Consider the following 57,671-nt stretch of genomic DNA (forward strand, 5'->3'; position numbering starts at 1 on the left):
GATCCAAACCGATGTCGCCCGGTTGCTTACCCCGTCCCAGCAACTGACCTTTGCGCGATATGGCATCGAGAATGGCCACTGGGTGACAAAGAGCACCGCCAGTTACCAAGTGGATCACACGCCGCAACGGCCTGATTAAAAGGATAAGGCTCCGTGAGATTAAAAAATTCTTTGATTAAGTTGTTGTGCGCAAGTGCGTGGACTATCGCGGCGCCATTGCCGTCAGCTCATGCCTATCAGGTTGCTGTCACGCAAGGCGTGACACTTACAAAGAAAAATTTTGAGCAATGTACATTTGATTTTGAAGATTCAAAATATTTGGCCCGTCAACGGGAGGGACGCTTTGCTATACCTTACGGGGACAATGGCGGGTGCGTTATACGTCTTCTAGAAAAGAGAAATGTCTATAATTCCAATGATCATCTATCGTTATTTATAACGATACCGTCAGATATTGATGACGTTATCGCATACCAGGGATTTTTTAAGGACAAAAATGGAAACTGGGCATTCAAGGGAAATCCTATGCTTATCTATTTTATTTCGTTTAAGAATTTGTCTTTTGAAAATATTTATCGTGGCAAAGATGTTGTGCTTGTCGGACGCCAGATTGAAAGGTCCAAAGATCAAGCGGGAACTTTATTGGCATTGGAGGGGGTGCGGATCTTGCGTATAACACCGTCCTATCTCGTTTCAATAGATATGCCTTTTCAACCTTCCTCCCCCAAAGAAGCCCGGGACGACATCATCAAAGACATGGTCAATCTCGTCGAAAGCGTCCACGTCACCGCCGACCCGTGATTCGTAGGCGCGGCCCCGGCTACGAGCTGCTGCGCTACGGCCGCGTGCTGGGCCCGGATGCGCTGCACCCGGATGATCGCGACAGCAGCGAGGTGTACTACCTCACCGGGAACGGTTCCCGTCGTGGCTGGATCAACCTGTCTGACGAGGCCATCCACGCAGGCTGGCGCAAAGGCTAGTGGTAACCGCGACACGAATACGCCATACCGGTATCTGTCAGAAGTTATTGCCATCGAAAAATGTTGCATCGCAACTAAATTCCATATAAATATTTATTAATCAAATAGTTATATTTGACACAGAAAAATTTGGATCGAGGCAAATTTTTCGTTTACAGTCGGAGGACGGACGACGGCCTCCGCAGACCGTTCGCCCTCCTGGGTTGAAGGTGTCGCGCAAGCTCGTTTCCCACTGAATCGCGCACGCTTTCTGATTTTCGTTTTGTAGCGCGTTTCGTGGAGAAAACAGCATGGTGTCACGTCGACGGTTCCTGCAGGGGTTGGGAGCACTGGCTACGCTTGGCAGTCCTTTACCAGCGTTGGCGAAGTTCGCCGAAGGTCCCGAAGCCGCAGCGCGCGCGAAAGGTAGCGTGGTGGCTGCGAGCGGCGTGTCGCGCTATGTCGATGTGTTCATTGGCACCGGCGGTCATGGGCATACGTATCCGGGCGCGTCGATGCCGTTCGGCATGGTGCAGTTGAGTCCGGATACGAATGATGCGGGTTGGGATGCATCGTCCGGTTATCACCAGGCCGATGGTTCGATCATGGGCTTTTCGCACACGCATCTGAGCGGTACGGGTGCGGCCGACATGCTCGATGTGCTGGTGATGCCGGCGCAAGGCGAAGTGTTGTTGCAGCCGGGCGAGCGTGGTTTGCCGCACGGGAATTATCACTCGCAGTTCGATGGTGCGCCCGGTCCTGGGCCGCAGCTTACGGCCAACAGCAAGGCGAATCCCGGCAAGGGCTACCGTTCGCGTTTCACGGCGGAACATGCACGGCCGGGTTATTACAGCGTGCATCTGACCGATCACGATATTCGCGCCGAACTGACGACGACGTTGCGCGCAGGCATGCATCGCTACACCTTCCACGGCCAGGGCAACGGTCATTTGCTGGTGGATTTCGCGCACGGCTTCCACGACGACTACAAGACGCCGTGCAAGGTGACCGACGCGCAGCTGCGCGTGGTCGGTAACGACACGCTGGTGGGCAGCCGCCGCGTGCACCAATGGGCGGATGGACGGCATATTTATTTCGCGATGAAGGTATCGCGTCCGTTCTCGCACGCCACGCTGTATTCCGAAGACGTCGCCGCACCGGATGGCACCGGCGAGCTGAAAGGCACGCATCTGAAAGCCGCGCTGCATATCGACAATGTTTCGCAGCAGCCGGTGTTGGTGAAGGTAGGCATTTCGGGCGTGGATATCGAGGGTGCCTTGCGCAATCTCGACACCGAAATGCCCGCGTGGGAATTCGATCAGCACCAGCAGGCGGCGGCCGATACGTGGGAGCGCGAACTCAGCCGCATCCGTGTCGAAACTTCGTCGCAGCGAGATCTGCGCGTGTTCTACAGTTCGCTGTATCACACGATGCTCGCACCGACCTTGTTCAGCGACGTCGATGGCCGCTATCGCGGTATGGATCTGAAGATCCATCAGCTTGAGCATGGGCAGAACAACTACAGCACGTATTCGTTGTGGGATATCTACCGCGCGCAGGCACCGTTGCTGACGCTGTATCAGTCCGACCGCGTACCGGATTTCCTCAATTGCCTGGTGCGCATGGCCGAGGAAAGCCCGGAAGGCCCCGCCGTGTGGCCGCTGCAAGGCGTGGAAACCGGCTGCATGATCGGCTACCACTCGGTGGTGCTGTTGGCCGAAGCGCAAGCCAAAGGTTTTACCGGCATCGATTTTGCGAAGGCCTGGCCGATTTATCGCAAGCGTGCGATGGAAGACGATTACCGTGGTCTGCCTTATTACCGCAAGATGGGTTACATCCCAAGCGACAAAGAACCCGAAGCCGTCAGCAAGACGCTGGAGTACGCGTATGACGACTGGGCGATGGCGCAGCTGGCCGAGGGCGCGGGCGAGAAGGCATTGGCTGAAACCTTGCGCCAGCGTTCGCGCAACTATCGCAACGTATTCGATACGAAAGTGAGCTTCGTGCGCCCGCGCGGCGAAGATGGCAAATGGTTGGAGCCGTTCGATCCGCGCGGCATGGGTCATTCCAGCCAATGGCGCGATTTCACGGAATCCAATTCCTGGCAGGCGACCTTCCTCAACCAGCACGATCTGTATGCGTACATGGGCCTGTTCGGTGGCAATGATGCCTTCGAGCGCAAGCTCGATGAGCTGTTCACTACCAGCTCCAAGCTGCCGGCAGATGCACCGCCGGATATCGCGGGCATGGTGGGCCAGTATGCGCATGGCAACGAACCCAGCCATCACATGGCTTATCTGTATGCATATACCGGCGCGCATTACAAAACACAGTCGCGCGTACGCATGCTGACGGTAAGCATGTATCCGCCTGAACCCGATGGTTTGGCCGGCAACGAAGACTGCGGGCAGATGAGCGCGTGGTACATCATGAGTGCGCTTGGCCTGTATTCGGTCGATCCGGTCAGCACCAACTATGTTTTCGGCAGCCCGCTGTTGGACAGGGCGGAAATCGAACTGGCCGGTGGTCGCAGGCTGACGATCCGCACCATTAATAATGGGCCGAATCATCCTTACATTGATTCGGTCACGTGGAACGGCAGGCCGTGGACGAAGAGCTGGATCAGCCACGCCGAACTGCTGGCGGGCGGCGTGCTGGAATTCAAGATGTCCGCGACGCCCAATAAACAGTTCGGCGCGGCACCGGATGCGCGGCCGCCATCGTTCGGACATGCAGCGAGCGATGCGGCAACGGCTTGATACATTTTCGTCGCGCTTGCGCGTTCGCTGCGCGCCGTCGCGCGGGCGAACGCCGGGGTCCAGTGATTTAAGCAAACGACGCTGGGGCCCGGTGTTCGCCAGGATGATGGATGCTCATCCATGGAGCTTTGCAAAAACAATCATGGCTTGCTGAAAACGTACGTATGTGATGTGGCTTCGAGCCCGGTGCGATTCGCGGTTGCACCGGGCTTTTTTGTGCCTGCAAAGCACGCGAGCTTTGCTCGCGTTACCCCACCCTAGCCCTCCCCTGCTGGGCAGGGGAGGGGACGGTATTTCGCGGAATCGAGGCGTGGTGCTTATGTTCCAGTGGACAGCAAGCGCGCGCGATATTTGCTCGGCGATTCGCCCGTCCACCGGCGGAACGCACGCGTGAGGTTGGCCGGATCGGCGTAACCCATACGCATCGCGATTTCATCCATGCGCAAACCAGGATTGAGCACGTCGCGCATCACGGCTTCCTTGCGTGCATCATCGGCCAGTCCACGAAAATTCAGGCCTAATCGCTGCAACTTGCGCTTGAGCGTACGGCTGGACATACACAACGTGCGCGCCGTTTCCTCGATACTCGGGTAGCCTGTCTGCTCGTGGGCTTGCAGAAAGTCCATCACGCGCACGACCAGGTCATCGGAACGGCGCTGTCGCGCGCGTTCACGTTCGCATTGCGAGGTGATGTGTCGCAGTGTGGAGGCGTTGGAGCTGGCCAGCGGACTGGCCAGCTCCGCGCTCGGCATACGCACCAGGCACAAGCCTGTTTCGAAGCGCGTGGCGACCACGCGATGGCGGTAGCGCGCGTAGTGCAGCGGCTCGGGACCGCGATGCCAGCTCTCGATGCCGGGCAGCACGCGTTGCGCCAGTTGCTCGCATAGGCGTGTAGTCATGGTCAGCAGTCGATCCACCGCGCAAAAACGCATCGCTGCGCGCGGCGCGAGGTCGTGCACGACCAGTTCCGAAAAACCATCGCGCTCGCCGAGACGAATGCTGAACGTGGTGGTGCGCAGGTCCAGAAAATGGGCCCACAGCGCGAGTGCGTCGCCCAACGTCGCGCAACTGAGCATGCCGTAGCCGAGCATGCCGTGCCATGTCAGTGTGCTGTGCAGGCCGATCCGGTAGCCGAGGCCCGGATCGTTGGTCAACCGCACGGCGTTGGTGAGCAGCAAGGCATCCTGATGTGTGGTCAGCCGGCCGTTGTCCTGCAGCTGGTCCACGCCGATGCCGGTGCCCAGCAAGGCCTGTTCACGCGGGATGCCCTGTTGTTCCAACAGTTGCAGCAAGGCCAGGGCGTAGTCGATGTGAACATCATCTTTGTACAGCTTGTGCACGTGGCCACTCCACGAACGGTATCCGGGGAAATCGCCCGGTGCCTGAGGGAGGATGCCGGACAGGCCCACCATGGCCCAGGACTGTGCAGGAAATTTGGAGATTGCATGGATTTGCGCGCCCGCGCTTGAAACGGCGCCGATTACCGGCGCTAATGACCCAGAAATCCCCCGCCGATCACGTTGTTGTCCATGCGCCCTGGCCTCACCGCCAAGCTTTTTCTCGCCATGCTCGCCGTGGCCGTATTCGCCGTGATGTCGATGGGCATCGCGGCGCGCATCAGTTTCAATCACGGTTTTCTGGGGTATCTGGCCGAGCAGGAAGCGGAGCGCATGGATAGCGTGGCCACTTCGCTCGCCAGGGCCTATCGCCAGCACGGCAGTTGGGATTTCCTGCGCGACAATCCCGGCGAATGGTTTGCGATCATGCGGCCGAGCCACTTTGGACGCATGCCGCCGCCGGGCGATTTTTTTGGCAGGGGCGACGCATTCGGACCGCCGCGCAATGCGCTGGCGCCGCCGCCTGGACAAAGCGATCAACCACCGCCGGATATGCGTATGCGGCCGCCCGGCATGAACCATCCGGGCGGTCCCGGCTCCCTTTCTGACTTTACCGGCACCGATTTTCGCTTCGCCCTGCTCGATGCGCAGAACCAGCTTTTGTTCGGCAGCCCCGCCGTGGAACAGGGTGCGCATTCGTTGAAGCGGGCCATCGTGGTCGATGGCCGCACGGTGGGTTGGCTGATGATTCTGCCGTTGCGAGATGTCACCGAAACCGGCGACGTGCGCTTCCAGCACGGCCAATATCAGGCGAGCTGGATTATCGGCGTCCAGGCGCTGCTGTTGTCGGCGTTACTGGCTGTGTGGCTCGCACGCACCTTGCTGACGCCGGTGCATCGCATCGCCAAGGCGACGCATGCGTTGGCGAAGGGTGATTACACCACCCGTGTGGAAACGCCGTCGCACGATGAGCTCGGCCAGCTCGCTCGCGATTTCAATCGGCTTGCCGTGGCGCTGGAACGCAATGAGCGCACGCGTCGCCAGTTCGTGGCGGATGTGTCGCATGAATTGCGCACGCCGCTGGCGATCGTCCGCGGTGAACTGGAAGCGCTGGAAGATGGCGTGCGGCGCTTCGATCGCGATGCCATTACCTCGCTGCAGAGCGAAGTGGCGTTGCTCAGCAAATTGATCGACGATCTTTACCAGATCTCGCTGGCCGACGTGGGCACCCTGATCTACCGCAAGGTGGAGGTGGATCTGGGCAAGCTCTTGGAAGGCATTGCCGACATCTTCCGCGAACGACTGCGCCGCGCGAACATCGATCTGCAACTGACCGTGCCGCCCGCGCCGGTGCGGGTGAACGCCGATGACGATCGCCTGCATCAGCTGTTCGCGAATCTGTTCGAGAACAGCGCGCGCTATACCGAAGCCGGCGGTGTGTTGCGCGTGGTGGTAAGGGTCATGGCCGACAGCGCGATCGTCGACCTGATGGATTCGGCGCCCGGGGTGGAATTGGGCCATTTGCCGCGTCTTTTCGAGCGCTTTTATCGCGCGGACGCATCGCGCAATCGCGCCAGCGGCGGTGCGGGGCTTGGGCTGTCCATCTGCCGCGCCATCGTCGAGGCGCACGGTGGAACGATCGAGGCGCACCCGTCCCCGCTGGGTGGCCTGTGGCTGATGGTTCGCCTGCCGATGGAGACGCTGTGACATGGAGACACCTTCGCCAACACGGGCGCGCATCCTGATCGTGGAAGACGAACCCAAGCTGGCCTCGCTGCTGGCCGATTATCTGCAGGCGGGCGGTTACGAGAGCCACTGGGTCGCCGACGGTCGCGACGCGGTGCCCGCGGTGAAGGGACAGTTGCCCGATCTGGTATTGCTCGACCTGATGCTGCCGGGTCGTGACGGATTGGATATCTGCCGCGAACTGCGCAGCTTCAGCGACGTGCCGATCATCATGCTCACCGCGCGGGTGGAAGAGATTGATCGGCTGCTGGGCCTGGAACTGGGTGCGGACGATTACATCTGCAAACCTTTCAGTCCGCGCGAAGTGGTGGCGCGCGTGAAAGCCATCCTGCGACGTGCGCGCCAACCGCCCGATGCCGGCAGCACGCTGTTGCGGATCGACGAATCCACACACAGTGCTGTATTTCACGGCACCACGCTCGAACTCACACCGGTGGAATTTCGTCTGCTCAAGACGCTGGCCGCCAACCCGGGGCGGGTTTTTTCACGCGATCGTCTGCTGGATAACCTCTATCTCGATCACCGCATCGTCACGGATCGCACAGTCGACAGCCATATCAAGAACCTGCGTCGCAAATTGGAACAGGCAGCGCCCGCGCACGATCCGATTCGCTCGATCTATGGAGTAGGCTACAAACTAGAGATCGAGTGACGAGGTGGATGTCTCGTGCATAGCAAGCGCTGCGATGTCCTGATCGCCGGAGCAGGTCCTACCGGACTGGTGCTCGCGTTATGGCTCACTCGATTGGGCGCAAGCGTCCACATCATCGATAAAACCGACGCACCCGGTACGACCTCGCGCGCAGTTGCCGTGCAGGCGCGCACGCTGGAGCTTTATCGTCAGCTCGATCTGGCCGATACGGTGATCGCTGCGGGCCAGAAGGTGCCAGCCATCAATCTGTGGGTGAAGGGTGAACGCGCCACGCAGGTGACGTTCGAAGCGCTGGGCAGCGGGCTCACGCCGTTTCCCTTCCTGCATATTTTTCCGCAGGATCAGCACGAACGCCTGTTGGTCGAGCGTCTTGAAGCATCGGGCGTGCAGGTTCATCGGCGAACCGAGCTGACGGGCTTTGCGGACGAAGGCGGGTGCGTTGTCGCGCGCCTGCGTGGCGCCGATGGCACGCCCTACGCGTGTGAGGCGCACTATCTGGCCGGCTGCGATGGTGCGCGTTCGCTGGTGCGCGAGACGATCGGTACAGGGTTTCCGGGCGGCACCTACAAGCAGGTGTTTTACGTGGCGGATGTGGATGCGTCCGGGCCGTCCATCAATGGTCAGTTGCATATCGATCTGGATGAAGCGGATTTTCTCGCGATCTTTCCGCTGGCCGCCGAAGGCCGCGTACGCCTGATCGGCACGGTACGCGATGAGCGGGCCGAACATGCCGAGTCGCTGCGCTTCGAGGATGTGAGTGGACGCGCCATCGAACACTTGAAGTTACAGGTGCGGCAGGTGAATTGGTTTTCCACTTATCGCGTGCACCACCGCGTGACCGAGCACTTTCGCAAAGGCCGCGCGTTTTTGCTGGGTGATGCGGCGCACATCCACAGTCCCGCCGGCGGCCAGGGCATGAATACGGGTATCGGCGATGCCATCAACCTCGCCTGGAAACTGGCCAGCGTGGTGGCCGGCGAAGCGCCCGAAAGCCTGCTGGACAGTTACGAAAGCGAGCGCATCGGCTTTGCACGTCGTCTGGTCGCCACCACCGATCGTGTGTTCACCTTCGCCACCGCGGAAGGGCGTATCGCCGAGCTGGTTCGCACGCGGCTGGTGCCGGTGCTGATGCCTGCCTTCATGCATGCCGAACGCCTGCGTGAATTCCTGTTCCGCACGGTGTCGCAGATCACTTTGAACTATCGCAAGGGGCCATTGGCCGAAGGATCGGCCGGCGAGGTGCACGGCGGGGACCGCCTGCCGTGGGCGAGCCCGGACGCCGATGACAATTTTTCCAGCCTGGCGAGCATGGCCTGGCAGGTGCATGTTTACGGCGAGGCCAGCGCCGCCTTGCGCGCGTGGTGCACCGCCCGCGGCTTGCCGTTGCACGTTTTCGGCTGGCATCCGGCCCACGAAGCGGCGGGTTTCGCGCGCAACGCGCTGTACCTGATCCGCCCGGATACCTATGTGGCGCTGGCCGATGTGTCCGGCTCACCAGACGCCGTAGACAACTATTTTACTTCCCGAGGCATTAAGCTGTTACCTCCGCGCGCGCGATCCTCTCGGTCCGATCCGCCCCGCGGGCGGGGGGACATCGATGAATTCTGATCAATCCATGCGCACCAAAGGGTCCGCAGCGGCACCAGCCGATGCCGGCACATACGTAAAGATAGCAAGCGTCGTCGCTGCCATCGGCGGCTGGGGCATGGGCATGTACGCCGGTTTCAACCTGCTCTTGCCGCTGGTTTCGACCGCGGTGATATGGCTTGCCGGCAAGTGGCTTTTCGGCGCGGCAAGGCAGGAGATCCTGCCGCCGTTTTGCGTGCAGGGCGGCCATCTGGTGTGGTTCGTGTTCGGCATGGTGATGTCGCGCCAGTATCTGTCGCCGAGCCTCATCGACATCATCTGGCTCACGGTGGGCCTGACCTGGTTGTGGCTGCAGCCCAGCAAGCTGGCGCTGTGCTTTCTTGCGGTCTATCAGCTGTTCTCGCTGCCTTATAACGTGCTGCACTTTACGCAAACGCAGTTCGGCAGCGTGGCGAACAAGGCGCTGGCCGTGCACATTCTGTGGCGGTGCCTGGCGCTGTTCTACCTGGGGCGTTTGTATTTGCGCATGAGCAAGCCGCAAACGGAAGCGTGATCTGACGCTCGATATCGATGGATACGCCGCCCCGGCGAAGGCTGGGGCTCGGCGACATGCAGGTCCCCAGAGTCACTGCGCCCCGGCTTACGCCGGAGCGACGGATACGTTGAGGACGCGACGCTAAAACGCCGCGATGATGCGCCCTGCTTCGGCCAGCACAACGCTGCGCGCTTGCGTGTCTTTCGCCGGATTGTCGTAGTACGCCGTGACCAGCAACGGTTTGCGTCGGGGCGGCCACATGACGAGCACGTCATTGGTCTGCCTGGTGCTGCTTCCGGTTTTTTCGGCGATCCGCCAATCGGCCGGCACACCAGCACGCACGAGCTTTTTGCCGGTGACGGTGCCGAGCATCCATGCGGTCAATTGCTGACGCGAGGCGAGCGATAGCGCATCGCCGAGCAGCAGCCTGTGCATGGTCGCCAGCATGGCGTTCGGCGTGGTGGTATCGCTGAGGCCATCGGCGCTGGGACGGTTGAGTTCGGGCTCCACGTGATCCAGCCGCGTGACCGTATCGCCTAACTGCCGCGCCAGATGCGTCACCACGGAAGGGCCGCCCAGATGCGTCAGCAACACATTCGCGGCGGTGTTATCGCTCAGCGTGATCGCCGCTTCGCAGAGTTCGCCGATGGTCATGCCCGGCGGGCCTGCGTGCTGGCTGGTGATGGGCGCGTACGCGAGGACAGCATCCTTGCCGAACACGAGACGACGATCAAGCCGTTCGGTGCCGTGATCCACGCGCGACAATACCGCGCCCGCCAGCAGCATCTTGAAGGTGCTGCACATAAGAAAACGCTCGTCGGCGCGATAGCCGGCACGGTTTTCGTTCTCGGTGTCCCATACCGCAACGCCCAGGCGCCCGCCGTAACGCTGTTCCAGGGCCGCAAAGGCGTTGGTGCCGGAGGAAGCCGCCAGCAATCGCGAGGGCCGCATGGCGAGGGCCGCTGTACCTAAAGCCACCGTTTTGAGCAGATGTCGTCGATCCATAATGATCTCTCTTGTGATGCGCGTCGTGCGCGAATTCTCCATGCTAGCGACCGGCACCGACCCGGGGCGGCGCAAGGCGGGGCGAAATCCTGGCAATGGGCATTTGGCCTGATGATGCCGGCGACAATTGGCTCTTGCATGCCACGCGGCGCCTATTTGAATGGGCCATTGTTCTGCGACGGAGCGTTGCATGCGTAGTGCCGATAGCGGTCGTGCTGTCTTTGCCCTGGCATTTGTCGTGCTGGGTCTGCTGAGCCTTTTTTCCGGCGATTTCGCTTACGTGTGGCAACCGGTGCCACCAGGCCTCCCGGCACGCGCGGTGCTCGCATGCTTATCGGGAGCGGTGATGTTGCTGGGTGGCGTGGGTTTGCTGCTTCGGCGCACGCACGCACCGGCATCATTCGTGCTGCTGGTATACACGCTCGTGTGGTTGCTGGTGCTGCATGTGCCGCGCGTCATCATGGGGCCGCAGCATGAAGTGAACTGGGGTGGCTGCGCGGAAATCGTCACGCTGGTGGCGGGTTGCTGGACGTTGTATGCCTGTAACGCGCGACCCGGCCGCGCGCCTTACATCGCTGCATTGAGCGGCGCGAACGCACTGCGCATGGCGCGACTTGCGTTCGCGCTGGCACTCCCGCTGATCGGTCTGGAGCATCTGATTTACGCCAAGGAGACCGCGGACATGGTGCCGGCGTGGCTTCCCTATCGCATGGGCTGGGCCTATGTGACGGGCATCGCACATATCGCGGCGGGTTTTGCCATGGCGCTGGATGTATTGCCGCGTCTGGCCGCCACATTGGAAGCGTGGATGATGGGCATCTTCACCGTGCTGGTATGGATGCCGATGGTGATGGCCGCGCCATCGCAGCGCTTTGTGTGGACCGGCTGCATGATCTCGTTGGTGATCACGGCCGCGGGGTGGATCGTGGCGTCCTCGTATCGCGATGCGCCGTGGCTTTCTTTCAGCCGTGCGCGTAATCGGGTGATTGCGTTGGCGCTGCGCTGAAGTGCGGGGCACCCCATGCGTTCGTCGCCCCGGCGTATGCCGGGGCAACGAGCTATCGAGCATTACGCACGGTGCAAGTCATGTGCATGTGTTAGACGTTGCGTCCCGTCTCGAACAGGAACCACACGCGCCGCTCTGCCTCGTCGATCCAGTTTTCCAACAGGCTCGCCGTGGCTACGTCGTTGTATTCGTCGCACAAGCCGTGCGTCTTTCGCATGTGCTCGGCAAGCGTGGCGTTGTCTTCGCGTAGTTCCGCCAGCATGTCCTGCGGGGAGACGAAATCCGCATCGTTGTCGGACAGGCGCTGATGCCGGGCGATGTCGCCAATGGAACGCAGCGTGGTACCACCCACCTTGCGTACGCGTTCGGCGATCGGGTCGGTGGCGGCGTAGATTTCGTCGGACTGCTCATCCAGTAGCAGGTGATAGTCCCTGAAGTGCGGGCCAGTCATGTGCCAATGGAAATTCTTGGTTTTCAGATAGAGCGCGAACACATCGGCCAGCAGGGTGTTGAGCTCGGCGGTGATGTCGCGGCGCGCGTCTTCACCCAGTGCGCTGGGGGTTTTCAAGGGGGATTTTCGCAATTGCTTGGCTTTGGCTGCCTTGTCGGCCTTGTTCGGTTTGGCCATGGTGCTTTCTCTCCTCGCGACAGGGGTGGTTGAATGAGAGATCGATACGGGTCCCGCGACCATAGGCCAGCGCACCGATACAGGCAACAGGCGCAGGTGTCATCTTGACTGGCTAGACTGCCGCTACAACCCGGGGAGGAGCCACCGCGTCATGCCGGAAACGCCCGCCAATGGGCTGAAAAAGCCCGCTTTGCTCGCCGCCGGCGCCGGCGCCCTGGGCGTGGTCTTCGGCGATATCGGCACCAGTCCGCTGTATACCTTCAAGACGGTGCTCGACATCACCGGCGGCCACACGCCACAAACGATAATGGGCGTGATTTCCCTGTTGATATGGACCTTGGTCATCGTCACGTCGGTCAAGTATGCGGGTTTCGCCATGCGCATCGACAACGATGGCGAAGGCGGCATCCTGGCCTTGATGGCTCTGCTTGGGGTGAAACGTCACAAGCGCCCATTGATCGTTGCGGCGGGCTCGTTCGGCGCGGCATTGATCTACGGCGACGGCGCGATCACGCCAGCGATTTCCGTGTTGTCTGCGCTGGAAGGTTTGAACATCGCCACGCCGTCGCTGCAACATGACGTGCTGCCGTTGACGGTACTGATTCTGTTGGCGCTGTTTGCGCTTCAGCCGATGGGTACGGCACGCATCGGGCGTGCGTTCGGGCCGATCATGGCCGTGTGGTTTCTTACCATGGCGGTGCTCGGCCTATGGGGCATCGTGAAGCATCCGGGCATTCTGTGGGCGCTCAATCCCTATTACGCATTGCGTTATCTGATGCACGGCGGCAGCGGCGCATTCCTGGTGCTGGGCGGCGTATTTCTCTGCGTGACGGGCGCCGAAGCGCTGTATGCGGACATGGGGCACTTCGGTGCAGGCCCCGTAAAACTCGCATGGTCGGCGCTGGTGTTTCCTAGTCTTGTGCTCAATTACGCGGGCCAGGGCGCGATCGTTCTCGCCGGCGCCTCCACGCAAGGCAATATCTTCTATCGCCTGTGCCCGGCATCGCTCACGTTGCCGTTGATCGTGTTGTCGACGGCCGCGACCATCATCGCCAGCCAGTCGATCATCACCGGCGCGTTTTCGATGACGCGGCAAGCCATCCAGCTCGGCTGGATGACGCGCTTCAAAGTCTCGCAAACCTCCGAGCAAGGTTATGGCCAGATCTACGTCGGCGCCGTGAATTGGTTGCTGATGCTGGTGACGATCGGATTGGCGCTGGGCTTTCGCAAGTCCGATAACCTCGCCGCCGCTTACGGCATTGCGGTATCGGCCACCATGCTGATGACGACGATGTTGTTGTTCATCGCGATGCGGGAAATATGGAAGTGGCGCACGGTGGTTTGCGTGGCCGTGGCGGGCGTGTTTTTTATCGTCGATGCATCGTTCTTCGCCTCGAACATGATGAAACTGCCCGATGGCGGTTATGTGCCGCTACTGCTTGCGGCCGTCGTGTATGGGGTGATGTATGTGTGGCATCGCGGCATCCTGGCGGTTGCCGCGCGCGTCAGCGAGGATCCGTTGCCCGTGGATGTGTTTCTGGATGACCTCGCCCATGCGGGCGTTGCGCGCGTGCCCGGCACGGCGGTGTTCCTCACGCGCGCCAAAGCCACCACGCCGCAAGTGATGCAGTGGTACGTCAAGCACAGCAAATCGCTGCATAAGCGTGTGCTGGCGGTGAAGCTGGAGATTGCCTCCGTGCCGTGGGTGGCCGCCCGCGATCGCTTGAGCCTGGCTGAAATTGCGCCCAATTTCTGGTCCGTGACGGCGGCCTACGGTTTCATGGAGCGCCCGGACATGCCCGCGCTCATGGCGCAGATCGCCACTCACGGCTGCCCGATTCACCCCGATGAACTCACCTATTTCGCAGGCATCGAAAAAATCGTCCCGCGCGAGGATGGCAACGGCCTCCCGCGCTGGATCCGCGTGCCATTCACCATGCTGCTGCGAAACAGCACCCGGGTTACGGATTACCTGCGGATTCCCGCCAACCAGGTCGTGGATATCGGGCGGCAGATTTCGATCTGAATGTGTTTCTGCCGGCTGGCAGCCTGCTGTTTTCTGTTAGCGCTCTCAGCGCCACGCGCCGTTGAAAACTGACGCGTTACGCCGGCTGCAGCGGGGCCGGCGCGTGCTTCACAAAGGTCAACGCGGTACTGCCATAAGCCTCGCTTCCAGGCCGCACGCAGCGGGCGACGGTTCGAAAACAAACGGTCGCCTGCATGGCACGCTCCTTGCCTCCAGTCGGAATGGTCAATAGGCATGAATGCTGGCAGTCAGTATTCACGCGTACGTGGCGCTCATGGGCTACGGTTCCCGGAGGCAATGCGAGCATGGTGACGGCGACAAGCATCGATGTGCATTAGGGACGCTCTGATCAGGCCTATAACGCCGACTTTTTAGGGTTGGAACCTCAGCGATGCATTTGAACGTCGAAACCTTAGCGCTCGTCGACGGCGGCCAGGCATTGGTACTGGCGCTGATGCTTTGGTTTGGCACGCGCAACGGCAGCAATCATGCCGTAAAGGGCTTGCGCCTGCGCGCGGTGGCGTTGCTGGTGGAAGCGTGCGGCGATTTCGTGCTCGCGTTTGATGACAAATTATCGGCACTGGCCGTACTGCTATTTGGTAACACGTTCAACCTTACCGCGCAGGCGCTGACCATCGTTGCACTGCGCATGGTGCTGAACCGCTCGCTGCGCTGGCGCGAAGCACTTTTGCTCGGCGTGACCGGATGGCTTGGCGTCGTGTACTTCAGCACGGCGCATCCGGATTATCGGGTGCGCGTGCTATGGGGTTCGTGCATCTTCGTGTGCAACTCCCTGCTCAATATTTCCGCGCTGTGGGGCGGCTGCCGCAAGCGCGATACACGCGCGCAATGTCTGCTGCTGTGGACCTACATCCTGGCGATCGCCTTGTTGGCGTGGCGCAATGTTTCGCTGTGGACGCTCACTGCCCCACCGCAAAGCATTGGCGTTCCGAGTGCCGTCAATGTGATCTACGTGCTGCTGTTTGGCCTGCAGCCGCTCCTGGCGAGCGTGGGTTTTCTGCTGCTTTATAACGAAATCCTGCAGCGCGATCTGTACGATCTGGCGCGCATCGATCCGCTCACCGGCGTGATCAATCGCCTGGGGCTGCTGGAGGCCTCTCAAAGCATGCTCGCGCGAGCGCGCGCCAAGCGTGAATCGATTGGTGTGCTGCTGATCGATGCCGATCATTTCAAGAGCATCAACGACCGCTTCGGCCATGACGATGGCGATCGCGTGCTGCTGGAACTGGTGGCCAATATCCGGCGCATGCTGCGCACCAGCGACCGGGTCGGGCGCGTGGGTGGCGAAGAGTTTCTGGTGCTGTCGCCCTCCGTGAAGGAAGCCGATTTACTCGCCCTGGCCGAGCGCATCCGCAGCGCGGTGGAACGTACGTCGTTTTCCATCAGCGGCCAATCGTATGCGTTGACCGTATCGATTGGTGCGGCGATCGCCGACGCCGGAGAGCCGGACATGATGGCGGCACGACGCCGCGCCGATGCGGCGCTTTACCAAGCCAAGCGTGCCGGCCGCAACCGCGTGATGCTCGCCGCGCCCTGATCGCCGCAAGCTTTTGCGCGATCGTCGTGCGTCAACATTCACGGCGATCGCCCGTTTTGAGCTTGACCGCCTTCACGCAATGGCGCACTCGCGGCCAGGAGCATAGGCGTAGAGGCGGGACCGCGGGCTACACTGAAATAAAGAAGGTGGCCGGTTCCCATGCAACCTCCGCGACAAGGCATAACAGCACATGAGCCTGTTGTACGACCTGTCAGCCAATGCAGTGCGCCGCCTCTACGACGCGCGCATCGATACGCCACCCGTGCTCGATACCGACACTTATTTTCCCGATGCCGTCAGGTTCATCCAGGCATGGCCAGCGTTGCGCGAGGAGGCGCTCGCCATCGCCGAGCGTATGCAGGCGATACCGCGCTTTCATGAAATCATGCCTGCGCAAATGCCGATATCCGCCAACGACGGCAGGGATTGGCGCATCTATGTACTGAAGGTGTACGGCACCGATATCGACAAGAATCTCGCGGCCTGCCCGACGCTCGCGCGGATCCTTGCCGCCTCGCCGGATGTGCTTTCGGCCACGTTGTCGTTTCTCGCGCCGCGCAAGCATATTCCACAGCATCGCGGTCCGTTTCGCGGTGTGCTGCGGTTTCAGCTCGGGCTCTCGGTGCCCTTGGATACGGACGGACAACCCGCCGCGGTGCTGGCGCTCAACGATCGCGAGCATCGCATCGGCGACGGTCAGCATTTGCTGTGGGACGACACGTATCCGCATGAGGTGTGGAATAACAGCGATCAACTGCGCATCGCCTTGTTGCTGGATGTGCGACGCCGCCACATGCCCATGGACTTGCGCCTGCTGTCGCGCGCACTGATTGCATCCGTCGGCATGGTGGCAAGGCTGCGCGGGCTGGATTGAACGCCGCTGGCACGCGACTGCGCGGTGTTGCATGCGTAAAGTCGGCTCGCACATCCAGCATCTCGTGAAGGAGCTGCATAGGACGTTTCGTCATGGCGGCGAGGAATTTGCAGCGTCGACCCATGGACTGGCGATGAAGAACTTATGTCAGCTAGCCGAAGGGAGCATCACGCCTCGCGCGAACCATAAGCTCGCACTCCGCGGATTGTTTGGAATTAAGAAAATTTAAACGCGCCAAACGTGAACGCGTTTGCGACGTGCGCGAAAGTGTAAAGCGGCTGAAACACCGAATGTTTGAACGGCACTGGACGAACGCCGCAAAGCGGGCGCACGATCGAACGACCCGAGTTCGTTCGGGATTGCAGTGGGAGAGATGCAAGTAGAGGGGGCCCTGGTCCACCCTTATTTTCTGGCGAGCCAACGCGATCGCAGCCTGCGCGGCTGTGTCGGGCCCATGTGGCGGTCCGTTGGTTTTCAGCACCCTATTAAGAGAGGTAGTCACGACGGCATGTATGGCTTGACCGATTCATCACAGGGGGACTCGCTTTTTTCATCCAGCCCTAGGGAGAAAAGACGTGAAAACCGAGCACGTGATGATTGCGTTGTCGATTGCGGCCGCACTCGCAACCTTACCTTCGATTACCCAAGCTTCCGCTTCCAATCAGGCTCTCGCCGGTATCAACACCGCTGAAGCGCCGCGTGTCACCCAGACGGTGGACAATCGCGTGACGTCTTCGCTGAGCAATACGCATCTTGCATTCGTCAGCCATACGACGCCCACCGCTGCGGTGGACGATGCGATGCCGATGAATCATATGCAGTTGATCCTGCGACCCAGCGCATCGCGCGCGGTAGCGCTGCAGGCGCTGATTGCCGCGCAGCATGATCCTTCCTCTGCCAAGTTCCACCAGTGGATAACACCCGAGGAATTCGGCACCACCTTCGGCGTGGTCGATGGCGACATCGCCGCGGTGAAATCCTGGCTCATCGCGCAGGGCTTCACCGTCAACGGCGTGTATCCCAACAAGACGCAGATCGACTTCAGCGGTACGGCGGGCCAGGTTCGCCAGGCGTTCCACACCCAAGAGAACCGCTATGTCGTCAATCATGAAAACCACGTCGCCAATGCGGGCGACATCAGCGTTCCGGCCGCGTTGAGCGGTGTGATCGTGGGCGTGGCCGGCCTCAACGACTTCCGTCCGCAACCGCTGCACAAGGCGCAGGTCGCACAGTTCGATCACGGCAAGAACAAGTTCATGATCAAGCCCTCGTCGACCGCGGGTACGCCAGGCCACCTGGCGGTGAATTTCGTCGGCGGTTCGCGCGGCCTGGCGCCGTATGACATGCAGACGATCTACAACACCAGCAGCTTGTACACCAGCGGCCTTACCGGCACAGGCATCAACATTGCCGTGGTAGAAGATGCGGACATGGACGTGACTGACTGGCCCAATTTCGTTTCGACATTCGGGCTCGGCGGTTATGGCGGCACCTTCAAGCAGTACCAGCCACAACTGACGCCCACCACCGGCAACTGCACCGATCCGGGTGGCGCGACGCCCGATGAGGAGAGCCTGGAAACCGTGCTGGATTCGGAATACTCGACCGCGATGGCGCCGGGCGCGAACATCTGGGTAGCGACGTGTTCGGATTTGGATTCGAACAATTTCTTCGGTGGCGTTTATACCGCCGCGGATAATCTGATCAACAACAGCAGTGCCGCCGGCCGGCCGAACATCATCAGCGCCAGTTACGGCTATGGCGAAGGCTTCACGGACTCCGCCAGCAAGACCGCAATCGACCTGATGTGGGCGCAAGCGGATGCCGAGGGCATTTCGGTATTCGTATCCAGCGGCGATTCCGGTTCCAATCCGAGCTTCAACGGCAGCATCATCAATGGCGTGGGCATCGATGCCAACTCGTTTGCCACCTCGCCCAACGATACTGCCGTGGGTGGTACGGATACCGCGGACGTGCTCGACGGTACGACCAGCAAGTACTTCAACAGCTCGTACAACGCGGTGTACGGATCGGCCAAATCGTATGTGCCGGAACTGACCTGGAACGAGTCCTGCGGCAACGTGCTGGCCGCGCAGAAGCTGGTGGGCCTGTCGGCATTGCAGTTCTGCAAGAATGCGTTGATTTACGATCCTTATGGTGAGTACGTCACGTCCGAGAGCGGCAGCGGCGGTCCTTCGTCGGTGGATGCAAAGCCGTCGTGGCAGCGCATCGTGTATGGCGCGCCCAAGGATCAATCGCGCGATTTGCCGGATGTCTCCTTGTTCGGTGGTTCGTATGGCGGTTATACGTGGGCGATTCTGTGCAGTGGTGCGTATCCATGCACGCCCAACTTCGTCGATCCGGTCTATCTGATCGGTGGTACATCGCTGTCGGCACCGATGTTCGCTGGCATCCAGGCATTGATCGACCAGGGTCTGAGTCAGGCCGGCCTGTCCGCCAACCAGGGCAATGCCGCACCGACGCTGTATGAGCTGGCCAGGAACGAATACGGCGCCCCGACCGGCAAGTCACCCTCGACGCTTGCGGGATGTAATTCGAGCAATGGTACGAGCGGCACCAGCAAGTGCGTGTTCCATAACATCACCACTGGCGGCAACTCCACGCAATGCATCCAGATCGCGGAGTTCGCCCAGACCACGCCCGATTGCTACTTCTACGGGACCATCCAGAACTTCCTGCAGGCATATGGCCCCACCAAGGTGGGCCTCACCGCCACCAGCACGTCCAAGTACAACGCCAACACGGCGGCGTTTTCGGCAGGCCCCGGCTGGAGCTTCGCCAATGGTCTGGGTTCGGTGAATGCAGGCAACCTGCTCAGCGCGTGGAAGAAGTTCGTGAACGCACCGTAATCCTTAGATGCAATGATCGTGATCGACCCCTGGCGGTTCGCCGCCAGGGGGTTTTTGTCGCTGATAGTTCGTGCTGCAACGAAATAACCATCGCTGCGATGCCCTAAGCTTCGAGCTTTGGCATAGCAGGCAGGCAGGATGGATCAGCACGCTTTCCGCCAGCGCATTGCGCGCGTCACGACGGCGACGAGTTTCGGCTTCGCGCTGGTGCAATTGGACGTCACCATCGTCAACGTGGCACTGCCGCGCATGGCCAGCGATCTGCACGCGGGTGTTACCGGCTTGCAGTGGGTGGTGGATGCCTACGCGCTCGCGTTCGCCGTGCTACTGCTTGGCATGGGTTATCTCGGCGACCGCCTGGGTTCGCGCAAGGTGTATCTGGGCGGCATGGCGCTGTTTGCGTTGGCGTCGGTGCTCTGCGGCTGTTCGCTCGATGCGCCAATGCTGATCGCTGGACGAACGCTGCAGGGTATCGGTGCAGCCGCGATGCTGCCGTGCTCGCTGGCGCTGCTCAATCACGCGACCGCGCACGAGCATGCCCTACGTGCGCGTGCCGTGGGCTGGTGGACGGCAGCCGGCAGTATCGCCATGGCGTCGGGGCCGATTCTTGGCGGCCTGCTGATGAGCGTGATGTCATGGCGGAGCATTTTCTTCGTCAATCTTCCCATTTGCGCGGTGGGTGCCTGGTTGACGTGGCGTGTGCCCGAAACGGAGCGCAAGACGCGCGACGGTCATTTCGATCTGCGCGGGCAGGTGTTGGCGATTCTCGCGCTGACAGGGCTTACGATGGCGGTGATCGAGGCCAAACCGCTGGGTTGGACACATCCATGGGTCGTGGCTTGTGTCGCGTTGACACTGGTGGCCGCACCGTTGTTTGTGTGGGCGCAAGCGCGCGCGGCGGCGCCGATGTTGCCGTTGCGCTTTTTCAAGGCACCTGGATTCAGCGTGGCGGTGATGTACGGCGTGATCATGAATTTCACGTTGTACGGCATCGTCTTTCTGTTGAGCTTGTATCTGCAGCGCGTCCATGGCTACAGCGCATTGCGCACCGGATTGGCGTATCTGCCGCTCACGGCGACGTTCTTCGGCGTCAATATCTTCAGCGGTTGGCTGGTGGGACGCGTAGGCGCTCGCTGGCCGATGGTATTGGGCGCATTGATCGATGCTGGCGGCTTTGCCTTGTTCCTGCTGTTGGGCGCGGACAGTCCTTACTTGCTGATGCTGCCGGCGTTCGCGCTGCTGCCTTGCGGCATGGGGCTTGGCGTTCCTGCGATGACGTCGACCGTGCTTTCCGCCGTGGAAAAACAGGCCTCGGGTACGGCTTCGGGCGTGTTGAATGCGGCGCGCCAGGCGGCCGGTGCGATCGGCGTGGCAGTGTTTGGTGCGCTTGCCGGTGATCGCAATGGGCAGGTTGTGCAGGGTTTGCACGTTTCTGCGTTGATTGCGGCGGTGTTGCTGCTCGGTGCGGCGCTGCTGGCGTTGTCAGGTATTGCGACGGGTTTGCATCGCGTGTCTTCGCGCCATGACGTTCAATCCGGGTAGTCGAGCTTCGGATACCAGTCCGTGCCGCGGCCTTCGGGCGTCATGTCGAGCACGGTCCATATCGGCATGGGATCGGGCGCACCGCGAGGATCCTGGCCGGGATCGGCCGTTTCGAAACCCATCTCCTGGCTCCAGAAGTGACGGATCACGCCATCGCGGCGGGTGAATACGTTGAAAGCCGGTTCGTCCGCATCGTTGTCGCCGATGCCGTGATAGTCGCGGCTGAAGTTGCCGTTGAGATCGCTGTACAACTTCAGCTCATGCCAACCGCGTTCGCGCTTGAATGCAAGCAGGCGTTCGATCGGCGAACGTGCGACCACCGCCAAGGCGATGCGCTGCTGGATGTCGCGCGCTTCGCCTTCCCATGCGCTCAGCATCGATGTGCACATGGGACATGGCCGCTCACGCTTGGCGCCATACATGTAGCAGTACACGACCAGGGTCTGCTTGTCGCCGAACAGGTCGGCGAAATCGGCGGAGCCATTTTCACCTTCAAAGCGATAGTCGCCGATGACCTTGCCGCCTGGCGGCAGCGCACGCCGCAGTTGCGCAACGCGCTCGATGTGACGGCGCAGTTCGATTTCCTCGCGCAGCAATTCATTGCGCGCGTGGCGGTACTCGGTGCTTTCGTTGGGTTGCGTGAAGGTGTTGTGCTTGACCAGCTCAGCGGCGGGAACGAGGGTGGGGTTGCGGGTCATGGGTGGCTCCTCGGAAGGTGACGTCTACCTGGGTGACGAATGGGCTTTTGGGAAATCGACAGATAGTGCGGGGCCGCCGGGGATACCGGCGGGATCGCCCACCCCACCCCAGCCCTCTCCCCACAGAGGAGAGGAGGGCCACGAACGGAGCAGTTGCACTCCGATACAATTTCGATATATCGTTTTGTCCACGATTTCGATATATCGGAGTTTCATCATGCACAGGCATTTCCTGTTTCATCGCTTCATGCACCGCCACCATCACTGTGACTACGCCGACCCGCGCGAAGGCGGCTGGTTCGACGAGGAAAGCTACGCCATGCACGGCCGGCGTGGCCGACATGGCGGATTCGGGCATCAGGGCGACACCTTCGATTGGGATGGCACGCAAGGTGGCGGACGGCGCGGCGGCGGACGCTTGCTCGGCCATGGCGATCTGAAACTGCTGTTGCTGGCCCTGATCGAGCAGCAGCCGCGACACGGTTACGAGTTGATCCGCACCATCGAGGAGATGTTCCACGGTCACTACTCGCCCAGCCCGGGCGCGGTGTATCCAACGTTGACCATGCTGGAAGAGCTCGGCCATGTTTCGATCGAGAGCGAACAGGGCGGGCGCAAGCTGTACGGCATTACCGAGCAGGGTCGCGAATTTCTCGAGGCCAATCGCGCGGCAGTGGATGCGATGACCGAACGCACCCGCCACGGTGCGCGCCTGATGGCCAAGCTGGCACTACCGCTGGCTGTGCGCAAGGCGATGCATGCGGTCAAGCATGCCGTACTGATGCGCGGCACGGATTGGAACAAGGCCGAAGCGCAACGCGTGGCCGCGATTCTTGAGCGCGCTGCCGCCGAAATCGCGACCGGCCGCAAGGATGAAGAAGGCTGACGCCACCGTCCACCATCCCGGCAGTACGACCTCCACTTTTCGACGAAGATCGACTATGACCAAGCACGAACATCGCATGGTGCGTCATCAGATTGCACTGCGCACGCTGGAAGTGCTGAACGCCAAACGCATGACGCCGCACATGCAGCGCGTCACGCTCAAGGGCGATCAGCTGCAAGGGTTTATCAGCGCATCGCCGGATGATCACGTGAAGCTGCTGTTTCCCAATGCCGACGGCGAGTTGGTGTTTCCCACACCGGGCCCGAACGGCCCTGAATTTCCACCCGATGCCGCACCGTCACCGATGCGTGACTACACTCCGCGCGATTACGACGCCGCGCGTCGCGAGTTGATCGTGGATTTTGTGCTGCACGGCGAAGGGCCTGCTTCCACATGGGCGGAGCAAGCGATGCCCGGCCAGCGCATCGGCGTGGCCGGTCCGCGTGGCTCGTTTGTGCTCGCCGATGATTTCGATCATTACGTGTTGATCGGCGATGAAACCGCCCTGCCCGCGATCGGCCGTCGCCTGGATGAGATGCACGCCGGTGCGCATGTGGTGGTGCTTGCGGAAATTCCCGAGCACGCGGATCGGCAGCCGCTGGGCTCGCAAGCGCACTTCGAAGTGACGTGGCTGGAGCGTAACGGCATCGATGCGGCGAGCAGCGATTTGCTGGAAACCGCGTTGCGTGAATGTCCGGAATTTCCCGGCGACACGTTTTATTGGATTGCTGCCGAATCGCGCCGCGCACGAACGATGCGCAACTATCTGGTGGAAGAACGCGGAGTGACGAAGGAGTGGATTCGCGCTACCGGGTATTGGAAGGCGGATGGGGGTGAGGACGAGGAAGAGTGAGCTTGCCCTGCCGACTCCCTCCCCCGTGTGCAGGGGAGGGGGGGGCTTTGTCAGGCATGTATGGAAATGCCGATGACCGTTACTGCTGCGACGTCCCGGGCTTTACCCACGTTTCGAACAGTTCATTGATCCGCCGGTACTCGTCGTACCACGAATCGGCATGCTCGAATTCGTGACGCTCCATCGGATACAGCGACAGCCAGAAATTCTTCTTGTGCAGCTCGATGAAGCGCTGATACAGGCGAATGGAGTCGCTGGCCATCACGTTGTTGTCGATCAGGCCGTGGTTGATCAGCAGTGGATCGCGCAGGTTTTGCGCGTAGGTGATGGGCGAGCTGATCGTGTACGCCTCTGGATCGAGCTGCGGATCGTTGAGGATGTCGGCAGTGTATTGATCGTTGTACGTCACCCAGTCGGCCGGCGGACGCTGCGCTGCGCCAGCGGCGAATTCGCCCGGCGCACGCAGCAGCGCCATTTCGGTCATGAAGCCGCCATAGCTGCCGCCATAGATACCCACGCGGTGCGGATCGACGCCGTGATTTTTCACCAGCCATGCTTTGCCATCGAGCAAGTCTTCCAGTTCGGGATGGCCCATCTGGCGATAGATCGCCGTGCGCCACGCGCTGCCATAACCGGCCGAAGCGCGATAATCCATATCCAGCACGACATAGCCTTCCTGCACCAGCAGATTGTTGAATAACTGCTCGTGCTGGTAATACGTGGCCGAGGTCGTGACATCCTGCAGATAGCCCGCGCCATGCACGAACAGCACGGCCGGGCGCGAGGACGACGCGTCGGTTTCATTCGCGGGGCCGTAGTACTTCGCGTAGATCACGCCCGCGCCATGCGAGGACGGCACTTGCACGATCTTCGGCTCGATCCACGCATGCGCGGTGAAGGCCGCTTTCATGGTGTGGGTAAGTTCGCGCGGCGTACCGCCTTGCGCATCGAGCACGGCAAGTTGCGGCAACACGTAGGCGGCCGAATGCAGGACGGCGAGCTGCTTGTCGTCCGGCGAGAGCACGAACTGCTCCAGGCCACCGTATTGCGTGATGCGTGTGAGTTCGCCGCCCGTGGCAGGTACGCGATACGCGTCGTAGCTATATGGCGCCACTTTGTTGGTGCGCACGTAGAACCACTTGCCGTCATCGGACAACTGCGGCTGACTCACTTCGAATTTGCCAGTGGTCAGCGCTTTTGCCACGCCATTCACCGGCTTGACGTAAAGCTGCGAATAGCCGCTTTCTTCGCTGAGATACCACAGGGTGTGGTTGTCCTTGAGCCACCCGAAATCGTTGAAGCCCCAGTTGATCCATGCATCGTTGTGCAGGCGGTGTTGCGATACCAGCGCGTGATGCGCGAAATCCACCGTGGCGATCCAGCGATCCTTGTTGTCGGCGGAAAGAAACTCGATCGCTGCGTTGCGGCCATCGTCGGTCCACACGATGCCGGCGGTGCCACTGTCCATCGTGTAGAGCGTGACGGGACGTATATCCGGCGCCTTCAACGCTTTGGCTTCGTCATCCTTGCCGGCTTTTTCCAGTGCGGCGACGGTCTTGGCGCGGATGGCTTTGAGCGGATCGTCCTTGATGCCGGGCAGATCGTCGGTGGAAAGCGCATAGGATGTGTGTGCGGACAGATCCAGCAACACGACCGACTGCGGTGCCGGATCGTTGCGGCCGACGTATGTGCGTGCGTCTTCCGATTCGGTGTAGCCGGTGTCAGTGACGTAATGAATGACAGGCGGCGCCTTGCCATCGTCGTGATGCGCCGGTTGCATCACCACCAGCATCCAGCGGTTGTCCGGCGACAGCTCGGTGTCGACCACTTGCTGCTTGTCGCCCAGGTAGAACGGTTGCGGTGCACGCGTGGGATCGGCGGCGGCCAGCTCCTGCTCGTTGGCGTGCAGGGCGTCTTTGTCGGCCTTGTCTTCGCGCAGCACTTTGAACAATTCGAGCTGCTGGCGCCCAAGTGCATCCGGTTGCTTGTCCTGGGGATCGTCGGTGGATTTCAGCAACGCGGCGGGCGCAGTCACGCCGCTGGCGATGTCGTAGATGTACCACTGGTTGCCCTGGCGAAACTGCAGCGAGCGTCCATCCGGCGAAAACCGCAGCGCAGCTTCGGGCTGAGGGCTGCGCGTGATCTGCGCGTGGCGGCCCGTAGTCAGGTCTACCAGGAACACATCGCCATGGAAAAGGTAGGCCGCCTGCCGGTGTGCGTGGTCGTACACCGCCGGCCCTTCGGCGCGCGCCGTTGCCGCCGCGTCCAGGCGGGTGTTGTCGCCGGTGGCCGGGTCGACATGGTACAGGTCGCGCACGGAACTGCCGTCGCGCTTGAGCTGGTAGTAAAGACTGCGGCCGTCCACGCTCCAGTAAGGGTTTTCGACCGGATGACCCATCCAGTCCGGGTTGGCCATGATGGTTTCCAGGTCGAGCGTTTGCGTCCTCGGCGGGTTTTGCGCTGCCACGGGCAGCACGGCCAAAGCGATGAGGCCGGCAAGCAGCAGTCGGCGCATAGGGAAACGCTCCATGGTCGAAAACGGGCCAGCATAGCCAAGCGCGCGCGCCTGACAAGCGCCAGGGGTCCCGTTTCGCTGGAAAAAGAAGCGATATAAGCTGGCTGATCTGCCCTGTGCCTGGTCAAAGGAGTTGCGGCATGTCGTCCTTGCTGCGTTGTGTCCCTGCCATCGCGCTGACCGTAACGATGGCCGCTTATGCGAGTGCCGCCTCCACGCCGCCCGCGACGCCTACCCATCCTGCGGCGAGCCAATTACATGGCGTGACAGTCGAGGATCCTTACCGCTGGCTGGAAAACCCGGAGAATCCCGCGGTGCGAGCCTGGATCGCGACGCAAAACCAGCACACGGAAGCCGTGCTTGCCGCCATGCCGCAAGGCAAGGCGATGACCGAACGCGTGCAGCAATTGGCTGTCACGTCCCCGACGCGATCCTCGCCTTCACTAGTCGGCGGCACCTTGTTCTTCCAGCAGGAAACGCCGCCGCAGCCGCAGCCCCAGTTGATGACGCAAGCGTGGCCGAACGGGAGAGCCCGCGTGCTGGTGGATCTCAATGCCAAGGGTGGCGATGTTTCGATGACCGGCTATTGGCCATCGCCCAGCGGACGCTACGTGGTGTACGGCACCGCCGAAGGCGGCAGTGAATTGACGACACTGCATGTGGTGGATGTGGCCACCGGCAGAACCTTACCCGACGCAATGCCTTACGCAGGCGGCGGTACCTCACCGGAAGACGTGGCATGGGATGCGAACGAACAAGGATTCGTCTACGTGCGTTTCCCGTTGCCCGCAGCCGGCGCGCAGGTGGCGCAATTCAACGCGGCGCTGGTGCATCACGTGCTGGGTCAGCCGTCCGCGCATGACGAGGTCGTGTTCGGCAAGGATTATTCGAAAATCGCCGAATATCGTTTGCGAAGCTCCCACCGCGCACAGCAGTTGGCCGTGCTCGCGAATGTGGGCGATGGCGGCCCAGCCGAGGTGTACGTGCGCAATGGCACGCAGTGGAAAAAGGTGCTGGGCGACGAGGCGAACGTGCGTCAGGCGGCCTGGGTGGGTCAGCGCTTGTTCGTAACCAGCTTTGCCAACGCACCGCGCGGCCAGGTGCTTGCGGTCGATGCCCGGGCGACCGTCACCACCGTCGTGCCGCAGCGCGAGGGTGCATTGCAGGACATCGTGCCGATCGCGGACGGCTTTCTGGTTTCGCGTAGCTGGGGACCGCAATGGTGGGTGGAGCACTACGATGCACACGGCCATTTCGTTCGTCGGGTGTCGCTTCCGCACGACATCGGCATTTTCAGCTTCGCGTCCGAACAAGATCAGGATAACGCGCTGATCGCCTATGGCGGCTGGACATTCGCCAGTCGGTGGTGCGATTACGATGCGAAAACCGGTGCGGTGCATACGGTATTTGAAGTCAAACCGCCAGCCGACTACGGCAAGATCGAGATCCATCACATCGAAGGCCTGTCCAAGGACGGCACCAAAGTTCCGGTGACGGTGTTGGCGATGTCCGGCACGACGACCGATGGGCAACGTCCCACCATTCTGTATGGCTATGGCGGCTTTGATATCCCCATGACGCCGACGTTTCTCGGCGCCGAACTGGCATGGCTGGAACGCGGCGGCGTGTTCGCCTTCGCCACCCTGCGCGGCGGCAATGATTTCGGCCAAGACTGGCATGCCCAAGGCCAGAGGCTGCACAAGCAAAACGTGTTCGATGATTTCCATGCCGCCGCACTGGCCTTGTTCGACACCAGGTGGACGGATCGTGCGCATTTAGGTATCTGGGGCGAAAGCAACGGCGGCCTCTTGATGGGCGCGGCGCTCGTGCAGCATCCGCACGATTATCGCGCGGTGGTGTCGGGGGTCGGCATCTACGACATGATCCGTCACGAAACGCAGACCACCAACGGCGCCTACAACGTCAACGAATACGGCACCGTCAGCGACCCGGCGCAATTCAAGGCCACGCTGGCCTATTCGCCATTGCAGAACGTGACGATGCATACCGCGTATCCGGCGCTACTAATGATCACCGGCGAGAACGATCCGCGCGTGGCGCCGTGGCAATCGCGCAAATTCACCGCCGCATTGCAGACCGCCACGAGCTCCGACCAGCCGATCCTGTTGCTGACGCGCACGAACGCCGGGCATGGCATTGGCGCGCCCTTCAGTCAGCGCGTGGGCAATACGGCGATCCTGCTGACGTTCTTCGCCAACGAGCTGGGCTTGCCGATGCATTGACGTTCATCCAGCCGCCCGGCCCCACGACGCGCAGACCCCCGCGTGGGTTTTGGCGCGTGGGTTTTAAAAAGGGCGGCTGGTAGGATGTTCTATTCGATTTGCTGCACTGATGCCCATGCCCCTGCTTCCCACCGTCGAAACCGAAACCGCCGCCAATCCCGTCTACAGCATCATCTGGCTGCACGGCCTGGGTGCCGATGGCAACGACTTCGCGCCGATCGTCCCCGAATTGGTTTTACCGCAAGGGCCGGCCATCCGCTTTGTGTTTCCGCACGCGCCGGTGCGACCGGTAACCATCAACAACGGCATGGCGATGCGCGCGTGGTACGACATCTACGGCTTCGATCTGCTGGCGCGGCAGGATGAAGCCGGCACACGCGCATCGATCGCGCAGGTGGAAGCATTGATCTCCCGCGAACAGGAACGCGGCATACCGGCCGAACGCATTCTGCTGGCGGGGTTTTCGCAGGGCGGTGCGATTGCGCTGGCCACCGGCTTGCGGCATCCGCAGAAGCTGGCGGGCATCATCGCGCTTTCGACGTATCTGCCCATCGCCCAGACCCTTGCTGGCGAGCGCAGCGACGCCAACCGGCAGATACCGTTGTTCTGGGGGCATGGCACCTTCGATCCGGTGGTGGCGCTCCAGCGCGGGGTCGATTCGCGCGCTGCGCTGGAGGCGCTCGGCTACACGGTAGACTGGCATACCTACCCGATGCCGCATGCCGTTTGCCCGGATGAAATCGCCGACCTGCGTCGCTGGATAAGCGAGCGTTTGCGCTGAAACCGACCACATCTGCGGGCATACTGGGCTTATGCCCGATTCGGCCGCCCAACGCTCCGCCTCGCCTCGCAGCCCGTTGCCGGACTTCTGCAGCTTGCCGGTTATTTCGGCATTGCTGGTGGTCGGCGCGCTGTGTGTGACGCTGGCCTGGCTCGCGCCGCAGAGCACACGCGGCTGGCGCGGTTACAGCGTCGGCATGCTGTTCGTGGAATGGATGGCGATGGTGATGGGTGTCGCCTTATGCAAGCTGCGCCCGTGGTTGCTGCGGCTGCCGGGGCGGTTGCCGTATGCGGGGGTGTGGTTGGTGATGGTGCTGATCGTGGTGTTCGCCAGCGTACTCGCGCAGTGGATGGACGGCATGTTGGACATGCAGCTCATCACGCCCGGCCACAGTGCCTTCGTCCGTGACAACGCCTTGATTGCCGCGTTGCTCGGCGCGGCGATGCTGCGCTATTTCTACGTGCTGGCCGAATGGCAGGCGCGCCTGGCGGCGGTAGCGCATGCGCGCGTGGAAGCGCTGCAGGCGCGCATACGACCGCATTTTCTGTTCAACAGCATGAATACCGTCGCTGCATTGGTGCGTGTGGACCCGGACGCTGCCGAGCGCACCGTAGAAAACCTTTCCGAGCTGTTCCGCGCCGCCTTGGGCCAGGATGATGCCGCGCACGTGGGCACGCTGGGCGAAGAGTGGCAACTGGTGGATCGTTACCTGGCGATCGAGCAACTACGCCTTGGCGAACGCCTGCGCATACGGCGCGAATTGGACGCACTGCCGATGGAGGCCATCATGCCGACCTTGCTGCTGCAACCGCTGGTGGAAAACGCCGTGCGCCATGGCATTCAACCACGGCGCGACGGTGGGCAGCTTGTACTGCGCGGCGTACGCGATGGTTCCATGATGCGGATCGAGATCGACAATCCGCTCGCCGACCAGCCCGCTCCAGGCGGCAGCGGACACGGCCTGAACAATGTGCGCCAGCGCATCGCTTATCACTACGGTCCACGCGCGCGCGTGGAGGCAAGCCCGCAAGGCGAGCGTTTCGTCGTGATACTGCATCTGCCCATCGAGATACGCCGTGCGCATACTGATCGTTGACGACGAACCGCTGGCGCGCGCGCGCCTGAGCGCGCTGCTGCAGGAATGCAGCGACGTGGAAGTGGTCGGCAGCGTAGGCGATGGCGAGGCCGCGCTCGCCGCATTGTCGGAAACGCAGCCGGATGTGCTGCTGCTGGATATCAACATGCCAGGCCTGGACGGCAAGACGCTGGCCGCGCGGCTGGCAAATCGCGCCCGTCCGCAGATCGTGTTCTGCACGGCTTACGAAGCGCATGCGGTGCACGCGTTCGAGCTTGGCGCCGCGGATTACCTGTTGAAACCGGTGCGCCCGGAACGCCTGCGCGAAGCACTCAAGCGCGTGCGCCAGCGTCTGCAATCGCACGCGCGCGAACCGATGGGCTGGTTGCATGCGCGCGTACGCGGCGAACCCATCCGCATTGCGCTGGATGAGGTGATCTGGCTGCTGGCCGAAGAGAAATACGTCGTGGCGCATCGCGCGGGCGATCAGCTGCTGCTGGATGAATCGTTGCGCCAGCTGGAAGAAACCTATCCCGATCATCTGATTCGCCTGCACCGCAATTGCCTGGTGCCGGCCTATCGCCTGATCGGCCTGAAGACGCTGGCCGACGGTCGCGTACTGGCGCGACTGGCGGGAACCGATTTCAGCCCGGAAGTCAGCCGGCGCAATCTCCCGGCCCTGCGCAAACTGCTACGCATGGGTTGACGACTGAGCGACAATCACGCTCATCCTCGTTTCCGGAGCTGTCATGCCGCCGTCACTTCTACGCATTGCCACCCGCAAGAGTGCACTTGCCTTGTGGCAGGCCGAACACGTTGCGGGCTTGCTGCGCGCGGCCCATCCGGGCTTGCGGGTCGAATTGGTGCCGTTGACCACGCGTGGCGACGAGATTCTCGATAAACCACTGGCGACCATCGGCGGCAAAGGCCTGTTCCTGAAGGAACTGGAGGTCGCCATGCTGGAAGGCCGCGCGGATCTTGCGGTGCATTCGCTCAAGGACGTGCCGGCGCAACTGGAACCGGGCTTCGCCCTGCCCGCCATCCTGCCGCGCGCGGACGCGGCGGATGCCTTCGTCAGCAACGATTACTCCGATCTGATGGCGTTGCCGCATGGCTCGCGGGTCGGCACGTCGTCGCTACGTCGCCAAGCGCAATTGCGCGCCGTACGACCGGATCTGGAACTGCTCGATCTGCGCGGCAATGTCGGCACGCGTTTGCAGAAACTCGATGCCGGCCATTACGACGCCATCATCCTGGCGCGCGCAGGCCTTGAACGCCTTGGTCTGCACGCACGCATCCGCAGCCTGTTGAGCGCACCCGACTGGCTGCCCGCGCCAGGGCAGGCAGCGATCGCGATTGAAGCGCGTTCCGATCGCACCGACGTGCTCGACGCACTCGGTGTATTGGACGACACCGACACGCGCGTGGCCGTTACGGCGGAGCGCGCAATGAACCATGCCTTAGGTGGAAGTTGCACGGTGCCGGTCGGCGCGTGGTGTACGGTGACGGAGCGTGGCTTGCATCTGCGCGGGATGGTGGGCGATGTGTCCAGCGGGCGGCTTCTGCTTGCTCAAGCGTCCGCAGATGGCCGCGACGCGGCGAAACTTGGCGATGACGTGGCGCAGGCGTTGTTAGCGCAAGGCGCGGCGGATTTGCTCAAGCAGCGATAAAAAAAGCGGGCTCGAAGGCCCGCTTTTTCGTTTTGAACGTCTTTTCGGCGAAGTGTCTTCAAAGATCGAATTTCTGGCTGTACTGCAGATAAAAGAAGCGATCGACGTCGAAGTTCGGATCGTACGGCGGGCTGCCCGAGCCATACGAAACGACGTTGTAATAGAACGGTCCCTTCTTGTTGAAGACGTTGTTGACTCCGAGCGAAATAACGCCCTGCCATGGGAAGGTGTAACGCACCTGCGCATCGTTGAAGGCTACCGCGCCCTTCTGGGAGATGCCGTAGGCGCCGATCCAGGGATTGATGTAATCCGGGCGACTGCATTCGATGGCGGGATCCACGCTGTAGCAGCTGTCCTTCAAGCCGGAGTAATAGCGCACCGTCCAGCTCGCGCCGTACTGCTTGTAATCCCAATCCACTTGGAAATTGGAGCGGATGCGGTAAAGGCCTTGATTGCCGTTCATGAAGCCGGCCAGATCTTGCGGTGCCGAACCCGGACCGCTGCTGATCTGATACGTGGTCAGATACGTGCTATCCGACGTGATGCGGAAGCGCCCGAATGAGGTTTCCGGCAATCGGTAATGGATGCCCAGGTCATAGCCGCTGGTGGTTACCGAACCCAGGTTGTACAAGGTTTCGGTGAGGCTGGTGATGGTGCCCGTGCTGTCACGCGTAAAGGCATTGCAGAAGCTCTGGATGGTCTGCACGTAGCAGTAGTCCAGGATGCCGCTTGCAGGAACGGAGGTGATGGCGTCCTTGAGGCGGACATCGTAGTAATCCAGCGAGATGTCCAGGTTGTTGATAGCGTGAGGGCTATAGACCACACCGAACGTGCGCGTCGTTGAACGCTCCGGTTTCAACTTCGGATTGGCGCTTGAAAGGAAAGCTGTAGGCGACTGGCCGCCCGCCGCGCTGGTGATCGGGCCGCCGCTTTGGTCGATCTGTCGATAATTGCCCGGTACACCTGCTGACCCACAACGCGCCGCCACGGATGGATTGGTAGCGGAAGCCCCGTACACGCTATCGCAGGGATCCAGGAAGGTTTCGAAACTTTGCCCGGTGCCGCTGTAGAGATCGGCCAGTGTCGGCGCACGGAAGCCTTGCGCGTAGGTACCGCGCACCAGCACGTCTGAAATCGGCCGCCAGCGCACGCTGTACTTGTTGTTGTTGGTGCTGCCGAAGCTGCTGTAGTGCGAATAGCGGCTGGCGATGTTGATGCCGAATTCCTGCGCTCCAGGCAGATCGTGCAGCAGCGGCGCATCCAGCTCGATGTAGGCCTCGTTGACGTCATAGCGGCCGTTGGTCGGCTCACTGGCGAGATTGGTGGTGAGACCTGCCGCGTCGTTGGCATCGGGTATGAAATAGCCCTTCTCGCGGCGATGCTCGATGCCGGCCGCCACGTTGAACGTGCCGCCGGTGGGGATATCGAACAGGCCGCCGCTGACGTTGGCGGTCACGTCATCAGTCTGGCTCATCTGCCGCGCATGGCTTATATCATTGATGTAATTCCACACGGGGGTCGGCGTGCCGCCAGGACCGGCCAGAACGTTCCACGGCACGCAGCCACCGGTGGAATCGGCGCACACCGGCTGGCCATCGGGGCCTGCGATGGCATTCAATGCGTTGTCCGCATGGGGCAGATAGAGATTGCCCGTCGCGGTCTGGTGAATGCGCGTTTGCGCGAAGGTGTAACCCGCGTCCCAGCTCCAATCGTGACCGAGGAAATTGAAGAAGCCTTCGACCCCGGCATCGATATGGGTCAGGCGCGCGTTGGTCCAGGTGATGCGCGGCATTTCTGCCGTGCGGCGCGCGAAATCCGTTTCATAGCCCGGGAACGGGTTGTAATACGCATCCGGATCGAGCGTCCCCGAGAACGGATACCCCGCGAGCTGGCTGGCGCTGTTGCGACTGCTATAGCTGGCCGAACCGCGCAGCGTGAGGTTGTCGGTGAGCCGGTAGCGTTCCTGCAGAAAGAGATTCTTCAGCGACGAACCGGCGCGGAAGGTCATGTCCTGATTTGAGTTGAATTTGTCGGCCGTGCTACTCGGGTCGTAGCGATGATAGCTGGCCAGGTCGGCGGTATTCGTGTTGCCGTGATTGATCACGTAGCTGTTGGGTACCCAGGCGTCGGAGCCATCGGCTTGCGTGACGTACCGTCCCGCACCAGGCATGCCTGCTTTGCGAGGATCGGCAATGATGCGGCCCCACGGCCCTGTTCCCCAGCCGGCATCGGGATGACGCGGGCCTTGCGCATACGCGGTGATCGGGCGGCTGCGATCCCACATCGGCTGTTGATCCTCGTACGAGGCACTCAGGATGAAGGATGACTTTGCAGTCGTGTGCCCCCAGGTGAAATCCGCATTTTTCTGTTGGCCGTCACCTTTTCCGTTCTGGCCGTAGTACGCATTGAACTCTGCGCCGTCGAACTTCTCGCGCGTGATGATGTTGACCACGCCGCCGATCGCGTCCGAGCCGTATACCGACGAGGCGCCGTCTTTGAGGATGTCGATCCGTTCAATGATGGACACTGGAATGGTCGATAGATCAGTCAGACCTGAAAGGCTGGTGCTCCAGCGACGGCCATTGACCAGCACCAAGGTTCGCTGGGCACCGAGGTTGCGGATGTTGACGTAGCGGCCGCCGACATCCATGCCCGATTCGAGCGTGTCTTGCGGGGTGAGGTCCGGCGTGCCGATGGACGGCATGCGGGCCAGGATGTCGTTGACGTTGGTCAAGCCGGTCGCCTTGATCGCCCGGCGATCCATGGAATACACCGGCTGAGACGTTTCCACATCCACGCTGCGGATGTGCGAACCGGTCACCGTGATGGTCTCCATTTGCTTTGCGTTGCCCGCGTCGGCCGAGCCCGCTTGTGCTTGCGTAACGTCCTGCGCTATTGCACGCATGGCGCTGATCATCAGCGCCGCGGCAATGGCCGTCGTGATTTTGTTTTGGTGCTTCATGCTGCGTACTGCTCCCTCTCCGGCCAATACCTGTGCACGGCGTTCCACTGAGTCCGCCGGCTTTACGAAAAATGAAGGCGGAGAGTGTTCGTGATATCGCGCTGGCGCAGTAGCGGAGTTCGACCGGGGAGCGTGTCGTCAAACACTGACAACAGTGCACGGAAATGCCCTGGTCGCGGATGGCGGCGGCCCAAAAACAAAAACCCCTCCGCGTTGTTCACGCGAAGGGGTGAGGGACGCGAGGCGGTGGCCGCGCGATCAGATCAAAGGTTGTATACGAGGTTGGTCGTGGTGAGCGTATCGGTGTGGCGGATACCGGGCAGCACGGCGCTGTTGTGGCGCACCTGGAAGCCCACCTTGATGGAGAGCTTCTTGGTCATGCTCACGGCAAGACCCATGTCGTTCTGCAGGTAGGTGTTCTTGGGGCCTGCTTCCATCAGGAATGTATTGTCGAACGCGGTGTTGTCGGTGATACGGTATTTGTAGTTCACCAGGCCGCGCGCGACGACTTCGCTCTGACGCGACGCCACGTATGGCACCGTCACGCCGTTGATGGTCTGGCTGCCGGTGGCCGGCTGGTATTCGGTGTAACCGGGACCGAGTTCGAACGAGAGCTGCGTGCGGTCGGTCTTCAGCGCCATGTAGCCGTAGCCGATCGAGACCGTGCCCTGCCAGCGGTTGGAGGCGAAATCGTCGTGGTCGTAGCGGCCGGCGAGCACGATGTAACTGCGCGGATCGAGCTTGTAGCCCGCCGATGCGCCGAAGTCATAGCGGTCCGCGGTGGTGTCGAATTGCTTGAGCGTCTGACCCTGGGCATCGGTCACGGTGACCTGGCCCTTGGAGCGCAGCCAGTCGGCGAAGAAGCTGTTCTTCCACTGGTCGGTTTCCTGGTTCAGGGCCAGCTTCGCGTTGATGTTTTGCGAGCGGGAGTTGCCGGTGGTGGAGGCGAAGCCCAGTTCACCCGAACCGGTCCAGGTGCCGGTGCTGGTTTGGGTGCCGGAGGAGGTGTCTTGGGCCTGGGCGGTGAAGGCGGCGAGGGCGGTAAGCGCCAAGCCAGTCATCAGCAGGTTTTTCATTGCTGCGTGGTCCAATGTTAAAAAGCCGTTGAACGATCCACTTTAGCGAAGTGGCTTGAATCTATAGTGAATGTTTTAGACCGATCTAATCATGCACCTCTGGCCAAGCCACGCCGCTTGCGGCCGATCGGGCCAAGGCAAAGCGCGTGAGGGCCACGTCAAACAACCACAATTCCAGGCTCTTGCCGACGATATACGCAGCCGCGGCGCAAGACGCCAGCCAACGGCCGCCGGGCAACGCGGGTACCAGCACCAGGCTCAGGCACGGCACGGCGCAGATCAGCGCGGCGGCCAGAAACCGCTGCAGCAACAAACCTTGCGGCCGCTGCCGATGCCAGCCCAGGCCCGAACCGCGCAACGAGTGCCAGGCCACGCCATCCACCAGCCCCAGCAGCATCGCGATCAGCAAAAGCCCGATGGCCCACGGCCAGGAGGTGACGCCGGGACGGGGCGGGTCCTCCCGAAAAACCAGGCACACCCACAGCCACAGACCGCCGCCATAGCACGCCGAGAGCAATCGGCTGATCGGTAACTGCGCCGCAAGACCGGCCTGGTTGGCCAGCCTGCGCGTGCGATAGCCATAGGCACTGGTGATGACGCAGACCAGGCTGCACAACGCCAATACGACGCTCAACAGCCGCGTGGCCCAGAAACCTTCATTGCCGCGCACCATCCCGGCCACGCCGAGCATGGGCAGATAGGTCGCCAGGGCGATGAGTGCTTCGCGGGTGGGACGCTGGCTCCAGCCGATGCGCCAACCGTGCCACTCCGACACCGTGCGCAATCTCAAGGCGGCCGCCAGCAGGCCGGCGCTGACGAACGCGCACCCTAGCGCCAGCGGCACCAGGGCTTCGCCGCGGCCGGCGTTGTAGATGCCCAGCGCCAGCGCAAGGCCCAGCAGCATCCAAAGCCCGTAGCCGCACAGGGCAAGGACTTCCAAAAGCATAGGCGCCAGCCCCACCGGCGGGGTAGCTGGGTTGCCGCTGACCGATTGCGATAGGTTGTAGGGGGTGACCATGTGGACCGGGGAAAGTCCTGTGGACGCTTGCGGGCGTCACATAAGGATGCTCTGATGCGTCCCACGTAGGCGTCACCGACCCTGTCTGTCGCAAGCCACAGGGGCATGGGCGAAAGCAGACCGGGCGTCTGTCGAGCCGATGGACCGAGGGCATGCGAACAGCCATGGTCAGCCCGAAAGGTGATGCCGCCTACGTGGGACGCATTAGATCATCCTGCTGCCCATGCTACACAAATCCTCCCCCTCCTAGACGTCGACATGGATCGCTACGAGCGCATTCTCACCCTGCACCGTCTGTTGAAGTCGGCCCATTACCCGGTGCCGCTGCCCCGGCTGATGGACGAGCTGGAATGCTCGCGCGCCACGCTTTACCGTGATATCGCCTTTTTGCGCGATGCGTTGGGCGCGCCGATCGAAAGCGCCGGTGGCGAACACGCCGCGTTCCGCTACGAGGCCACCGAAGGCCAGCGTTTCGAGCTGCCGGGGCTGTGGCTCACTTCGGACGAGCTGGCCGCGCTGCTGGCGCTCAACGAACTGATCGGGCGCAGCGGCCCGGGCGTGCTGGCCGGTGCGCTGGCGCCGTTCAAGGCACGCATCGAACATCTGTTGTCCGACCGCGCCAGCGGCAAGGCGCTGCCGGTCGAACGCATTCGCGTCATCCCGTGGGGCGAGCGCAAGCTCGATCAGCAGGCCTTTCGCATCACCGCGGGCGCGGTGCTGGATCGCAAGCAGCTTCGTTTTCTCTATCGCGCGCGCACCACCAATAACGAAAGCCGGCGCACGGTATCGCCGCAGCGCCTGACCCACTATCGCGACAACTGGTATCTGGATGCCTGGGATCACGATCGCGAGGCCTTGCGCAGCTTTGCAGTGGATCGCATTGCCGAACCGCAGACGCTGGACGCGCCGGTCACCGACGTGGCGGAAAGCGAGCTCAACGAACTGCTCGCTTCCAGCTATGGCATCTTCGCCGGCAAGCCCAAGGCCTGGGCCACCATTCGTTTTTCGGCGCACGCGGCGCGTTGGGTGGCCGACGAGCATTGGCATTCCCAGCAGAAGGGCGCGTGGCTGCCGGACGGACGCTACGAATTGCAGCTGCCATACTCCAACTCGCGCGAACTGCTGATGGATGTGCTCAAGTACGGGCCGGATGCGGAAATCGTGGCACCGTTGCCACTGCGCGAGGAAATGAAAATCATGCTGCAGCTCGCCCTGACCGGCTATCAATAAGCAAGACCGTTCGCGTCCACCGCCATGTCGTCAACCGAACTGGAACCGACCACCGGCAAGGAAGCACTCGCGCGCAAACCTACCGTCGCGCTGGCACTGGGTGCCGGCGGCGCCAAAGGCCTTGCGCACATCGGCGCCATCGAGGAACTGGAAGCGCAGGGTTTTGAGATCGTCGCCATTGCCGGCTGCTCGATGGGTGCGCTGGTCGGCGGCATTCATGCGGCAGGCAAGCTCGATGTGTATCGCGATTGGGTGTGTACGCTGGACAAATTCGACGTGCTCCGCTTGGTGGACTGGTCGTTGTCGTTCGCCGGCGGCGGTTTGATCAAGGGCGAGAAGATTATCGGCACCATGCTCGAATTGGTCGGCGATGTGCGCATCGAAGACTTGCCCATCGCGTTCACCGCAGTCGCCACGGATCTGGAACGCGAACGCGAAGTATGGTTGACGCGCGGTTCGTTGTTCGACGCCGTGCGTGCGTCCATCGCCATCCCCACGCTGTTCCGTCCGCACACGATCGAGGGACGTTTGCTGGTGGATGGCGCGCTGCTCAACCCCGTCCCGGTGACGCCACTGATTCGCGAACCGGCCGATTACGTGATCGCCGTGAGCATCGACGGGCCGGCAGAGACCACCATGCCGATGGAGCTCTCCGCGGGCGACACCAGCACCAGACCCAGGCGCGGCATTGGACGGTGGCTGGAAAAACTGCTGCCCAGCATGGAATCGCGCGCGGCGGAAGCCGGCAAGCCGCATGAACCGGGCGCGCTGGCGCTGTTGGAACAATCGATGGACCTGATGCAGGCCAATCTTTCACGCCTGCGGCTTGCCGCCTATCAGCCGGATCTGCTGGTGCAACTGGCACGCAATCTCTCCAGTCCTTACGCGTTCCACCGGGCGCGGGAATTGATCGAACTGGGGCGGGAAAAAATGCGCGAATCGCTGGAATCCTGGAATCCGCCGCCGCGCTGATACGTTGCCGGTCTGCTAGCGCAGATCGTTCGCCTTCATCCAGCTATCCAGATACATCTTCAGCGCGACAGCCTGATTATGTTCCTCATCCTTCGCACCAAAAAGCAGCGTCACGCGATGTCGCTCGGCGCGTGTCACCAGCGGTTGCCAAAACGATGCGCGCGCGTCCAGTTCCGTGGCGTAGCGATGACGAAACGCTTCCCAGCGCGCCGGCTCGTGGCCGAACCATTTGCGTAAGGCAGTGCTGGGCGCCAGTTCCTTGGCCCATATGTCCAGCGCTGCGTCTTCCTTCTTCAACCCGCGCGGCCACACGCGGTCCACCAGGACACGGTAGCCGTCAGACGTGGCAAAGGGCTCGTAGACGCGTTTGATAGCGATGCTCACGGGCGGCCTCCTGCGGCAAGCAACGTCCTCAAGCATACGCCCGCCTTATCCAGGCGGCGTGATTGGCCTCTAAAATTCTTCGACGCGAGTGACCTTGGCCCGGCGCATCAGCCACGCCACGCCGCGCAGGTCCGCGATGCCTACCCACAGGCGATCGAGCATGCCGTACTTGGAGGTGCCGGCTGTGCGGGGGCGATGGCCCACCGGCACGCTCTGGCTCTGATAACCCGCACGCTTCACCAGCGCCGGCAAATAGCGGTGCATATGATCGAAATAAGGCAGGCGCAGGAAAACCTCGCGTTCGAACAGCTTGAGGCCGCAACCAGTATCCGGGGTCGCATCCCGCAGCATGCGCGAACGCACCGCGTTGGCGATCTTGGAGGAGATGCGCTTGTTGAAGCTGTCGCGGCGTGTGGTGCGCCAGCCCGCGAAGAGTTTCACTTCCGCGGCGGCGCCATCGCGAGCGGCAAGCAGCTTGGGGATATCCGCCGGATCGTTCTGGCCATCGCCGTCGAGCGTGGCGACCCATGGTGCACGCGCCGCGTGCACGCCGTTCCACACGGCCGTGCTTTGTCCGCTGCGGATGACGTGATGCAACACGCGCAATTCCGGGTGCGCAGCTTTTTGGGCCTGCAATACGGCGCGGCTGTCGTCGCTGGAGTCGTCGTCGACATAGACGATTTCGAAGTCCAGCTTACCGCGCAGCGCGGCGGCGATTTCGGCGAGCAGCGGCGGAATGTTGTCGCGTTCGTTGAAGACGGGCACGACGACGGAAAGTTGCGGCATGGACGGTTAGCCTTGTGATGCGAATGTATTGTCTTAAGCGCTCTCCCCTCGGGGGAGAGGATTTGGGTGAGGGATCAATCTCGCCTCGACGGCGACAATCAAGCGCCTCTCGAATGCGTTGCGAGAAAAAGTCCACTCGCACGAATGTTCCCTCACCCCAGCCCTCTCCCCGAAGTGGAGTGGGCGTGTGGGGATCAGCGCAGTTTGCCCAGAATCCCATCCAGCTCATCGTTGCTGTGATAGTGGATCACCAGCTTGCCGCGCCCGCCGCGGCCGTGCGCCACTTCCACCTTGGTGGCGAAGCGTTCGGCCAGTTCGCGTTCCAGCGCATCGACGTTCGGGTCGCGCGCAGGCGCGCTCTTGGCTTTGCCCTTGGGCGCGGTTTGCGCTTTGCGTGCGGCGTCTTCGAGTTCGCGCACACTCCAGCTGTTACGCGCCGCTTCCAGCGCCAGGGCTTCGGCCTGGTGTTCGGGCAGCGTGAGCAGGCAGCGCGCGTGACCCATTTCCAACTTGCCGTCATCGAGCAGGCGCTTGATGGAAGCGGGCAGATCGATCAGGCGCAGCATGTTCGACACGGCAGCGCGCGAACGGCCCACAGCGTCGGCCGCTTGCTGATGCGTGAGATCGAAATCGTCGATCAGGCGCTTGATGGCGTCGGCTTCTTCCAGCGGTGTCAGATCCTGGCGCTGGATGTTTTCGATCAACGCCATGGCCGGCACGGCCACTTCCGGCACATCTTTCACCAGCGCGGGAATCTCGCTGAGCTGCGCGCGCTGCGCCGCGCGCCAGCGACGTTCGCCGGCGATCAGCTCGTAGCTGTTCTTGCCCAGTGCGCGCACAACCACCGGTTGAATCAGGCCTTGGGCGCGAATCGATGCGGCCAGTTCGTCCAGCGCCTCATCGTTCCAGTGACGGCGCGGCTGGTACTTGCCGGGCTGGATGTACTGGATCGGCAGGTTGCGCAATTCGCCTTCCTGTTCGATCACCGAGGGCGTGCCGGTATCACCGCCGCCAAGCAGGGCATCGAGCCCGCGTCCCAATCCACGTTTCTTTGCGGCAGACATTCTTTCTGCTTACTCCTGATCCAGATGTGCCGAAGCTTCCACCGAGGATTCTTCGGGCGCGTCGCCATGCATGGCGTGCAGCGCCGCGATGGCCGCTTGCGAACCGCGTTCGCGACGAATGATTTCGCCGGCGAGCCCGATGTAGGCAATGGCACCGCGCGAGCTGCGGTCGTACAGATGAATCGGCTGACCGTGGCTGGGCGCTTCGGCCAGACGCACATTGCGCGGAATGATCGAGCGCAGCACTTTATCGCCGAAATGTTGCGTTAGTTGTGCAGAAACTTCATTGCCCAGGTTGTTGCGCACGTCGTACATGGTGCGCAGCAGGCCTTCGATTTCCAGTTGCGGATTCAAGTGCTGGCGCACGGCTTTCACTGTGTCGAGCAAGCTGGAGAGACCTTCCAGCGCGAAATATTCGCACTGCACTGGAATCAGCAGACTCGTGGCCGCGGTGAGTGCGTTGACGGTGAGCAAGTGCAGCGTGGGCGGGCAGTCGACCAGGATGATGTCGTACTTGCCGTCCACTTTCGCAAGCTGCTCCTTGAGCCGGTTCTCGCGCGCGAGCGCGTCCATCAGCTTGAGTTCGGCGGCGGTAAGATCGCCGTTACCGGGCAGAAGATCGTAGTGCGCTTCGGTCGTGACGATGGCCTCGTCGATCGCCGATTCACCCAGCAGCACTTCGCAGCCGCTGGGTGAGACGTCGCGTTTGTCCACGCCCGATGCCATCGTCGCGTTGCCTTGCGGGTCCAGATCGACCAGCAGCACTTTGCGCTTCGCCGCAGCAAGCGCCGCAGCGAGATTGACAGCAGTGGTAGTTTTGCCGACGCCACCTTTCTGGTTGGCGACAGCGATGATACGGGCCATGTGTGTCCGGTACCGTGGGTGGGTTCGAAAGGACGGCTAGATTAGCAGGAAGGCCGCTTTCTCTCCCGTTGCGCCCAGCCGTCATGGGGGGATTCGGCCGTGGGGGCAGGTCGCTTTCATGACAGCCCTGTCCCGGTAGGGGGTCAAGTGCGTTAAGCGTGCCCCAGTACCACCAGATGCCGCTCCGCGGCGCCAAGCCCCGGCACGGCCAGTGCATGAATGCCGCGCACGGCGAAGCCGGGCGGTACGCCTGCGAGTTCGTCATCCGGCGTCTTGCCCTTCATCGCGAGCCACGCGCCTCCCGGCGCCAGCAAATGGCCGCCCCAGGCGAGCATGTCGGCCAGGCTGGCGAAAGCGCGTGCGGTGATGCAGTCGAAGCGGCCTTCAACGTCCTCTACCCGGGTTTGCAGGGCGCGTACGCCGTCCAGTTTCAGCGCGCGGATCGCCTCGCGCAGAAAACGCACCTTCTTGCCATTGGAATCCACCAGCAACACCTGCCGGCCCGGCGCGGCAATGGCCACGGGAATGCCCGGCAGGCCTGGACCGGTGCCTAGGTCGGCCAAGGTCTGGCCTTGTACGTAAGGCAGGATCGCGAGGGAATCGAGCAGGTGGCGTGTCACCATCTCCAGTGGATCGCGGATGGCCGTGAGGTTGTAGGCGCCGTTCCAGCGTTCCAGCAGGGCAAGGTAATCGAGCAGCCGCGGCACGGCATCGGCCGGCAGGGTGAGGCCGAGGGCATCGATGCCCTGTTCGAGCCGGGTTTGCAGGGCTGAGCGGTCGGTCATCGCCATTTCTCGGAACACAGCCGCGCAGTATCGCCACGCGTTGCGGATAAAAGAAGACCCGCCGCAGCGGGTCGAGCTTTTCAGGTTTCCCCTGAGCCGGTGCTTCTTGGGCACCCTGGCCAGATTTTCGTGTTTAGGCGGCGGTGTCCAGTTCCACCCGCGTGACCATCACGCCGCGCTCGCGCAACTGCTGGTTGAGGCAGGTCTTGAGGTGGGCGATCACTTCGCGGCGTTCGGGCTGATCGGCCGTTGCATCGGCTTGCAGCGCGTTGATGACGCCGCTGCGAATGAGCTGGTCGGCCTGTTCGATCACCGCGTCCGCACGTTCCGGTTCCAGCACCTGCCAATAGACGGTGCCGCGAGCCAACGGAGCGTCGAAGCGCAACAGGCGGCCGCCAAGATCAATACGGTGACCGACGCGATCGACCAGCGGCAATACCACGTGCGTACCCGGCTGCAACAGGCGCACCGGCTTACCGTTGCGATAAAGGCTGTAGACCTGACCCGCCGGCACCCGTTTCACCGCCACGGCAGCGAGCGAGAAAACCATGATGAGGGTGAGTGTCAGGACAGTCATGATTCATTAAAACAATCAGTTAACGATGGTTTATAAAAACTTTACGAAGCATCATTCTACAGGCGGTTGAAGCGTCCTGGATTAATTCCAATTTAACGCCCGAAAATTGAGCTCCGCAACCCTTTTCTATGCAAAGTTTTAACAGTTGTGCCGGCGATCACTAATGCTGTTAGTAGATCGTCACAACGGTGGCTTTCCTTTAATCCCGATAACTTGCGGCCCCTTGCCCGCGTCATGGGTATGCATAGCCCCTGCCAACCTGGGCTCTTGCGATATGTTGCTGATTTTGTTTAATTTTCTTCGAGAGGGGCGAGATGACGCCCGGCGGCACGGGGTCTTAAAGTGGCCCTTGGCGTCCATTTCACGTGCGCAGGTCACTTTTTGCCCAAACAGCTCCGGGTGCGGGTCACGCCAACAGGGGGTGATCAGGCCCTAGCGGATATCCAGCACCGTCACCGATTTCGGCACCAAGGTCGCCGTAATCACGCCGTCTTTCAGCGTCGCACCGTCGAACCCCACGGGCTGTACCGCGTGCGGATGATCGAAGGTGTTGATGGCGTTGACCGCCGAGCCTGTCAGCATCCTGCCGGTCACCTTCGCAGCGTGCATGCCAAGCAGGCGCACGTGGACCGTATCGGCGTGATGCGGATCCAGATTCACCAGCGCGACATGCACCCCGCCAGCAGCATCGCGCCCGGCCGTGGCGTGGACGCCGGGTATGGCGACTTTTCCGTAGCGGTACAGCGGCGCGTGCACGTCGATCGGCAGGGAGGTCGCGCCCTGGAACACCTTGTACAGGTCGAACACATAATAGGTGGGTGTCAGCAGCATGCGCGATTGATCGGTAAGGATCATCGCCTGCAGCACGTTCACCATCTGCGCGATGTTGGCCATGCGCACGCGATCGGCATGGGCCTGGAAAATGTCCAGGGTGACGGCCGCCGACACGGCATCGCGCAAGCTGTTTTGCTGATACAGGGCAGGCGTGTTCGCGCCGGGCTGCGGGTCGGTCCAGATACCCCATTCGTCCACGTCCAGGGCGATGCGTTTGGTCGGGTCGTATTTGTCCATCGCCGCGACGTGTCGCGCGATCAGATCATCCATGCGCAGCGCGCCCCGGAGCGTGGACATCCATTGATCTTCACCGAACTGCGTGGCCGAGCCCTTGTGGGTCCAGTCGCCCGTAGGAATGGTGTAGTTGTGCAGGCTGATGGCGTCGATCTGGCTGCCTGCAGCGGCCATCAACGTGTCGGTCCAGTGCACATCGTCGCCGTTCGCTCCGCTGGCGACGCGGGTGATCGGCAGGTTCGCAGGCGCGTGCACGAAGGTGGCGTATTGGCGATAGACGTCCGCATAGAACGCCGGGCGCATCGAGCCGCCGCAGCCCCACATTTCGTTACCGATGCCAACGTAGTCGAGCTTCCAGGGTTTGTCACGCCCGTTCGCGCGGCGCTGCTGCGCCAGACTGGAATGGCCGTCCGCGGTGATGTACTCGATCCACTGACTCATCTGGCGCGGTGTACCGGTACCGACATTGATGCTGATATAGGTCTTGGCACCGATCAGCTCGGCAAAATCCATGAACTCATGCGTGCCGAACTGATTGCCATCATCGCCGCCCCAGGAGGCGTTCATGTGCACCGGCCGCTTATCGCGCGGACCGATGCCGTCGCGCCAGTCATATTGATCGGCAAAGCAGCCGCCGGGCCAGCGTACTACCGGTACTTTGATGGCCTTCAGTGCTTCCACGACATCCTTGCGGTAACCCTTGATATTGGGAATGGACGAATGCTCGCCCACCCAGATGCCGCCGTAGATGCCGGCACCGAGCTGCTCGGCGAACTGGCCATAGATTTCCGGATGGATCACCGCGCCTGGCCGGTCGGCATGCACGGTGATCTGCGCTGTGAGGTTTGTCTGCGCACACACTTGGCCTGATGCATACACCGCCAGTGCAACGGCGCCGCCTACGCGTAGCCAAACGCTCGCCTTCATGCCTGCTCTCCGCGTGTTCACCGGTAAGTGTGCGGGAAGCAGCTGGGCGTGCAAGGCGCTTTATTGACAGTGGCTTTTACGATTTTGCGCAGCCTGCTTAGTACGAATGACCGTCATCTTCAGTGGTCGGCTGCGGGAAAAGAAAAGGCCACGCGGAAGTCGTTCCTATACACGGCGCCCCGCCGATCGGCTGATCGGCAGGGCGTTGAGGTCTCGCGCCTGCGTGCGTGGTCAGAACTTGCCGGCGCGGAAATCGGCAATGGCCTCGTGGATTTGCTCCGGCGTGTTCATCACGAACGGACCGTAGCGCGCGACCGGCTCTGCAAGCGGCTGGCCGGCCACCAACAGCACGCGGGCCGGGCTTTCGCCGCCAGCGATGCGCACGCTGTCACCGGGCGAAAGTACCGCCAGCTCGCTACGCTTGAGCACCTCGCCGGCGACCTGGGCGTCCCTGCCATCGAACACATAGGCAAAGGCGTGATGGCCTTCCGGCAGCGGAATGTCCAGGCTGGCGCCCGGCTCGACCGCGATATCCAGGTAGACAGGCGCGGTGACGACGCCGGCCACCGGACCCTCGGCATCACCCAGGCGGCCGGCAATGACTTTCACCGTCACCCCGTCGGTTGGATGCACCACCGGAATGCGCTGCGGATCGATGTCCTGATAGCGCGGGTCGGTCATTTTGTCCTTGGCCGGCAGATTGACCCACAACTGGAAACCCCACATCAGGCCGTTTTCCTGTTGCGGCATTTCCGAATGCAGGATGCCGCGGCCTGCCGTCATCCATTGCACGCTGCCCGGTTTGAGATCACCGCGATTGCCGTGATTGTCGCCATGCTGCATGCGTCCGGCCAGCATGTAGGTGACGGTTTCGAACCCGCGGTGCGGATGCTCGGGAAAGCCGGCGATGTAGTCGCCCGCGTCGTCGGAGCGGAATTCGTCCAGCAGCAGGAAAGGGTCGAGCATGTCCAGCCCGGGCTGGCCGATGATGCGCTTGAGCTTGACGCCCGCCCCGTCGGAGGTGTCGGTGCCGCGAATGCGGCGGAGGATGCGACGTTCGGTCATGGTGTGCTCCTATCGGAAGGATCTGATGCACAGGTGGTTGTGCAGCCAGGCGCACCCAAGTGGGAGAAAACGAACGGATTGGTCCGGCTATGGAACGCTCTCGTCACGCTAGCTCCCGCACGTTGACCTTCGCCCCGATCCGCTCTCCCCGCAGAGAAGAGGGGATAAGAGCTCAATGCACCCAGTGCCCGCTGCGCTGACGCGGCGGTTGCTGCGGCTCGTCGCGGGTTTCGGTGGCGCGATGCAAGGCGTCCAGTTCCGCTTCGGTGGCGGGATGTTCGGCCCAATACTGACTCACCGCGGCGAGCACGGCGGGCAGTTGCGCCAGGCAATCGTCGTATTCCTCGTCGGTGAGTTTTTCGAACTCGGCTTCCGCGCTGAGGATGCCTTCGTCGACCGCCAGCGCCATCACGGGGCCAAGCGTTTCCATCAACGATGCATCATCGGCGAGGCGCTTTTCCCACAGGGACGCACGCAGGTCGATGCCACGGCTGAAGCCTTCGCACCAGCCGGCGGCGGAAAGCGCCGGGCCGGCCTCCGTATCGACTTCGCCCAGGATCGGCTCGTACGCATCGACATCCAGCTCGGCACTGATGGAATCGTTGAGCTTGGCAAGCAGCGCCAGCACGCGGTTGCCTTCCTCTTCGTCGACAAACGGATCGTGCAGCACTTCGGGCAGCCATTCGTCCGGCAGTACCTGGACGGGTCCTACCGTCAGCGCGCTGAGCAGGCCGTGCACACCGTCGAGCAGCAGATGGCCGTCCTGGGCGTGCGCGCGCAAGTAGGTGTCCAGCTCGTCGAGCTCGCTATCGTCCAGGGAACTGGGCCAATCGGTGTTCGTATCGCTCATTGTCTTCAAATATCCAGGTCTACCGTGACCGGAGTGTGGTCGGAAGGTCGTTCCCAGCGCCGCGGTTCACGCTCGATGGTGGCAGCTCTGGCCGACGATTTCAGGACATCACCCAGCAGTATCAAGTCGATGCGCAAGCCCATGTTGCGCCGGAACGCCCCTTGCCGGTAGTCCCACCAGCTGAAGTGCCCACCCTCCTGTTCAAACAACCGAAAGCTGTCGTGAAGGCCCAGGTCGGTGATCGCTTTGAGGGCGGCGCGCTCGGGCGGCGAGCACAATACGTCCTCGCCCCAGGCCACCGGGTCGTACACATCGCGGTCGTCCGGAGCGATGTTGAAATCGCCCAGCACGACGAGCTTGGGATAGCTTTGCAATTGCTGCGCCAGAAATGCCTGCACGCGCTCAAGCCAGTGCAGCTTGTAGATGTATTTCTCATCACCCACGGCCTTGCCGTTGACCACGTAGAGATCGATCACGCGAACGCCACCCACCGTGGCGGCCAGAATGCGCCGCTGCGGAACATCCAGCCCCGGGATATCGGTGATGACGTCCTCGAACGCCAAGCCGGTGTCGTTGCGGGCGAGAATCGCCACGCCGTTGTAGGTTTTCTGGCCGGCGTACACCGCCTGATAGCCTGCGGCGGCCAGTTCGTCGACCGGAAACTTCGCATCCTCCAGCTTGGTTTCCTGCAGGGCAACCACGTCCGGGTGCGCATCGGCCAGCCATTGCGTGAGGTGCGGAATGCGCACCTTCAGCGAGTTCACGTTCCATGAGGCGATTTTCATGCGCGCGATTGTACGGGATGACGGCGACGGTCACGGACCCCTCGCCCGGCGCTGGGAGAGTGCCTTCATGCACATGGGTGAAGGGGGTGTTAGCTGCTAGCGTTGGGCTTTCCTGTGTCTGAGGAATGTATCGCCATGTTGAAGACTTCCCGCCTCGTGCTGCCGCTTCTGGCTGCCTTGCTTGCCCCCGCCGCGTTTGCCGACACGCATGGCGCCACCGATCCGCGCATCCAGGCGCTCCTCACCCAGCTTGGCAAAGTGCGTGAGATCAGTGACGTGGCGCTCTCGCCCGATGGCCATCAACTGGCCTGGGTGGTGGAAACCCAGGGCAAGCCCGGCATCGTGCTGGCCGACGCCGATGGCAAGCATGCGCGTAGCGTGGGCCTGGCGACCAAACCGGGCGTGTGCGGCGAAAGCGGCATCGCCTGGTCGCCGGACTCGCGGCATCTGGCGTTTCTTTCCAACTGCGCAAGCACCCACGCAGGGATGGGCGGCAGCAAGCAGCCGGAACTTTATGTACTGGATACGCAATCGCAGGAACGGCCCTCCCATCTGGCCGACCTCAACGGTTATGCACACGCGCTGAGCTGGTCGCCCGACGGCAAGACACTGGCGTTCCTCTACGTCGAAGGCGCCACGCGACGCGCCAGCGCCGTGGCCGCGGCGAAGCCCGCGGTCGGCGAGATCGGCGTGGAAGGCATCGAAGTGCAACGTGTCGCGACGGTTTCCTCGCAAGGCGGCTCGCTGCAGCAGGTCACGCCCGCCAACAGCTACGTCTATGAATTCACCTGGTCGCCCGATAGCGCGCGCGTGGCGTATGTCGCCGCCCCGGCACCGGGCGACAACAACTGGTGGATCGCGCAGCTTTATGTGCAGAGCGCGAAGGCCGATGCACCGCGCGTGGCGGTGGTCGATCCCAATACAGTGCACGGCTCCTTGCACGGCTTGCAGATCGCGCTACCGCGTTGGTCGCCGGACGGCTCGCGCATTGCGTTCATCGGCGGCTTGATGAGCGATCAGGGTTCGACCGGTGGCGATATCTACAGCGTTTCCACGCAGGGCGGCGCACCGGTCGATTTGACGCCGGGCATTCACGTGACCCCTTCGTGGTTTACCTGGACCACGCCGCAGTCCTTGCTGGTCGACCAGATCGACAACGGTCACGCGCAACTGGCCGACTATGCCGTGCAGGCCGATCGCGCGCAGCAGCAGCGCGTGCTGTTCACAGCGCCCGGTTACATCGGCTCCGGTGGCGCGATTCTCGCGTTGTCGTTCTCCGCCGACTATAAGCAGATCGCGTTTGCGCAATCGTCGTTCGAACTGGCTCCGGAGGTGTATGCCGGACCGGTGGGCAATGCGATGCCTGCAGCCGTCACGAATATCAATGCGGATCTGAAGCCGAGCTGGGGCAAGGCCGAGTCGATCGAATGGGATAACGAAGGCTTTCACATGCAGGGCTGGCTGCTGTATCCGGCCAACTACGATCCGAGCAAGCGCTACCCGATGATCGTCAACGTCCACGGCGGCCCATCGGCTGCCGTACTGCCGCATTGGCCGGCGGTGGGTTATGGCGCGGCGCCGTTCTCCGCGCTGGGCTACTTCGTCTTGATGACCAACCCGCGCGGCAGTTTCGGCGAGGGCGAAGCGTTTGTGCAGGCCAACCGCAAGGATTTCGGCTACGGCGATCTGCGCGACACGCTCGCCGGCGTGGACGCGGTAGAGAAAAAACTGCCGGTGGACGATCACCGCCTGGGCCTTACCGGCTGGAGCTACGGCGGTTTCATGAGTATGTTCGCGCCCACGCAAACGCAACGCTTCCGTGCGGTGGTCGCGGGCGCGGGCATCGCCAACTGGCAGAGTTATTACGGCCAGAATCTGATCGACAAGTGGATGATTCCGTTCTTCGGCGCTTCCGTGTATGACGATCCGGCGGTGTACGCAAAGAGCTCGGCGATCAACTTCATCAAGAAGGTGAAGACACCCACGTTGATCGTGGTGGGCGAGCGCGACGCGGAGTGTCCGTCCCCGCAGTCGTTCGAATACTGGCATGCGTTGCGCACGCTCGGCGTACCCACCTCGCTGGTGGTGTATCCGAACGAGGGGCACCACTTCTACAACCCGGTCAATCAGCGCGACGTGCTGCAGCGTGCGTTGAACTGGTTCGAGAAATACCTGCCGCCGGGGAAGTAAGACGATGTGCACCCTCTCCAAAAGGAGAGGGTGCACGCTCAAAACAGTTCGCCCTGCGGCGAGACCGCGCGTGGCGGCACGAAGCGTGACGTATTCAATTGCAATTCGCGCGCACGGCCGAAGTGATGCCGCCGGCAGGCAATCTCAAAACGACGCTGCAGCAATTGTGCAAAAACCCCGTGGCCGCGCATGCGTGTGGCGAAGTTGCTGTCGTAATCCTTGCCGCCATTGATCTGTTGCACCAGGCTCATCACATGCTCCGCGCGCTGCGGCGCATGCAGCGCCAGCCATTCGCGAAACAATGCCTTCAGTTCGTAAGGCAGACGCAGCACGGTGTAGCCGGCGCAGCTCGCACCCGCATCGGCGGCCTGCTCGAGCACGGCTTCCATGTCGCTATCGTTCAATGCTGGAATGATGGGCGCCACCAATACGCCTACGGGCACACCGGCGTCTGCCAGCGTGTGAATCGCTTTTAATCGCCGATGGGGCGCTGTCGCGCGCGGTTCGAGCTTCGCCGCCAGATGATTGTCGAGCGAGTTGACGGAGACGAATACCTGTACAAGCTGTTCGCGCGCCATGGGTACGAGGATGTCCAGATCGCGTTCGACCAAGGCATTCTTGGTAACGATGGTGCACGGGTGATGGCATTGGGCCAGCACTTCCAGTGCGGCGCGCGTGATGCGCCACTTTTTCTCGATCGGCTGATAAGGATCCGTGTTGCTGCCAATGTTGATCGGGCTGACGATATAACCTGGCTTGGCCAATTCCGCACGCAGCACGTCCGGCAGATTGCTCTTGGCACGCAACTTGGTTTCGAAATCGAGCCCCGGCGACAGATTCAAGTAGCTGTGGCTGGGGCGCGCAAAGCAATAGATGCATCCGTGTTCGCACCCGCGATAGGGGTTCATGGCCAGCGAGAAGGCGATATCGGGCGAATCGTTGCGCGTGATCACACTGCGCGCGATTTCTTCGGTCACTTCCGTGCGCGGACGTGGTTGCGCTTCGTCCAGCACGTCCTGTTGCCAGCCGTCGTCTTCGGCGTGATGACGGATGCTCTCGAAACGCCCTTCCGGATTGGACGCCGCGCCGCGGCCTTTGAATGCGTGAGGAAGATCAGCCATCGGTCGATGATGCGCTATAGGCATCTCATCCGGCGCGACACTCACGGTTGTGATGCGTCTTTGAGTTGTTGCGCGAGCCAGGCGCCCATGCTCGCCATGGGATAGTTCTGTTCGAGTTGGCGGTGCATTTCTTCGAAGACCGGTGGCGAGATGCTCCAGCCCAGCGGTAATGGATAGTTCCCGGCACACAGACGCATGTGCCATAGCACATCGCCGCGCTCGGGGTTGGCCACGTTGACATGTAGCGACGCCAGCAATTGGGAACGCGCGAGTTCGCCGCGCGCATCGCGCGTGTCGAGCAGCGCAACCACCGGCGCGGTCGCTTCGCCATAACTGTGTAGCTCGGTGGGACTGCGCGCACGCGGACAGGCAGCTGAGTAGAACGGCAGCGGGTGCGCGGGATCATGCGCATCAACGAAATCGCGCAGGCTGGGATCGTTGCTGATATGCAGCACGATGAAACGCAAGGGCTGGCCTTGCGATGTCGCGATTGCGTGCACGCGATGCATCAGTTCGCGCAGTGTGGTGGTACCGGAGTTCTCGAAGTAGCCGCCATCCACCAATTGCAGTGTCGACGGCGAAAGCGAGGCATCAGTATCTGCTGTTTGTAACGTGCCCGCCGGGCTCAGGTAGGTGAAGCGCGCGCTGTTGAGCACCACTTCACTCAGCGGCACACGTGGGTCGAGCCAGCGTGATCCATCGTACGCCGTGGTCCACGGATTATCGGCGAACGGACGGAAGGGATGCTGGATGAAGCGCCAGCCTTGTCCCACCGTCGTGCTGTTGAAAAATAGCGCCGGCACGCGAGTGCTTGCATGGTTGCTGTTGCTTTCGTAGAGCGCGGCGAAGGGTTGCGCGAATGCGTCCACCCCTTGTGCTTGCGCGGCTTGTTCCCACGCACGCGTGAGTGCGCGACCGCGATCGTCGAGGAGTGCCCCGGGCAACCAGCGCTGCGTGAAGTCGATGAACCATGCATTGGCCATCACCGGTGCAAGAAAATCGTGATCGAGGATGCGTTCGCTGCGCGTTTGCGCCGAAAGCCCGGTATGCGGCGCGACCTGCAAGGAAGTTACATACGTCGCCAGGCCGAGGCTGCCACCGGATACGCCGCTGGCGCCAAACAGGTAGCGCTCGAACATGGGTTCGCCATCGGTGGGTGGTAGCGTTTGATCGATCAGCGCTGTGAATCGGCTCAGCACCATGGCTGTCCACGCTGCGCTGCGCAGGCCGCCGCCTTCGGTGGAAACGACGATCACCGGACACATACGTTGCCGGTTACAACGGCTCTGTAGCCACGCTTGGGCATACGCGTCGAAATCGGGACGATAGTCTGCCGGTGGCGGCTTGGGACGCTGATGCGTGCTCATCGATGGGTACTGCCGTACGCGATGGTTGTCGTTTAAATGCAGTGCGTGCAAGGCCACCGCTAGGAGCACCATGAGGGTCAGCAGAGGTATCCCGCGCCGGTCTGCGAGCATGCACAGAAAGCCACCGCTCATGCAGAAGAAGCTTCCGCTTATCAGCAGTACTGCCAACGACCCCATACCATCGAACTGACGGGGTTGAACCGCCACCAGCACGGTGATGAGCACATTGAGCATCAATACGGCGAGGAACACGCTCAGCGGCACCGTGCCCAAGCTGGTGATCGACGTCACGCGCGGTGTGATGGCCCTCTCCGCGCGCGCGGCGACGGCGCGCAACCATCGCTCTCGCCCGATGAAGAACACGATCATCGCGGCTGCCACAAGCAGCAACCCCGCAGCGCGCACGTCGCGTCGATCGCATTGGGCCTGCGTGCTGCAGACGGCGTGCGGCATGCCGCGCAGTGCCATGAGGTACCCGAACACCACGAGCAGGGGCACGAGGATGCCCAGTATCCGCGGTATCCAGTGCCGCAGCCCAGCTGCGCGCGGGTCTTCCAGGGCGGGCCAGCGCGGGTAGGTCAGCCGATAGGCGTTGTGCGTGGTGTACCAGATGGCGAGGCCTGCCAGCGCGCTGGTGGCCAGCAGGAAGACATAGCGAGTGCTGCTGGGATCGGCCCACATCGCGATCAGGAACAACTCTGTCGCCTGGTTCACGTTGGCGATCACCAGCGTGGCAAGGGTCAGCACCAGCAGGCAAACGCGAATCGGCTTGCAGTGATCGAGGACGATCACCACCCAGTCGATCACGTTCCACAGGATGCGTTGCACCCGTTGGCGCACAGAAGAGGAAGGGTGTTGCTCAACCATCGCGTCCCTGGACCCAGCATGATGCTGTGCATAGTACGAATATGGCGTGTGTCGGGCCGGTGGACGTCGTCTCACCCTGGCGACGAGCAGGGCGTTATGATCCTTTTTCCTCACGATAGGGCGAGGGCGCAAGCATGCGCTGGGTATTGCTGGTGGCAACGCTGCTGTCATGGGTACTGTGCTTCACGCGCCAGGGGGCCGGCGCGATGGCGATCTGGCTGTTTGCAGGCATCGTAGGCGCGATGGGCACGGTACTGGCGTTTGTGCAGGCGCGCATCGACGCCCATGCGCAACCGGAAATCATGCTTGAGCCATTCGAACGTCGTGCGGATCATGACCCGGCGCCGCGGCCATGATTGCTGCACTGCACCTTTGGCGGTTTAGCCGCCTGAACGCTACACTCGGGCGCTCGACGCGCTGCGATGGCGTCAAACGGTCATCCACTGCATGCGCTCCCGGTGGGCCGGCGAGCAGGAGTCAATCATGTCAAAGGTCTATCCGGTCGATCCCGCTTTCGCCGCCAAGGCGCTCCTTCGCAAAGCGGACTACGAGCGCCTTTATGCCGAATCGGTGAAGGATCCCGAAGGCTTCTGGGGTCGCATCGGCGAACGGCTGGATTGGGCCAGGAAGCCCACGCGGGTCCGCGATGTCTCCTTCGATCCGAAGGACCTGCATATCCGCTGGTATGACGACGGCCAGCTCAACGTGTCCGCCAATTGCCTGGATCGGCACCTGGCCTCGCGCGGTGACAAGACGGCCATTATTTTCGAAGGCGATGACCCGTCCGAGTCACGGCACATCAGCTATCGGGAGCTACACGCCGAGGTGTGCAAGTTCGCCAATACGCTCAAGCATCTGGGCGTTACCAAGGGTGACCGTGTCGCGATCTATATGCCAATGATTCCCGAAGCGGCGGTCGCGATGTTGGCGTGCGCGCGCATCGGTGCGATTCATTCGGTGGTCTTCGGCGGCTTTTCGCCTGACTCGCTGGCCGGTCGCATTGCTGACTCCGCCGCCAAGCTGGTGGTGACGGCGGATGAAGGCGTGCGCGGCGGCAAGAAGATTCCGCTCAAGGCGAATGTCGATGCGGCGCTGGAGCGCCCGGGCACGAACAGCGTTGAAACCGTGATCGTGGTGAAGCGCACGGGTGCGGCGGTGCCGATGCAGTCGCCACGCGACCGTTATTACCACGTATTGATGGACGGCCAGTCGGCCGACTGTCCGGCTGAACCGGTGGAAGCGGAGCATCCGCTGTTCATCCTTTATACCTCCGGGTCAACCGGCAAGCCCAAGGGCGTGCTGCATACCTCCGGCGGTTATCTGGTGTACGCGAGTTTTACGCATGAGCTGGTGTTTGACCTGCGCGAGGACGACATCTACTGGTGCACCGCTGACGTGGGTTGGGTCACCGGACACAGCTACGTGGTGTACGGCCCGCTTGCCAACGGCGCGACCACGGTGATGTTCGACGGTGTGCCCAATTACCCGGATTTCGGCCGTTTCTGGCAGGTGGTGGACAAGCACAACGTGTCGTTGTTCTATACCGCGCCCACGGCGATCCGCGCACTCATGCGCGAAGGCGAGGCACCGGTGAAGAAGTGGTCGCGCGCGAGCTTGCGTTTGCTTGGCTCGGTGGGCGAACCGATCAACCCTGAAGCATGGGAGTGGTATCACCGCGTGGTCGGCAACGAACGTTGCCCGATTGTGGATACGTGGTGGCAGACCGAAACCGGCGGCATCATGATCACGCCGCTGGCCGGTGCGATCGACACCAAGCCTGGCTCGGCCACGCTGCCGTTCTTCGGCATCAAGCCGGCGGTGGTGGATGCGGCGGGTGCTGTGCTGGAAGGCGCAGCGGAAGGCAATCTGTTGATCACCGATTCCTGGCCGGGCCAGATGCGCACGGTGTACGGCGATCATGAGCGTTTCATCGATACGTATTTCAAGGCGTATCCCGGCAACTACTTCACGGGCGATGGCGTGCGTCGCGATGAAGACGGTTATTACTGGATTACCGGTCGCGTCGATGATGTGATCAATGTATCAGGTCATCGCATCGGCACGGCCGAAGTGGAGAGTGCGCTGGTGGCGCATCCGAAGGTGGCCGAGGCGGCAGTGGTAGGTTGCCCGCATGAGATCAAGGGTCAGGGTATCTACGCTTATGTCACCCTGGTAGCTGGCGAGCAGGGCAGCGATGACTTGCGCAAGGAGCTGGTTGCCTGGGTGCGCAAGGAGATCGGCCCGATCGCCACACCCGATTACATCCAGTGGGCGCCCGGGCTGCCCAAGACGCGGTCGGGCAAGATCATGCGGCGCATTCTGCGCAAGATCGGCGAGAACCAGCCCGATCAGTTGGGCGACATCTCCACCTTGGCCGATCCGGCCGTTGTGAAGAACCTGGTGGACGAGCGTCTGATTCGCTGAGTTCCAAGCTGACCGTCGCTGCTTGGCGTTGACGGGCTGCATCGTGCGCTTGTCTCCCGCAATGACGATCCGGCAGCATGCGCGCATGCAAACGATCGAGTGCCAGGATGTCGCCGGGATTGCCGCCGGGCTAAGCGAAGCCACCATCCACGTATGGCGGCTTCGTTATGAGCGCGTGCAGCGCAGAGGGCCGTTGCGCGCATTGCTGGCCCTGTATCTGGGTGCGCCAGCGGAATCCATCATCTTTGTCGAGAACGAACACGGGCGGCCTGAACTGGCGACGCCGTGGCGCGGGCAGCTTCAATTCAATTGGTCGCACAGTGGTGACGCTGCGCTTGTCACCATCGCGCGTCGCCTCGCTCCAGGTGTCGACATCGAGCGCGTTCGGGCTCGTCCCCGCGCCATGCACGTGGCCGAGCGTTTCTTTCACTCCCACGAAACCGCAGCACTGGCGGCCCTGGAACCGTCGCGTCGTGACCAGGCCTTTCTTCAACTTTGGACAGGCAAAGAGGCCGTGCTTAAAGCGATGGGTCGCGGCATTGCCTTTGGCCTGGATCGATTGTGTCTGGCTGTGGCTCCGGCCGCGCCGCGCGTGCTGTGGCTGGATGGCGATGACGCTACGCAGTGGCAGCTTCATGCGCTATCACTCGACGCCGATCACCTCGCCAGCGTGGCGTGGCGCGGGCCGGCATTGAGCGTGGCTGCGTGGACACTTGCCGACAGCACCTGAACGGAGCACTGTGTCCGGCCCATGATGTGTTTCTGTCATCCATGACCCTGCTCAGCGTCAATCTCAACAAGATCGCCGTGCTGCGCAATTCGCGCGGTGGCGACGAACCCGAAATCACCCGTGCCGCAATCACCTGCATCGAAACCGGCTGCGGCGGCATTACCGTGCACCCGCGTCCGGATCTGCGGCATGTGCGACCCGATGACGTGCGCACGTTGGCCACCCTGCTGCGCGGACGCGTGGAATACAACATTGAAGGCAATCCTTTTGCAGCGCCGCGCGGTGCCTATCCAGGGCTGATCGCACTCGCTCGCGAAGTGCGCCCCACGCAAGTGACGCTGGTGCCGGACAGCGATGGGCAGATCACCTCCGATCACGGTTTCGACCTGGAGCGCGATGCGGCGCGTCTGCGACCGATCATCGACGAACTGCGCGAGTTAGGTTGCCGCGTAAGCCTGTTTGTCGATCCGGGCGCCAAGGGTTTCGAGCACGGCGTGGCCATGGGTGCGGAACGTATCGAGATTTATACCGGTCCTTACGCGCATGCCTTTGCCGAAGGTGACGCGAAAGAGCAGCTGGCGCTCTGTGCCGATACTGCGCGACGCGCTCAACAGGCTGGCTTGGCCGTGAACGCGGGGCATGATCTGAGTCAGGCCAATCTCGGCACGCTGCGTGCGGCGATTCCTGGTCTTGCCGAAGTCTCCATCGGGCATGCATTGATCGGTGAGGCGCTTTACGAAGGCCTTGCGACTAC

Annotated in this window: 47 protein-coding genes (1 of these 47 running past the window's edge); 27 read left to right on the top strand and 20 right to left on the bottom strand. The window is 62.0% G+C overall.

Going from position 1 to position 57,671, the window contains the following annotated elements; translation table 11 throughout:
• Positions 1–153 precede the first annotated feature (153 nt).
• The 3 genes from DWU98_RS21690 to DWU98_RS09970 all read left to right on the top strand — a co-directional run bounded on the left by DWU98_RS21690 (position 154) and on the right by DWU98_RS09970 (position 3,718).
• Entirely contained in the window at positions 154–801 is a 648-nt protein-coding gene (locus DWU98_RS21690) for a hypothetical protein (protein ID WP_147293284.1), read from the top strand.
• On the top strand, positions 798–980 hold the full coding sequence (locus DWU98_RS09965; protein WP_115495418.1) for a hypothetical protein: 183 nt from the start codon (positions 798–800) through the stop codon (positions 978–980). The genes DWU98_RS21690 and DWU98_RS09965 overlap by 4 nt, the downstream gene beginning before the upstream one ends.
• A 290-nt stretch (positions 981–1,270) precedes the next feature.
• Entirely contained in the window at positions 1,271–3,718 is a 2,448-nt protein-coding gene (locus tag DWU98_RS09970) for a GH92 family glycosyl hydrolase (RefSeq protein WP_115495419.1), read from the top strand.
• Positions 3,719–4,035: 317 nt separating this feature from the next.
• Here the strand turns inward: DWU98_RS09970 and DWU98_RS09975 are convergent, their stop codons facing one another.
• Positions 4,036–5,058 carry an AraC family transcriptional regulator gene (locus tag DWU98_RS09975; RefSeq protein WP_158545028.1) on the bottom strand — a complete coding sequence of 341 codons (1,023 nt, stop codon included), beginning with the start codon at positions 5,056–5,058 and terminating at the stop codon, positions 4,036–4,038.
• 189 nt (positions 5,059–5,247) lie between these two features.
• Between DWU98_RS09975 and baeS the strand changes: the two genes are divergently transcribed.
• The 4 genes from baeS to DWU98_RS09995 are packed head-to-tail and all read left to right on the top strand — an operon-like array spanning position 5,248 to position 9,593.
• Positions 5,248–6,762 carry a sensor histidine kinase efflux regulator BaeS gene (gene baeS / locus DWU98_RS09980; RefSeq protein ID WP_115495421.1) on the top strand — a complete coding sequence of 505 codons (1,515 nt, stop codon included), beginning with the start codon at positions 5,248–5,250 and terminating at the stop codon, positions 6,760–6,762.
• A gap of 1 nt (position 6,763) precedes the next feature.
• Positions 6,764–7,453 (top strand): response regulator, encoded by a 690-nt coding sequence (locus DWU98_RS09985; RefSeq protein WP_115495422.1) that lies wholly within the window; start codon positions 6,764–6,766, stop codon positions 7,451–7,453.
• 15 nt (positions 7,454–7,468) lie between these two features.
• The gene (locus DWU98_RS09990) at positions 7,469–9,061 is read left to right on the top strand and encodes an FAD-dependent monooxygenase (protein WP_115495423.1); all 1,593 of its coding nucleotides are present in this window, start codon (positions 7,469–7,471) and stop codon (positions 9,059–9,061) included.
• Positions 9,051–9,593 (top strand): hypothetical protein, encoded by a 543-nt coding sequence (locus tag DWU98_RS09995; RefSeq protein WP_115495424.1) that lies wholly within the window; start codon positions 9,051–9,053, stop codon positions 9,591–9,593. Before DWU98_RS09990 ends, DWU98_RS09995 begins: the two co-directional genes overlap by 11 nt.
• A 123-nt stretch (positions 9,594–9,716) precedes the next feature.
• Here DWU98_RS09995 and bla read toward each other — a convergent pair whose 3' ends face one another.
• Positions 9,717–10,580, bottom strand: coding sequence for a class A beta-lactamase (bla, locus tag DWU98_RS10000; protein ID WP_115495425.1), 864 nt, complete (start codon positions 10,578–10,580; stop codon positions 9,717–9,719).
• Between the two features lie 190 nt (positions 10,581–10,770).
• On the opposite strand from bla, the gene DWU98_RS10005 reads away from it, so the two are divergent.
• A complete protein-coding gene (locus DWU98_RS10005) occupies positions 10,771–11,586 on the top strand; it encodes a DoxX family protein (RefSeq protein ID WP_158545029.1) in 816 nt (271 codons plus the stop codon).
• A gap of 91 nt (positions 11,587–11,677) precedes the next feature.
• On the opposite strand, the gene DWU98_RS10010 is transcribed toward DWU98_RS10005, so the two are convergent.
• On the bottom strand, positions 11,678–12,214 hold the full coding sequence (locus DWU98_RS10010) for a Dps family protein (protein WP_115495427.1): 537 nt from the start codon (positions 12,212–12,214) through the stop codon (positions 11,678–11,680).
• A gap of 151 nt (positions 12,215–12,365) precedes the next feature.
• On the opposite strand from DWU98_RS10010, the gene DWU98_RS10015 reads away from it, so the two are divergent.
• The 5 genes from DWU98_RS10015 to DWU98_RS10040 all read left to right on the top strand — a co-directional run bounded on the left by DWU98_RS10015 (position 12,366) and on the right by DWU98_RS10040 (position 21,084).
• Positions 12,366–14,240: a potassium transporter Kup gene (locus DWU98_RS10015; RefSeq protein ID WP_115495428.1), complete on the top strand. Its 1,875-nt coding sequence runs from the start codon at positions 12,366–12,368 to the stop codon at positions 14,238–14,240.
• 391 nt (positions 14,241–14,631) lie between these two features.
• The gene (locus tag DWU98_RS10020) at positions 14,632–15,798 is read left to right on the top strand and encodes a GGDEF domain-containing protein (RefSeq protein ID WP_115495429.1); all 1,167 of its coding nucleotides are present in this window, start codon (positions 14,632–14,634) and stop codon (positions 15,796–15,798) included.
• A gap of 190 nt (positions 15,799–15,988) precedes the next feature.
• A complete protein-coding gene (locus DWU98_RS10025) occupies positions 15,989–16,672 on the top strand; it encodes an aspartyl/asparaginyl beta-hydroxylase domain-containing protein (protein WP_115495430.1) in 684 nt (227 codons plus the stop codon).
• A gap of 575 nt (positions 16,673–17,247) precedes the next feature.
• On the top strand, positions 17,248–19,542 hold the full coding sequence (locus DWU98_RS10035; protein WP_115495432.1) for a S53 family peptidase: 2,295 nt from the start codon (positions 17,248–17,250) through the stop codon (positions 19,540–19,542).
• Between the two features lie 138 nt (positions 19,543–19,680).
• Positions 19,681–21,084: an MFS transporter gene (locus DWU98_RS10040; RefSeq protein WP_115495433.1), complete on the top strand. Its 1,404-nt coding sequence runs from the start codon at positions 19,681–19,683 to the stop codon at positions 21,082–21,084.
• Here the strand turns inward: DWU98_RS10040 and DWU98_RS10045 are convergent.
• Positions 21,072–21,782, bottom strand: coding sequence for a DUF899 family protein (locus DWU98_RS10045; RefSeq protein ID WP_115495434.1), 711 nt, complete (start codon positions 21,780–21,782; stop codon positions 21,072–21,074). The genes DWU98_RS10040 and DWU98_RS10045 overlap by 13 nt on opposite strands.
• A 217-nt stretch (positions 21,783–21,999) precedes the next feature.
• Here DWU98_RS10045 and DWU98_RS10050 point away from each other — a divergent pair, with 217 nt between their 5' ends.
• Positions 22,000–22,668, top strand: a complete 669-nt coding sequence (locus DWU98_RS10050) for a PadR family transcriptional regulator (protein ID WP_230474791.1) — start codon at positions 22,000–22,002, stop codon at positions 22,666–22,668.
• Between the two features lie 55 nt (positions 22,669–22,723).
• On the top strand, positions 22,724–23,521 hold the full coding sequence (locus DWU98_RS10055; protein ID WP_115495435.1) for a siderophore-interacting protein: 798 nt from the start codon (positions 22,724–22,726) through the stop codon (positions 23,519–23,521).
• 79 nt (positions 23,522–23,600) lie between these two features.
• Here the strand turns inward: DWU98_RS10055 and DWU98_RS10060 are convergent, their stop codons facing one another.
• The gene (locus DWU98_RS10060; RefSeq protein ID WP_115495436.1) at positions 23,601–26,036 is read right to left on the bottom strand and encodes a S9 family peptidase; all 2,436 of its coding nucleotides are present in this window, start codon (positions 26,034–26,036) and stop codon (positions 23,601–23,603) included.
• Between the two features lie 140 nt (positions 26,037–26,176).
• On the opposite strand from DWU98_RS10060, the gene DWU98_RS10065 reads away from it, so the two are divergent.
• The 5 genes from DWU98_RS10065 (at position 26,177) to hemC (ending at position 31,805) form a co-directional block, all read left to right on the top strand.
• A complete protein-coding gene (locus DWU98_RS10065) occupies positions 26,177–28,279 on the top strand; it encodes a prolyl oligopeptidase family serine peptidase (RefSeq protein ID WP_115495437.1) in 2,103 nt (700 codons plus the stop codon).
• Positions 28,280–28,394: 115 nt separating this feature from the next.
• Positions 28,395–29,060 carry an alpha/beta hydrolase gene (locus tag DWU98_RS10070; protein ID WP_115495608.1) on the top strand — a complete coding sequence of 222 codons (666 nt, stop codon included), beginning with the start codon at positions 28,395–28,397 and terminating at the stop codon, positions 29,058–29,060.
• Positions 29,061–29,091: 31 nt separating this feature from the next.
• Complete coding sequence (locus DWU98_RS10075) at positions 29,092–30,156, top strand: sensor histidine kinase (RefSeq protein WP_115495609.1); 1,065 nt, start codon at positions 29,092–29,094, stop codon at positions 30,154–30,156.
• Positions 30,137–30,841: a LytR/AlgR family response regulator transcription factor gene (locus DWU98_RS10080; protein WP_115495438.1), complete on the top strand. Its 705-nt coding sequence runs from the start codon at positions 30,137–30,139 to the stop codon at positions 30,839–30,841. Before DWU98_RS10075 ends, DWU98_RS10080 begins: the two co-directional genes overlap by 20 nt.
• Positions 30,842–30,884: 43 nt before the next feature.
• Positions 30,885–31,805, top strand: a complete 921-nt coding sequence (hemC, locus tag DWU98_RS10085; protein ID WP_115495439.1) for a hydroxymethylbilane synthase — start codon at positions 30,885–30,887, stop codon at positions 31,803–31,805.
• A gap of 58 nt (positions 31,806–31,863) precedes the next feature.
• Here hemC and DWU98_RS10090 read toward each other — a convergent pair whose 3' ends face one another.
• From DWU98_RS10090 to DWU98_RS10100, 3 genes are all read right to left on the bottom strand, one after another.
• Complete coding sequence (locus DWU98_RS10090; RefSeq protein WP_115495440.1) at positions 31,864–34,767, bottom strand: TonB-dependent receptor plug domain-containing protein; 2,904 nt, start codon at positions 34,765–34,767, stop codon at positions 31,864–31,866.
• 263 nt (positions 34,768–35,030) lie between these two features.
• Positions 35,031–35,843 carry a DUF481 domain-containing protein gene (locus DWU98_RS10095; protein WP_115495441.1) on the bottom strand — a complete coding sequence of 271 codons (813 nt, stop codon included), beginning with the start codon at positions 35,841–35,843 and terminating at the stop codon, positions 35,031–35,033.
• Positions 35,844–35,928: 85 nt separating this feature from the next.
• The gene (locus tag DWU98_RS10100; protein ID WP_115495442.1) at positions 35,929–36,861 is read right to left on the bottom strand and encodes a hypothetical protein; all 933 of its coding nucleotides are present in this window, start codon (positions 36,859–36,861) and stop codon (positions 35,929–35,931) included.
• A 258-nt stretch (positions 36,862–37,119) separates the two neighbouring features.
• On the opposite strand from DWU98_RS10100, the gene DWU98_RS10105 reads away from it, so the two are divergent.
• Both DWU98_RS10105 and DWU98_RS10110 read left to right on the top strand, forming a co-directional pair.
• The gene (locus tag DWU98_RS10105) at positions 37,120–38,091 is read left to right on the top strand and encodes a helix-turn-helix transcriptional regulator (RefSeq protein WP_115495443.1); all 972 of its coding nucleotides are present in this window, start codon (positions 37,120–37,122) and stop codon (positions 38,089–38,091) included.
• Positions 38,092–38,115: 24 nt separating this feature from the next.
• Entirely contained in the window at positions 38,116–39,063 is a 948-nt protein-coding gene (locus DWU98_RS10110) for a patatin-like phospholipase family protein (protein ID WP_115495444.1), read from the top strand.
• Positions 39,064–39,078: 15 nt separating this feature from the next.
• Here the strand turns inward: DWU98_RS10110 and DWU98_RS10115 are convergent, their stop codons facing one another.
• The 10 genes from DWU98_RS10115 to xth all read right to left on the bottom strand — a co-directional run bounded on the left by DWU98_RS10115 (position 39,079) and on the right by xth (position 48,218).
• Complete coding sequence (locus DWU98_RS10115; protein ID WP_115495445.1) at positions 39,079–39,447, bottom strand: DUF488 domain-containing protein; 369 nt, start codon at positions 39,445–39,447, stop codon at positions 39,079–39,081.
• Positions 39,448–39,516: 69 nt separating this feature from the next.
• The gene (locus DWU98_RS10120; protein ID WP_115495446.1) at positions 39,517–40,233 is read right to left on the bottom strand and encodes a glycosyltransferase; all 717 of its coding nucleotides are present in this window, start codon (positions 40,231–40,233) and stop codon (positions 39,517–39,519) included.
• Between the two features lie 194 nt (positions 40,234–40,427).
• Positions 40,428–41,297 (bottom strand): ParB/RepB/Spo0J family partition protein, encoded by an 870-nt coding sequence (locus DWU98_RS10125; RefSeq protein ID WP_196239496.1) that lies wholly within the window; start codon positions 41,295–41,297, stop codon positions 40,428–40,430.
• A gap of 9 nt (positions 41,298–41,306) precedes the next feature.
• A complete protein-coding gene (locus DWU98_RS10130) occupies positions 41,307–42,161 on the bottom strand; it encodes a ParA family protein (RefSeq protein ID WP_115495447.1) in 855 nt (284 codons plus the stop codon).
• A 152-nt stretch (positions 42,162–42,313) separates the two neighbouring features.
• Positions 42,314–42,946: a 16S rRNA (guanine(527)-N(7))-methyltransferase RsmG gene (rsmG, locus tag DWU98_RS10135; protein WP_115495611.1), complete on the bottom strand. Its 633-nt coding sequence runs from the start codon at positions 42,944–42,946 to the stop codon at positions 42,314–42,316.
• 133 nt (positions 42,947–43,079) lie between these two features.
• Positions 43,080–43,523, bottom strand: coding sequence for an SPFH domain-containing protein (locus DWU98_RS10140; RefSeq protein ID WP_196239497.1), 444 nt, complete (start codon positions 43,521–43,523; stop codon positions 43,080–43,082).
• Between the two features lie 432 nt (positions 43,524–43,955).
• Positions 43,956–45,518: an alpha-N-arabinofuranosidase gene (locus DWU98_RS10145; RefSeq protein ID WP_115495449.1), complete on the bottom strand. Its 1,563-nt coding sequence runs from the start codon at positions 45,516–45,518 to the stop codon at positions 43,956–43,958.
• 231 nt (positions 45,519–45,749) lie between these two features.
• Positions 45,750–46,583 carry a pirin family protein gene (locus tag DWU98_RS10150; RefSeq protein WP_115495450.1) on the bottom strand — a complete coding sequence of 278 codons (834 nt, stop codon included), beginning with the start codon at positions 46,581–46,583 and terminating at the stop codon, positions 45,750–45,752.
• Between the two features lie 172 nt (positions 46,584–46,755).
• Positions 46,756–47,433: a YecA/YgfB family protein gene (locus DWU98_RS10155; RefSeq protein WP_115495451.1), complete on the bottom strand. Its 678-nt coding sequence runs from the start codon at positions 47,431–47,433 to the stop codon at positions 46,756–46,758.
• Between the two features lie 5 nt (positions 47,434–47,438).
• The gene (xth, locus tag DWU98_RS10160; RefSeq protein WP_115495452.1) at positions 47,439–48,218 is read right to left on the bottom strand and encodes an exodeoxyribonuclease III; all 780 of its coding nucleotides are present in this window, start codon (positions 48,216–48,218) and stop codon (positions 47,439–47,441) included.
• 135 nt (positions 48,219–48,353) lie between these two features.
• Here xth and DWU98_RS10165 point away from each other — a divergent pair, with 135 nt between their 5' ends.
• A complete protein-coding gene (locus DWU98_RS10165; protein ID WP_115495453.1) occupies positions 48,354–50,408 on the top strand; it encodes a S9 family peptidase in 2,055 nt (684 codons plus the stop codon).
• Between the two features lie 38 nt (positions 50,409–50,446).
• On the opposite strand, the gene DWU98_RS10170 is transcribed toward DWU98_RS10165, so the two are convergent.
• Both DWU98_RS10170 and DWU98_RS10175 read right to left on the bottom strand, forming a co-directional pair.
• Positions 50,447–51,529: a PA0069 family radical SAM protein gene (locus DWU98_RS10170; protein ID WP_115495454.1), complete on the bottom strand. Its 1,083-nt coding sequence runs from the start codon at positions 51,527–51,529 to the stop codon at positions 50,447–50,449.
• 41 nt (positions 51,530–51,570) lie between these two features.
• Complete coding sequence (locus tag DWU98_RS10175; protein ID WP_147293285.1) at positions 51,571–53,763, bottom strand: hypothetical protein; 2,193 nt, start codon at positions 53,761–53,763, stop codon at positions 51,571–51,573.
• A 134-nt stretch (positions 53,764–53,897) separates the two neighbouring features.
• On the opposite strand from DWU98_RS10175, the gene DWU98_RS10180 reads away from it, so the two are divergent.
• From DWU98_RS10180 to DWU98_RS10195, 4 genes are all read left to right on the top strand, one after another.
• Positions 53,898–54,119 carry a hypothetical protein gene (locus DWU98_RS10180; RefSeq protein ID WP_115495456.1) on the top strand — a complete coding sequence of 74 codons (222 nt, stop codon included), beginning with the start codon at positions 53,898–53,900 and terminating at the stop codon, positions 54,117–54,119.
• 127 nt (positions 54,120–54,246) lie between these two features.
• Positions 54,247–56,187, top strand: coding sequence for an acetate--CoA ligase (acs, locus tag DWU98_RS10185; protein ID WP_115495457.1), 1,941 nt, complete (start codon positions 54,247–54,249; stop codon positions 56,185–56,187).
• An 85-nt stretch (positions 56,188–56,272) separates the two neighbouring features.
• Entirely contained in the window at positions 56,273–56,917 is a 645-nt protein-coding gene (locus DWU98_RS10190; RefSeq protein WP_115495612.1) for a 4'-phosphopantetheinyl transferase family protein, read from the top strand.
• Positions 56,918–56,958: 41 nt separating this feature from the next.
• Positions 56,959–57,671, top strand: the 5' portion of a protein-coding gene (locus tag DWU98_RS10195) for a pyridoxine 5'-phosphate synthase (RefSeq protein WP_115495458.1). The gene runs 31 nt beyond the window's last position; the window shows 713 of its 744 coding nt (coding positions 1–713); the start codon lies at positions 56,959–56,961; its stop codon lies off the right edge, out of view.

Origin of the sequence: Dyella monticola (assembly GCF_003363155.1) — a bacterium.
In the GTDB taxonomy this organism is placed as follows: domain Bacteria; phylum Pseudomonadota; class Gammaproteobacteria; order Xanthomonadales; family Rhodanobacteraceae; genus Dyella_B; species Dyella_B monticola.

Excerpts from the sequence above, each read along its gene's own strand:
- baeS (WP_115495421.1), top strand. The coding sequence starts at position 5,248 with ATGCGCCCTGGCCTCACCGCCAAGCTTTTTCTCGCCATGCTCGCCGTG.
- acs (WP_115495457.1), top strand. The coding sequence starts at position 54,247 with ATGTCAAAGGTCTATCCGGTCGATCCCGCTTTCGCCGCCAAGGCGCTC.
- bla (WP_115495425.1), bottom strand. The coding sequence starts at position 10,580 with ATGGATCGACGACATCTGCTCAAAACGGTGGCTTTAGGTACAGCGGCC.
- DWU98_RS10150 (WP_115495450.1), bottom strand. The coding sequence starts at position 46,583 with ATGACCGAACGTCGCATCCTCCGCCGCATTCGCGGCACCGACACCTCC.
- DWU98_RS10120 (WP_115495446.1), bottom strand. The coding sequence starts at position 40,233 with ATGCCGCAACTTTCCGTCGTCGTGCCCGTCTTCAACGAACGCGACAAC.
- DWU98_RS10175 (WP_147293285.1), bottom strand. The coding sequence starts at position 53,763 with ATGGTTGAGCAACACCCTTCCTCTTCTGTGCGCCAACGGGTGCAACGC.
- DWU98_RS10010 (WP_115495427.1), bottom strand. The coding sequence starts at position 12,214 with ATGGCCAAACCGAACAAGGCCGACAAGGCAGCCAAAGCCAAGCAATTG.
- DWU98_RS10070 (WP_115495608.1), top strand. The coding sequence starts at position 28,395 with ATGCCCCTGCTTCCCACCGTCGAAACCGAAACCGCCGCCAATCCCGTC.
- DWU98_RS09970 (WP_115495419.1), top strand. The coding sequence starts at position 1,271 with ATGGTGTCACGTCGACGGTTCCTGCAGGGGTTGGGAGCACTGGCTACG.
- DWU98_RS10190 (WP_115495612.1), top strand. The coding sequence starts at position 56,273 with ATGCAAACGATCGAGTGCCAGGATGTCGCCGGGATTGCCGCCGGGCTA.
- DWU98_RS10105 (WP_115495443.1), top strand. The coding sequence starts at position 37,120 with ATGGATCGCTACGAGCGCATTCTCACCCTGCACCGTCTGTTGAAGTCG.
- DWU98_RS10050 (WP_230474791.1), top strand. The coding sequence starts at position 22,000 with ATGCACAGGCATTTCCTGTTTCATCGCTTCATGCACCGCCACCATCAC.
- rsmG (WP_115495611.1), bottom strand. The coding sequence starts at position 42,946 with ATGACCGACCGCTCAGCCCTGCAAACCCGGCTCGAACAGGGCATCGAT.
- DWU98_RS10090 (WP_115495440.1), bottom strand. The coding sequence starts at position 34,767 with ATGAAGCACCAAAACAAAATCACGACGGCCATTGCCGCGGCGCTGATG.
- DWU98_RS10110 (WP_115495444.1), top strand. The coding sequence starts at position 38,116 with ATGTCGTCAACCGAACTGGAACCGACCACCGGCAAGGAAGCACTCGCG.
- DWU98_RS09985 (WP_115495422.1), top strand. The coding sequence starts at position 6,764 with ATGGAGACACCTTCGCCAACACGGGCGCGCATCCTGATCGTGGAAGAC.
- hemC (WP_115495439.1), top strand. The coding sequence starts at position 30,885 with ATGCCGCCGTCACTTCTACGCATTGCCACCCGCAAGAGTGCACTTGCC.
- DWU98_RS10165 (WP_115495453.1), top strand. The coding sequence starts at position 48,354 with ATGTTGAAGACTTCCCGCCTCGTGCTGCCGCTTCTGGCTGCCTTGCTT.
- xth (WP_115495452.1), bottom strand. The coding sequence starts at position 48,218 with ATGAAAATCGCCTCATGGAACGTGAACTCGCTGAAGGTGCGCATTCCG.
- DWU98_RS10140 (WP_196239497.1), bottom strand. The coding sequence starts at position 43,523 with ATGACTGTCCTGACACTCACCCTCATCATGGTTTTCTCGCTCGCTGCC.
- DWU98_RS10095 (WP_115495441.1), bottom strand. The coding sequence starts at position 35,843 with ATGAAAAACCTGCTGATGACTGGCTTGGCGCTTACCGCCCTCGCCGCC.
- DWU98_RS10180 (WP_115495456.1), top strand. The coding sequence starts at position 53,898 with ATGCGCTGGGTATTGCTGGTGGCAACGCTGCTGTCATGGGTACTGTGC.
- DWU98_RS10130 (WP_115495447.1), bottom strand. The coding sequence starts at position 42,161 with ATGGCCCGTATCATCGCTGTCGCCAACCAGAAAGGTGGCGTCGGCAAA.
- DWU98_RS10015 (WP_115495428.1), top strand. The coding sequence starts at position 12,366 with ATGCCGGAAACGCCCGCCAATGGGCTGAAAAAGCCCGCTTTGCTCGCC.
- DWU98_RS10075 (WP_115495609.1), top strand. The coding sequence starts at position 29,092 with ATGCCCGATTCGGCCGCCCAACGCTCCGCCTCGCCTCGCAGCCCGTTG.
- DWU98_RS10065 (WP_115495437.1), top strand. The coding sequence starts at position 26,177 with ATGTCGTCCTTGCTGCGTTGTGTCCCTGCCATCGCGCTGACCGTAACG.
- DWU98_RS10170 (WP_115495454.1), bottom strand. The coding sequence starts at position 51,529 with ATGGCTGATCTTCCTCACGCATTCAAAGGCCGCGGCGCGGCGTCCAAT.
- DWU98_RS10045 (WP_115495434.1), bottom strand. The coding sequence starts at position 21,782 with ATGACCCGCAACCCCACCCTCGTTCCCGCCGCTGAGCTGGTCAAGCAC.
- DWU98_RS10040 (WP_115495433.1), top strand. The coding sequence starts at position 19,681 with ATGGATCAGCACGCTTTCCGCCAGCGCATTGCGCGCGTCACGACGGCG.
- DWU98_RS10020 (WP_115495429.1), top strand. The coding sequence starts at position 14,632 with ATGCATTTGAACGTCGAAACCTTAGCGCTCGTCGACGGCGGCCAGGCA.
- DWU98_RS10055 (WP_115495435.1), top strand. The coding sequence starts at position 22,724 with ATGACCAAGCACGAACATCGCATGGTGCGTCATCAGATTGCACTGCGC.
- DWU98_RS10025 (WP_115495430.1), top strand. The coding sequence starts at position 15,989 with ATGAGCCTGTTGTACGACCTGTCAGCCAATGCAGTGCGCCGCCTCTAC.
- DWU98_RS09995 (WP_115495424.1), top strand. The coding sequence starts at position 9,051 with ATGAATTCTGATCAATCCATGCGCACCAAAGGGTCCGCAGCGGCACCA.
- DWU98_RS10145 (WP_115495449.1), bottom strand. The coding sequence starts at position 45,518 with ATGAAGGCGAGCGTTTGGCTACGCGTAGGCGGCGCCGTTGCACTGGCG.
- DWU98_RS10100 (WP_115495442.1), bottom strand. The coding sequence starts at position 36,861 with ATGGTCACCCCCTACAACCTATCGCAATCGGTCAGCGGCAACCCAGCT.
- DWU98_RS10155 (WP_115495451.1), bottom strand. The coding sequence starts at position 47,433 with ATGAGCGATACGAACACCGATTGGCCCAGTTCCCTGGACGATAGCGAG.
- DWU98_RS10005 (WP_158545029.1), top strand. The coding sequence starts at position 10,771 with ATGCGTAGTGCCGATAGCGGTCGTGCTGTCTTTGCCCTGGCATTTGTC.
- DWU98_RS10060 (WP_115495436.1), bottom strand. The coding sequence starts at position 26,036 with ATGCGCCGACTGCTGCTTGCCGGCCTCATCGCTTTGGCCGTGCTGCCC.
- DWU98_RS10125 (WP_196239496.1), bottom strand. The coding sequence starts at position 41,297 with ATGTCTGCCGCAAAGAAACGTGGATTGGGACGCGGGCTCGATGCCCTG.